This is a genomic window from Streptomyces sp. NPDC028314 (genome assembly GCF_055565795.1).
This window is the reverse complement of the sequence record NZ_JBVHTP010000008.1, coordinates 316,480-370,131: the sequence shown is the minus strand read 5'-3', so window position 1 is coordinate 370,131 and position 53,652 is coordinate 316,480. Positions and strand designations below refer to the sequence as shown.

Genomic DNA, 53,652 nt, shown 5'->3' with positions numbered 1-53,652 from the left:
TGGTGGCCGTGCCGTTCTTGTCCTTGGCCTGCGGGACGAGCGACTCGATGGTCTTCGTCTGGATCGCCTTGCAGGGGTCGGGCAGCGTGGAGTACGCCACCTTCTCCAGCTGGGCCGAGACCTTCGGGGCCGGCTTGGCGGACGAGGAGGAATCGGACTTCTTGCCGTCGTCCGAGCCCGAGGCCTTGCCCGAATCGGAGGAGCAGCCGGCGACGGTGAGGATCACCGGGACGGCTGCGCAGGCGAGAACTCGGGTGAGGAGCGAGGCTGATCGGTGCATGGTTCCTTCAGACGTTGGGGGCTTCTTACGGGCGCGTTGGGGGCGCGGGGTCCCGGGCAACGGTAGCCCGACCCGGCGCCCGGCTGCTGTGCGCGCCGTCACGCGGGCCCCGTACGCCCCTCGGGTCGGGCGGGGTCAGTTGTTGAAACGCTCGACCAGGGCCTGTGCCAACTGGCTCACTTTGTCCTGGGTTTCCGCGCTGGACGGGACGATGCCGGGGAGCGCGGGCTGCACGCTGTACTCGACGGTGACGATGACATTCGAGGTACGGAACACAATCCGCACGGTGCGCGACTGCGCGGCGCTGGCCCCGGCGGCGCTCAGCTTGTCCTCGACGTAGGCCTCGTTGCCGAGGTCCTCCAGGACGCGGGAGCCGAGCTCGGGCGGCGCGGTGGGGGTGGGCGTGCCGCTGGGGGAGCCGCTGGGCGGGCCGGCCGGGGCGCCGCCGGGGGCCGGGCCGCCGGCGGGCGGGGCGCTCGCGGCAGGGGGTGCGGAGGGCGCGGTGGAGGGTGCGGGGGAGGAGCCCGGCGCGGGGGCCGAGGGGGCGGCCGAGGGGCTGTGCGTCGGCCCGGGGAAGGGCAGGTGGGCCTCGGTGAGGCGGCGTACGAAGACCTGGTGGGCCTTGTCGTCGTCGCTGGCCGTGGCGCGGTCGTACGAGACCACGCGCTCGAACCCGACCGACAGCAGCAGCGTCTCCGAGGGGGTCTGCCCGCTCCAGCGGCAGCCGACGCGCCGGTCCCCGTCGTACGAGGCGTCCGCGATCCCGGCGTACAGCTGCTCGCGCTGCTCCTCGGTGAGGCTGTCGGCGGGGGGCAGCATGGCCTTGAGCCGCTTCCCGTCGGCGGCCTTGCAGGGCGCGGGCAGGACGCGGTACTTCCCGGGTTGTGCGGGTGCGACGGCGTTGCCGCCGGCCTTCGCGTCGGTGGTGCTCCCGGTGTCGTTCCCGTCGGTGCACCCGGTGAGGCCGGTGACTCCGGCCACGAGTGCGGTGAGCATCGCGATGCCTGGCAGGAGTGGCCGCCGTACCGCCTTGCGCTGCACGTCCAATGGCTCCCTTCGACCGGCCGGCCGCCCGGCGGTCAGGAAAATGCGTTGCCGCGGCTCGGGCGCGGATGGACACAATGTCTATCGCACACGCTGGTGCTGGCGCCGGTCCCTTGTCTGGTTTGGGGTCAAGAGCGAGGCTTTTTGCGTATTCCGACTTTCCTGTGGTTAACGGGGTATTGAGGCTGTTATGTCGTATGTAGAGGTGCCCGGGGCGAAGGTCCCGATCCGGATGTGGACGGACCCGGCGTCCGTCGAGGACAGCGCGATGCAGCAGCTGCGCAACGTCGCGACCCTTCCCTGGATCAAGGGTCTTGCCGTCATGCCCGACGTCCACTACGGCAAGGGTGCGACCGTCGGCTCGGTCATCGCCATGAAGGACGCGGTCTGTCCGGCGGCGGTGGGCGTGGACATCGGCTGCGGCATGTCGGCGGTGAAGACCTCCCTGACGGCGAACGACCTGCCGGGGGACCTGTCGGGGCTGCGCTCGAAGATCGAGCGGGCGATCCCGGTGGGGGCGGGCCTGCACAGGGAGCCCGTGGACCCGGGGCGGCTGTACGGCTTCGAGGCGAAGGAGAAGGCCTTCGACGACCTCTGGCAGCGCTTCGACTACATCACCGACTCGGTCAAGTACCGCCGCGAGCGGGCCGCGAAGCAGATCGGCACCCTCGGCGGGGGGAACCACTTCATCGAGTTCTGTCTCGACGAGTCGGGTTCGGTCTGGCTGATGCTGCACTCGGGATCCCGCAACATCGGCAACGAGCTGGCCGACCACCACATCGGCGTGGCCCGCGGCCTCGCGCACAACCAGGGCCTGGTCGACCGGGACCTGGCGGTGTTTCTGGCGGCCACCCCGGAGATGGAGTCGTACCGCAGCGACCTCTTCTGGGCGCAGGAGTACGCCAAGTTCAACCGCGCCGTGATGATGAGCCTCTTCAAGGAGGTCATCCGCCGGGAGTTCCGGAAGGCGAAGGTCTCCTTCGAGCAGGAGATCAGCTGCCACCACAACTACGTGGCGGAGGAGCGGTACGACGGCATGGACCTGCTGGTCACGCGGAAGGGCGCGATCCGCGCCGGCAGCGGTGACTACGGGATCATCCCGGGGTCCATGGGGACGGGCTCGTACATCGTGAAGGGGCTCGGCAACGAGAAGTCCTTCAACTCGGCCTCGCACGGCGCGGGCCGCAAGATGAGCCGGACGGCGGCGAAGAAGCGGTTCTCCGCGCGGGACCTGGCGGACCAGACCAAGGGTGTGGAGTGCCGTAAGGACTCGGGCGTCGTGGACGAGATCCCGGGCGCGTACAAGTCGATCGAGCAGGTCATCGACCAGCAGACCGACCTGGTGCAGGTCGTGGCCAAGCTCAAGCAGGTCATCTGCGTCAAGGGCTGACGCCCGGACGCGGAGTCGGGGGAGTGGAAGGGCCCGGGCCGGTGACGGTCCGGGCCCTTCCGCGTGCACGGGTCCGGCAGTGGCGTGATTTCATCGGCCTGAATCAGTCGGGTGGGTCCTTGGGGGGAAGTCTCGTGGCGGGGTATCGGTGGGTTGCCGGAGCGGTCGTGGCCGCGGTGGTGCTCGGGGTGGCCGGATGTACGTCCGAGCCGGCGGCCAAGCCGCTGAGACCGGCTCCGCCGGCGGCGCCCGAGGTGCCGATGGTGATCAGCAGGGCGCAGGCCGAGCAGGTCTTCTCCACGTACGAGTGGGAGCAGGGCGCCTCGCTCAACCGGCGGGACAGCGACGCGATCGCCAAGGTGGAGACGGGGCCGCTGCTGGCACAGAGCCTGACCACCTACGAGCTGCTGCGGCGGCACGGGAACTGGGGGGTGGAGGCCAGGTTCCACCGGCCGGACTTCCTGATCCCGGCGGAGCGGGACCAGCCGGGGTACCCGAGGTCGTTCGCCGTGGTCAGCAGTGGTGCGTCCGAAGAGAAGAACGACCGGGCCTCCGCGCTGCACTACTTCGTGCAGGAGGCGCCGGGGGCGCCGTGGAAGGCGGCCGTCATGTCCTGGCTGACCGCCCGGCAGCCCAGGGCGCTCCAGCCGGGTGAGTTCGCGGACACCTCCCAGGACCGGCACGGCTTCCGGGTGCGGGAGAAGTCGATCGCGACCGTGGGCCGGAACGCGGCGGACGCGGTGGACCTGTCGCCGGCCGCGGCCGAGAGCCGGAAGGTGTGCGGGAAGTACGCCGAGTACCTGAGCTTCACCGCGCCGCGCGAGGAGACCGGGAGCAAGGACTTCGTGCCCGGCGAGCTCACGAGCGGGGTCGTCGAGGCGTACAACGCGGAGTACCCGACGCTCGCCGGGGCCACCACCCACGGCTATGCCTTCGAGGAGACGGGCCCGGAGCTGCCGGTGCTGCGGCTGGCGGACGGGAAGTCGCTGGTGACCTGCTCGTACGTGCGCACCGAGCACTTGGCGGCCAAGGCCTCGTACACCTTCAGGTTCGGGAAGGGCGGGGACGTGGACGTGCTGCTGGGCGGGGAGGCCAAGTCGTGGAAGAAGGCCGACGTGCGGCGGAGCCTGACGGCGACCTTCGAGGTGCCGGCGGACGGCCCGGCCGAGGGGGTCGGGTGCAACTGCCTCAAGCCGGGGCTGATGTCGGCCGAGGCGACGCCCAAGTAGGGGCGAAGGCCGCCGGGCTGAAGCCGGCGGCCCTCATGCCGCACCTGCGGTCGGCGAGGCTGGTCCAGGGGTGTCCTGCCGGGGTTACAGCTCGCGGTGGACCTTCGTGTTCGAGGCCTGGGCGCGGGGGCGGACCACCAGGAGGTCGATGTTGACGTGGCTGGGACGGGTCACCGCCCAGGTGATGGTGTCGGCCACGTCGTCGGCGGACAGGGGCTGCGCGACGCCCGCGTAGACCTTCTCGGCCTTGTCGGCGTCGCCGCGGAAGCGGGTCTTCGCGAACTCGTCCGTCTTGACCATGCCCGGGGCGATCTCGATGACGCGGACCGGCTGGCCGACGATCTCCAGGCGGAGGGTCTCGGCGATGACGCGGGCGCCGTTCTTGGCGGCGACGTAGCCCGCGCCGCCCTCGTAGGTGGAGTGGCCGGCGGTGGAGGAGAGGACGACCACCGTGCCGTCGCCGGAGGCGGTGAGGGCCGGGAGCAGGGCCTGGGTGACATTGAGCGTGCCGATGACGTTGACCTCGTACATCGTGCGCCAGTCGGCGGGGTCGCCGGTGGCGACGGGCTCGGCCCCGATGGCGCCGCCGGCGTTGTTGACCAGTACGTCGACGGAGGGGTAGCGGTCGAGGGAGGCCGCGAAGGCGTCGACGGCGGCGCGGTCGGTCACGTCGAGGGCGTGGGCGGTGGCCTCGTGCCCGGCTTCGGTGAGCTCGGCGGCGAGGGCTTCGATGCGGTCCTTGCGGCGGGCGGTGAGGACGACGTGGTAGCCGGCCGCGGCGAGCTGCCGGGCGGTGGCCGCGCCGATTCCGCTGCTCGCGCCGGTGACTACGGCGGTTCGGGTGGCCGTGCTCATGGACGGGGCTCCTCGTTCGTACGGACGACTTCCGGCCAGCATATGCGGGTGGGCGGATGCCGCCGGTTGGCCGTCCGGTGGGCCCGGCTCGCCCTCGATCGTGTGATGGTCCGACCGGTGGGGGCGGCGGCTGGCTAGCGTCCGCGCGAGGAGGTGGTGGCGGTGCGCCGTGGTGCCGTACGGAGTGTGGTGGTGGCGGGCTTGCTGGTGCTCGGCGGGGCCGGGAGCGCCGGGGCGTGGGCCGGGCCGGAGGCGGACGTCGCCTACCACGGCCGGGTCTCGCTGGCCCACGGGCAGCTGAGGGTCTTGCTGGTTCCGGAGAACGAGGGGCCGTCCGAGCTGCCCGATGCCACGGTGCGGTTGCGGCTGTCGGCCGATCTCGCGCCGCGGCAGGAGCTGGCGGAGGGCTGTGCGCGGGCAGGGCTGCGCGAGGTGGTGTGCGAGACGGGCGCGCTGCCGCTGCACGGGCGGGGCCGGCACATCGGGCTGCGGCTGGAGCTGGCGGAGCCGGTGCCGGAGGTGGTGCTCCGGGTGGACACGTGGTGGAACGGCGGCGCGACCGACCGCAACCACAACAACAACGAGCACGCGGTGCTGGCCCTGGACACGGGCGACACCTACGCCTTCTGAGCCGGGCCTCCGGGGGTCTCGGGGGTCTCGGGGGCTTCCGGGGCTCCGGGGGGTTGGGCTTGGGGCTGGGCCTGGGCTTCGGCTTGGGCTTGGGCTGGTTGGGCTTCGGCCCCGGCCTGGGTCTGGGCTTCGGTTTGGGGGAGGAGCCAGGTCGCGGTGGCCGCCGCGATCTCGGAGTCGCCGGCCCGTTCCGCGCTCCAGGCGAGGTATCCGTCGGGGCGTACGAGCACGCACGCCGTACGCCGGTCCGTGCGCCAGTGGTGGTGGGCGAGCGGGGCTCCGGGCGGGGTGGCCCGGCCGGGCGGGGTGATGAGGACGAAGCCCCCGCCGCGCAGGGCCTCGTACAGCCGCAGGCCCCCGGCGAGCGGCAGGTCGGGGACGCGGCGGCCGGCGGGTGAGGGGCGGCGGGTGCCGGGTGGCGGCGGGTAGGCGAGGGCGAGGCCGGTGAGGACGCCGAGGGCGCGGTCCCGGGCGGGGCCGATCCGGGCCAGCAGGGCGGCGCCCAGCCTGCGGGAGGCGCGGCGGACGGGGTCCTTGACCATGACGGCCCGGACGAGTGCTCCGCTGGTGCGCAGGACTTGGCGGCCGACGGGGTGGCGCTCGCGGTCGTAGCTGTCGAGGAGGGCTTCGGGGTCCGGGGCCTGTCCGCGCAGGACCGCGGCGAGCTTCCAGGAGAGGTTGGCGGCGTCCTGGAGGCCGGTGTTCATGCCGAGGCCGCCGGCCGGGGAGTGGACGTGGGCGGCGTCTCCGGCGAGGAAGACGCGGCCGACGCGGTAGCGGGGGACCTGGCGTTCGTCGCTGTGGAAGCGGGACATCCAGCGGGGGTCGTGCATGCCGTGGTCGGTGCCGAGGGCCTGGCGGGTGATGGCCCGCAGTTCGTCGAGGTCGACGGGGTCGCCCGGTTCGCTCGGGGCGGCGTCGGAGTCGGTGTCGCGGAGCCAGGCGATGGCGCGGTACCAGCCGTCGCCGAAGGGGACGAGGAAGGCGAAGGCGTGGGCCGTGCCGTTGGCGGTGAGGACGTTTTCGGGCGGGTCGGTCAGGCGGACGTCGGCCAGCACCATGGAGCGGACCACGGCCTGGCCGGGGAAGGGCAGGTCCAAGGCCTGGCGGATGGTGGAGCGGACACCGTCGGCGCCGACGACGTAGCGCGCGCGGATCTCCTGGGCTGCCTGCGGGGTGGCGGGTGTTCCGTCGGCCGGGGCAGGGGTCTTGCCCGGGGTTTCGGCGGTGAGGGTGACGCTGTCCTGGGTCTGGCGGAGGCCGGTGATCCGACAGTCGTACCGGATGTGCACACCTGTGGACAGTGCGCGGCGCTCCAGCAGTTTTTCCGTCTCATATTGAGGGGTGATGAGCACGAAGGGGTAGCGGGAGCGCAGCTGTCGAAGGGAGAGGGTCGTGCCACCGAAGGGGCGTGCCCGGTCGATCCGTTGGCCGGTGGAGACGAGTTCGTCCGCGAGGCCGCGGGCGTCGAGCAGTTCGAGGGTGCGGGCGTGCACGGCGAAGGCTCGGGTGAGGTTGGCGGCGGTGCGGGGGCGTCGTTCGACGAGGGTGACGGAGAGTCCGGCGGCGGCGAGGTCGCCGGCGAGCAGGAGTCCGGTGGGCCCGGCGCCGACGACGGCTACGTCGACGATGTCCTCAGCGGCAGTCATGCTCGGGAAGTCTGCCAGCCGGGGACCGCCCCCGCGGTGAGTTACGCGGCGGTGCCGTCGCCGAATTCGGCGACCGCTTCGTCGACGATCCGCTCCAGCCGGGCGTGGTGGGCGCCGCGCCAGTAGACGCGCTCGCAGTCGGTGCACTGCGCGAACACGTCGTACGAGCGCTGCGTGCCGTGTTCGAGGCGGTCGCCCACGCTGTCCTTGTCGGCCGAGCGGAGCGGGCCGTTGCAGGCGGAGCAGCGGGTCCAGGGCGCGAGTACGGGGGCGAAGCGGCTGAGGACGTCGCGCAGTTGCTCGTCGGGGTTGTCGCTGTAGACGTAGGCCCCGGCGAAGATCTCGCGGCGGCGCAGCAGGCCGCGGTCGCGGGAGAGCAGGATGCGGTTCTCGGCGGCGGAGCGGGTGGCGAGCGCGGGGTCGCCGATGTCCTCGTTCTCGTACGCGGCGTCGACGCCGAGGAGGCGCAGGCGCCGGGCGAGGGTGCCGAGGTGGACGTCGAGGAGGAAGCGCAGCGGGGTGCCCGGGTTCTGCTGCGGGACCTGCTGGGGACGGTCGACGCCGAACACCTCGACGGACTCGCCTGCCCGGGGCACGTACGAGACGGGCACCTCCTGGCCGTCGACGAGGAGTCGGCCGACCTCGGTGAGCGGGACGCCGGCCGATTCGACGACGTGGCCGAGGCTGGAGGCGCCGTCGGTGGTCGTCGGCACGCGTTCGGCGCGCCGGCTGGGCGGGGCGAACACGTGCAGTTCGGGGGCGAGGGTGAGCTGAATGCCGGGTCCGTTCACAGGCCCAGCATGCCATTTGCCGACCGTGCGGCGCGGCCGAATTTACCCGGCCGCGGTGGCCTCGTCGTAGGCCTCGCGGTGGGCGCTGACGTCGTCGAAGTGGTTCTCGGCCCAGAGCTTCACGGAGGAGAGGAGGCAGGCCAGGCTGCCGCCGAGCTCGGTGAGGCGGTAGTCGACGCGGACGGGCACGGAGGGGGTGACGGTGCGGGTGACGAGGCCGTCGCGTTCGAGGGAGCGGAGGGTCTGGGTGAGCATCTTCTGGCTGACGCCGGGGATCTTGCGGCCGAGGTCGCTGTACCGCATGGAGCCCGTCTCGGCTTGGCGGAGGGCGCTGACGACGAGGCCGACCCACTTGTCGCTGATGCGGGCCAGGAGCTGGCTGGTGGGGCACTCCTTGACGAAGGCGTCGTAGGCGGCGCGGGCCGCGTCGCGGCGGGCTTCGGCGGTGCGGGTGGCCATGGGTGCCCACTTCCGGGTCGGGTACGCACTCCGAAGTACGTACTTACGAAAAGAGAGTACCTCTCCCTAGGTTAGTGGTCATCGGGAACGGCCGAACGGAGTCGGCCGGAGCGCCAAGCCCGAACGAAGCGATGACCGAAGCGAACGGGGAGAACGATGAGCGAGCAGACGAACGGGCAGACGAACGGCACGACGGCAAACGGGACGGCGAACGGTCGGGCGAACGGGACGACGATGTGGGCGGCCGTGGTGGACGTCTTCGGCGGTCCGGAGCGGGTGGAGGTGGCCGAGGTCGCGATCCCGCGGCCGGCGCCCGGGCAGGTGCGGATCCGGGTCCGGGCCGCCGGGCTGAACCCGGTGGACGGCGCGGTACGGGCCGGGGTCTTCGGCGGCGAGGGGCAGCGGATCGGCTTCGGCTGGGACGTGGCGGGCGAGATCGACGAGGTCGGCCAGGGGGTGACGGGCGACTGGAGCGTCGGGCGGCGCGTGGTCGGCCTCCACTACGGCCCGGTGAAGCCGCTCGGCACGCACGCCGAGTACGTGGTGCTCGACGCCGGGGCGGTGGCGGCGGCGCCCGCGACGGTGGACGACGCGGCCGCGGCGGTGCTGCCGCTGAGCGGGCTGACGGCGGCCCGGGCCGTGGACCTGCTGGGGCTCGCCCCCGGTTCCACGGTACTGATCACCGGCGCGGCGGGGGTGGTCGGCGGCCTCGCGGTCCAGCTGGCCGCCCGGGCCGGGCTGGTGGTGACGGCCCTGGCGGGGGCGGAGGACGAGGAACTGGTGCGGTCGCTGGGCGCGTCCGGGTTCGTGCCGCGCGGCTCGGCGCCGGCCGCGCCGGTGGACGGGGTCCTGGACGCGGCGGTCCTGGGCGAGGCCGCGCTGGCCTCCGTCCGCGACGGCGGGGTCTACGTGGGCCTGCGCCCCCACGGCGCCCCGGCGGCGGAGCGGGGCATCCGGATCGCGGAACAGGAGGTCGCCGCCGACGGCGCCCACCTGGCGCGGCTGGTGTCGCTGGTCGACGCGGGCGCGCTCCGCCTCCGGGTGTCGGACACGCTCCCCCTCGCCGACGCCGCCAAGGCCCACGCCCTACTGGCCCAGCCGGGCACCCGCGGCCGCCTGATCCTCCTCCCGTAGCCGACCCCGCCTGCGCCGCGGCCCCGCCTTCGCGCTCCGCGGGGCCCGAAGCCGCACCCGCCGGGCACCCGGCCCCGGGCACGCGGCTTGGCGGGGCCCGGGCCGGACCGCCGGGCACCCGCCCCGGGCATCCGCCCCGGTCAGGGCCGAGCCCGGCCCCGCCGGGGCGCGGACGTCCGGACCCGGCCCCGGCGGCGTGCCCGGAGCTGCGCCCCGGCGGCGTGCCCGTGCGGGCCCGCCCCGCCGGGGCGGGCCCGCACGGGCATTCGGGCCCGGGCGCGCGGGCCCGGGCAGCCGGGCTGCGGGCGCCGGGGGCGGGTCAGGGCTTGGGGTGGAGGGGGAGGTGCCAGTCGTTGCTGGGGTGGGGGGTGCCTGGGGGGTACTCGAAGTCGAACGCGCCCAGGCAGGTGAGGCCCGCGCGCCGGCACACCGCGTTGGACGCCGGGTGGTCCACGCCCGGGAAGGCGTGGAGGTCCGGGCGGGAGCCGTGGGCGGTGGCGTAGGCGATGAGTTCCGTCAGCGCGGCCGCCGCCAGCCCCCGCCCCTGGAACTCCGGCAGGACGGCCCAGCCCGTCTCGTACACCGGCCGGCCCTGCCACTCCCGCTCCCAGAAGCCGATCGAGCCCGCCGTCTCGCCCGTCCCGGCCAGGGTCACCCGGAACATCCGCCCGGCCGCCGGCTCCCGCGCGCTCAGGGCCTCGTAGCGCCGCTGGCGGTCGGCGAGCCGCTCCTCGGATTCCGGGCCTCCCAGATGCCGGGTCATCTCCGGGGTGTTGCACCGCCGCAGCAGCCAGAAGTCGTCCCCCGACCAGGGGGTCAGCCGTACCTTCTCGTCCATGCCTCAGGAGCGTACGGCCGCCGCCCTCCGCACGTCCGGCAGGAGCGTGAAGAGCCCGAGGAAGGCCAGGAGCGCGCCGAGTACGAGCGGCGCCCGCAGCCCGTAGGCGTTGATGCCCACGCCGCCGAGCCAGGACCCGATCACGATGCCGAGCGTGATGAAGGAGGAGTGCACGGTGTTCACCAGCGGCCGCGCGTTCGCGGTGCGCTGCACCCGGGTGATCATGCAGGGGTTCATCGTGACGCCGACCAGTCCGATGCCCGCCATGAAGATCAGCGCGGGCGCCGTGACCTCGGCGAAGAGCGCGAAGCCGGCGAGGAAGACCATGTTCAGGCCGAGTCCGATGAGCTGGGTGACCACCGTGTGGGTGTCCGCGTACCGGCCGACGACGTGGTTGCCCAGGACGGTCGCGGCGCCGTAGCCGACCAGCAGCCACGGCACCGACCCCTGGCTGAAGCCGGTGAGTTCGGTCAGGATCGGCGTGAAGTAGCTGAAGGCGGAGAAGGTCGCGCCGATGATCAGCGTCGAGGTGGAGAAGGCCAGCCACAGCCTCGGGTGGCGGAACGCGGCCAGCTCCTCCCGCACGGAGCCGCCCGCCCCGCCCGCCTCCGGCAGGGACGGCACCCCAACCGCGGTGGCGAGCGCGGCGACGGCCGTCAGCGCGGAGATCGCCCAGAACGCGGCCCGCCAGCCCAGCTGTCCGCCGACGAAGGTCGACAGGGGCAGGCCGAGCAGGGTGCCCAGCATCAGGCCGTTCATGACGGCGCCGATGGCCTTGCCGCGCACCTCGGGCCCGGTGATCCGGGCGACGACCGACAGGGAGACCCCGAAGAAGGCGGCGGAGGCCACGCCGCTGATGACCCGTCCGACGAGCATCGACGCGTAGCCGGTGGCCAGCGAGGCGAGGAGGTTCCCGACCAGGAAGACGGCGAAGAGGAGCATCAGGGCGCTCTTGTGCGGGAGTTTGAGCACGGCCGCGGCCAGCAGCGGCCCGCCGAGGGCCATGGCGACGGCGAACGCGGTGATCAGGTAGCCGACCTCGGGGACGGTGGCGCCCAGCCCCTCGGATATCCGGGGCATCAGGCCGGCCACCACGAACTCACCGGTGACCATGGCGAAGATGCCGAGAGCGAGGACGTACACGGCTTTGGGCACGGCAGGTGTCACAGCCTTCCATAACTAAACGATCGTTTCAGAATGTGGGCAGGGCGAAGCCGGCCCCGCCGCACGGGGCAAGGGGGTGCGGTCAGGGGCGTCAGGCACCCACCGCGAGGCTGCCGCCCGCCAGGCCGCCGCCCGCGAGGCCGCCGAGCGCCTGGTCGACGACCTGGACCAGGTACGCGCGGTCCGCCGCCCGCTCCATGACCCGCAGGCCCTGGGTCAGCGTGACGAGGAGCCGCGCGGCGGCCCGTACGTCGGCCCCCGCCGGGATCTCCCCGGCGGTCCGGGCCCGCAGCAGCAGGTAGGCGTACGCCTCCTCCAGCGAGCCGAGGGCGCCGCCGAGCCGGGTGGCGGCCTCGGCGTCCCCCGGCAGCCGCTCCAGCACGCCGTGGGTGACCAGGCACCCGGCCTGCTCCGGGTCCGCCAGCGCGGTGTCCACGTACGAGAGCAGGAACCGGCGCAGCACGGGCAGTACGGCCCCGCGGTCCGCTCCGGTCCCGGCGAGTTCCTCGCGGGCCCGGTCCGCCTCGACGGCGCAGTACAGGTCGAGCGCCTTGAGGTACAGATCGTGCTTGGAGCCGTAGGCGGCGTACATGCTGGAGCGGTTGATCCCCAGGGCGTCCACCAGGTCCTGGACCGAGGTGGCCTCGTACCCCTGTCGCCGGAACAGCTCCATCGCCGCCGTCAGGGCGGTCTGCGGGTCGAACTCCTTGGGTCTGGCCATGATCGCCAGGCTACCCCATACCCAACCGGTCGTTCCAGAACAGCCGCCGCGCGGCCGGCCTCACCCGATCGGCCCGCTCCACCGCGCCGGGCCGCGCCGGGCGGGTTTGTCTGGGGCTCCCAGGCACGCGGCTTTGAGCCCCCAGGCACGCGGCTTTGCCTGAAGCCCCAGGCACAGGGAGGTCGGCGGATGCCGGACGTGGAACCCGCGGGTGAGCTGGCCGCGCTGCGGGCGCGGGTCGCGGCGCTGGAGGCCGAAGCGGCCAGACGGCCGCCGCCCCGGCACCGCATGCGCTCGCTGCTGGCCGCCCTGCTGATCGTCATCGGCTGCGTCCTGGTCCCGCTGGGCCTCCTGGCGGCCTGGACCTCCGACATCACCGGTGACACCGACCGGTACGTCGCCACGGTCGCCCCGCTCGCCTCCGACGCGGACGTCCAGGACGCCGTCGCGAACCGGGTCACCGGTGCGGTCATGGAGCACATCGACCTGAACACGCTCCTGGAGGGCGTGGCCCCCGATCAGCGCCCCCTGCTCGGAAAGGCGCTGGGCAAGCTCGGCGACTCCCTGGAGGGCGCGGTCCGCAGCTTCGTCCACGACAAGGCCCGGGAAGTCGTCGCCTCGGACGCCTTCGAGACGGTGTGGACCGACGCCAACCGCGCCGTGCACACCTCGCTGGTACGGGCCCTGACCGGCAGCGGCGACGCGGCCGTGCAGATCCACAACGACACGGTGACGCTCGACCTCGCCCCCGTGATCGAGCGGGTGAAGCAGCGCCTCGTCGACTCCGGCCTCACCGTCGCCGCCAAGATCCCCGAGCTCCACACCGACTTCACCGTGGTCCGGTCCGACGACATCGGCAAGGTGAAGACGGGCTTCCGGCTCCTCCAGCTCGCCGGCCTGTGGCTGCCGGTCCTCGCCGTCCTGCTCGCGGCGGCGGGCGTCCTGCTGGCCGCCCGCCGCCGCCGTGCGCTGGTCGCCGCGGCCCTCGGGTTCGCCGTCGCGGCGCTGGTCGTCGGCATCGGGCTGACCGTCTTCCGTACGGTCTACCTGGGCGCCCTGCCCGACAGCGTCTCCCAGCCGGCGGCCGGCTCCGTCTATGACGCCCTGGTCCGCTACCTGCGGACCGCGGTCCGCTCGGTCGTGGTCCTGGGCGTGGTCCTCGCCCTCGCCGCCTGGCTGTCCGGCCCGGGCCGGTCCGCCACCGTCGCCCGCCAGCTGTGGCACTCCGGCATCGCCGCCACCCGGGCCACGGCCGACCGGGCGGGCCTGCGCACCGGGCCCGTCGGTCCCTTCGTGCACCGCCACCGCGTCTGGATCACCTGGATCCTCGTGGCGGCGGCGGTGCTCGTCTACGTGCTGTGGTCCCGGCCCACCGGCTGGGTGGTCCTGGGCCTCGCCCTCGCGCTGCTCTTCGCCCTCGCGGTGGCGGACTTCCTGGCCGAGGACACGGACAACCCATCCGGCGGCGCGGGCACGGGCAACCCACCCGGCGGCGCGGGCACGGACAACCCACCCGGCGCGGAGGACACCGGGGCTCCCTCCCCGCCCCTCAGGTCTCCTTGACCGGCTGCCGTACCGGGGGCGGAGTGCCCAGCCTCCGTGCCAGGTACGGCTCCTGCGCCAGGGCGGCGCCCGCGGTGACGGCGACGGCGACGGCCGCGCACACCACGATCAGCCAGGACAGCAGGACGAACACCGAGCCGGCCGACCCGTAGGTGTTCAGAGCCGCCTCCAGGGCGATCGGCATGTAGACGCGCGCGCCGAGCGACAGCGCGGTCGTCGCCCCGGCGACGAGCACCGCGCCCGGCAGGAGCGGCAGCCAGGACAGCGCCCCGCCCAGCATCAGGTGCTGGGTCCACCACCACAGCGCCGTCTGGAGGACGAGCGTGAGCGGCACCCCCAGCCACAGCCCCACACCGAAGCCGTCGCGCACGGGCCCCTGAACGGCGAGCAGGCACACCCAGACGGAGATCCAGGCGATCCAGCGCCCGACGACGATCCGCTTCCCCGTCCGCGCCGGAACCTGCCACGCGCGCCGGCACAGGCGCTGTACGGCACGGCTCACCGCGGTCGCCGACAGCAGCACCATCAGGCCGCCCACCACCCCCACCGCGCCCTGGAGGTCGCCGTCGGCGCCGCGGAAGAGGTCGTCCAGCTGCTGCCACGACTGCCCGCCGAGCCCGAACACCGTGCGCAGCGACGCGGCCAGCTCCGTGCGCAGGCCCTGCGGGGCGAAGGAGGCGATGACGAAGAGCAGGGGCACCGCGGTCAGGAAGACCTGCGAGGCCAGCCGTGTCGCGGAGTCGAGGATGTTCACCGCGATCATGCGCTCCGCGATGTGCGTGATCACCGGGAACCGGGCCTCGGCGGCGGCCTGCAGCCGCTTCCCCGCCGCCACCGCCCTGCGCGAGCGGGTACGCCACCACGAGGAGCTCAGGATGCCGCGCGCGGGTCGGCCGGAGGGCATCAGACCGCCTGGGAGGGGGCTGGGAGGAGCGGGCGGCAGGACGCCCGCGACGGAAGCGGCGAGGTCGTCGCCATGGGTGGTCTCCTTGCCGAACGGGCGCCTCGGGAACCGGTCACCGGCCGCCGGCCGGTCGCCGCAGACACCGGACACCGGACACCGGACACCGGGGCGGGCACCCTCGGGCCAGGGTTCCGTGCGAACCCGGGGAAGGCAGGCGGGTCAGGGCCAGACGAGGCAGTACGGCTGGTGGCCGGCCTCGTGGAGGCGGTGGGAGAAGTCCTGCCACTCGTGGAGCAGCTGGTAGACGTTGAACGCGTCGCGCGGGCCGCCCCGGTCGGGGACCGTGGACCAGATGAAGGCGGCCGCGCCGACCGACTCCTCGCCCACCCCGCGCAGCGGGTCGACCACCGTCATCGGGAGCTTGACGACCGCGTAGTCGGGGTGCAGGACGACCAGCTCCAGCGGGGGCACCTTGTGCAGGGGTATGCCCTCGATGCCGGTCAGCACCATCGCGGCCACCGTCTCCGGCTTGATCTTCGTGAAGAGGCCGCCCATGCCGAGCTCGTCGCCGCCCAGCTCCTCCGGGCGCATGGTCACCGGCACCCGGGCCGCCGTCGCGCCGTCGGGGGCGCCGAAGTACTTGTACGTCACGCCCATGCCGCGGCCCTTGGGAAGGCTGTCGGGCGACTGGATCGGGCCGGGTAGGGGATCTGCCGCGTCAGCGGCCCTGCGCCGGTGCTTGCCCCGGCTGCGGCGGGCATCGCGGGCGCGCTGCGGGTCCAGGCCGTCCGTACCCTCGCCCGGTCCACCACCGCGTTGCATATCTCCACCCGACTGGTATTGCCTGCCCCGGCCCCGCGGCCCCCGCCACGCAGCCTGATCATCATGGCAGTGACCTCCCCCGGGGCGGCGCGGTGAAACGCCCGTCCGCAAGTCTGTCGCGGCCTCTGAGACCATGGCTGGTGTGAGCTACCCGTATCCGTATGAAGCCCCAGTCTCGCAGAACCTGTTTACGCGCGCGTCCGTAGTGACGCCCGGCGGCGTGAACTCTCCCGTGCGCGCCTTCCGCGCCGTGGGAGGTACGCCCAGGTTCATGGTGTCTGGTACCGGTCCGTATCTGACCGATGCCGACGGCCGCGAGTACGTCGACCTGGTCTGCTCGTGGGGGCCGATGATCCTCGGCCACTCCCACCCGGCCGTGATCGAGGCGGTCCAGGCCGCCGTCGCCCGCGGCACCTCCTTCGGTACGCCCGGCGAGGGCGAGGTCGCGCTGGCGGAGGAGATCGTCGCGCGGATCGCCCCCGTGGAGCAGGTGCGCCTGGTGTCCTCGGGCACCGAGGCGACCATGTCCGCGATCCGGCTCGCCCGCGGGTTCACCGGCCGCGCCAAGGTCGTGAAGTTCGCCGGCTGCTACCACGGCCACGTCGACGCGCTGCTGGCCGCGGCCGGTTCCGGGCTCGCGACCTTCGCGCTGCCGGACACCCCGGGCGTGACGGGCGCGCAGGCCGGGGACACGATCGTGCTCCCGTACAACGACCTCGACGCGGTCCGGGCGGCCTTCGCCGCGCACCCCGGCGAGATCGCCTGTGTGATCACCGAGGCCGCGCCCGGCAACATGGGCGTGGTCACCCCCGGTGAAGGGTTCAACCAGGGGCTCGCGGACCTGTGCCGGGAGAACGGCGCGCTGTACATCTCCGACGAGGTGATGACCGGTTTCCGCACCTCCCGCGCCGGCTGGTACGGCGTGGACGGGGTGAAGCCCGACCTGATGACCTTCGGCAAGGTCATGGGCGGCGGCTTCCCGGCCGCGGCGTTCGGCGGCCGCGCCGACGTCATGGGCCACCTGGCCCCGGCCGGCCCGGTCTACCAGGCGGGCACGCTCTCCGGTAACCCGATCGCCACCGCCGCCGGGCTCGCGCAGCTGCGGCTGCTGGACGAGGCGGCGTACGAGAAGGTGGACGCGGTGTCGAGCCGGATCCAGGCGCTCGTGACCGAGGCCCTGACCAAGGAGGGCGTGGCGCACCGGCTGCAGACGGCCTCCAACATGTTCTCCGTGTTCTTCACCGAGGACCCGGTCAGGAACTACGACGACGCGAAGAAGCAGGAAGCCTTCCGCTTCAACGGCTTCTTCCACTCGATGCTGTCGCAGGGCGTCTACCTGCCGCCGTCGGCGTTCGAGTCCTGGTTCGTGTCCACCGCCCACGACGAGCGGGCCGTCGAGCGGATCGCCGCCGCGCTGCCCGCCGCCGCCCGCGCCGCAGCGGAGGCCACGGCATGAGCGGCGCGGACATCACCGTCGTGCACCTGATGCGCCACGGCGAGGTGCACAACCCGGACGGCGTCCTCTACGGCCGCCGCTCCGGCTACCACCTCTCCGAGCTCGGCCGCCAGATGGCCGACCGGGTCGCGGAGCACCTCCAGGGCAGGGACATCACGCACGTCGTGGCGTCCCCGCTGGAGCGGGCGCAGGAGACGGCCGCGCCGATCGCGAAGGTGCACGGCCTGGACCTGGCGACGGACGGCCGGCTGATCGAGGCGGGCAACGTCTTCGAGGGCAAGACCTTCGGCGTGGGCGACGGCGCGCTGCGCAAGCCCGCCAACTGGAAGCACCTGACGAACCCGTTCAAGCCCTCCTGGGGCGAGCCGTACGTCGAGCAGGTCGTCCGGATGATGAGCGCGATCGAGGCGGCGCGGGACGCGGCGCGCGGCCACGAGGCGGTGGCGGTCAGCCACCAGCTGCCGATCTGGATCGTGCGCAGCTTCGCGGAGAAGCGCCGGCTGTGGCACGACCCGCGGCGCCGCCAGTGCACGCTGGCCTCGCTGACCTCGTTCACGTACCAGGGCGAACGGCTGGTCTCGGTGGGCTACAGCGAGCCGGCCCGGGACCTGGTCCCGGCCCATCTCCTGGCCGGGGCGAAGCCGGTGAAGGGCAAGTCGAAGGCGTTCGGGGCGTAGACCCGCGCACGTCCGGGCGGTGTGCGGGGGCGGCTCCTCGTACACCGCCCTTCGCATGCCGCCACGGTCCGGGGGGCCGTATACCCGCGGGTGGGCGCGCCACGCGCGGTGCCCGGCCCATGAGCTCCCCATGGATTTTCCTAATTTCATACAAGTTGGCGCGACGCGCCGTGTCCGCTCTTCAGCGACTCCTGACTGTCCGTTTGTATGACATTTCATGAGCGATGTGTGGAGGACACGCGACCTCACCCGGCGCGGCGCGCTCGGCCTCGGGCTCGGCGCCGCCGCGGTCGGTCTCGCCGGCTGCGGAGGCGGAGCCGGCCCGGGCGGGCCGAACGGGCCCGCCAACGGGCCGAAGACCGGCGGTCCACCCCCCGCCCGGCCCCTCGGGGACGGTTCCACCGCCGACACCGGCCCGCAGCCCCACCAGCCGGCCGCCCCCGTCCCGCTCCAGCCGGGGGAGACCCCGCCCCAGTTCGTCGTCTTCAGCTGGGACGGCGCGGGCGAGATCGGCAACGGCCTCTTCCCGCGCTTCCTCAAGGTGGCCAAGGACCACGGCGCGGCCATGACCTTCTTCCTGTCCGGCCTCTACCTCCTGCCGGAGTCCCGGAAGAGCCTCTACCACCCGCCGAACAATCCCGTCGGAGCCTCCGACATCGGCTACCTCAAGGACGAGAACGTCCGCAACACCCTGCGCCACGTCCGCGAGGCCTGGCTCGACGGCCACGAGATCGGCACCCACTTCAACGGCCACTTCTGTGGTGGTCCCGGCTCCGTGGCCCGCTGGACGCCCGAGGACTGGCGCAGCGAGATCGACCAGGCCGTGTCGTTCGTCACCAACTGGCGCACCAACACCGGCTTCACCGACCTCGAACCGCTGCCCTTCGACTACCGAAAGGAGCTGGTCGGCGCCCGCACCCCCTGCCTGCTCGGCCGGGACGGCATGCTGCCCACCGCGCAGCAGCTCGGCTGGCGCTACGACGCCTCCTCGCCCGGCGGCCTCCAGCAGTGGCCGGTGAAGAAGTCCGGCCTGTGGGACCTGCCCCTGCAGTCCCTGCCCTTCCCCGGGCACTCCTTCGAGGTGCTGTCGATGGACTACAACATCCTCGCGAACCAGTCGAAGAACACCACCAAGGGCGTCGCCGCCAACTACCCCGGCTGGCGCACGCAGGCCACCAGCGCCTACCTCGGAGGCTTCCGGCGGGCCTACGAGACCAACCGCGCCCCCCTCTTCATCGGCAACCACTTCGAGGAGTGGAACGGCGGGATCTACATGGATGCCGTCGAGGAAGCCCTGAAGGGCATGGCGGACAAAAAGGATGTACGACTCGTTTCGTTCCGTCAGTTCACCGACTGGCTGGACGTCCAGGACCCCAAGGTGCTGGACAGGCTGCGCGGCCTCGGACCGGGCCAGGCGCCGACCGGTGGCTGGCGCACGTATCTGTCCACGACCTGACCAGCGCGTTGACATCCGGCCGGGGGGTGCGGAAGATCCGCAAATCGCTCATGCGAAACTTTTCACATGAGCCTCAGCCGCGCCCGTCGTCGTCGAAACAGCCGCCGCTCGACCAGTGGCCGCGCCGTCCTGCTGGGCGCGGTGGCCCTCGTGAGCGCCGCGACCCTTACGGCGTGCAGCGATTCGGGCAGCGGCGGCAAGCCCTCCGGTTCCGCCGGCGGCAACTACGTGACCGGCCCCAGCGGCATCTCCACCGTCGCCAAGGGGGACCGCACCGAGGCCCCCAAGCTGGACGGCGAGACCGTCGACGGCAAGACGCTCGACACCACCACCCTCAAGGGCAAGGTCGTCGTCCTCAACGTCTGGGGCTCCTGGTGCCCGCCGTGCCGCGCCGAGGCCCCGTACTTCGCGAAGGTGTCGAAGGAGCTGGCCGACGCCGGCAAGGACGTCGCCTTCGTCGGCATGAACACCCGCGACAACAGCAAGCAGAACGCCGCCTCCTTCGAAGAGACCTACGGGATCACCTACCCGAGCCTCTACGACCCGGACGGCAAGCTGATGCTCCGCTTCCCCAAGGGCACGCTCAACCCGCAGTCCATCCCCTCCACGATCGTCCTCGACAAGGCGGGCAGGATCGCCGCCCGCACCCTGGTCGCGGTCAACGAGGAGCAGCTGCGCTCGATGATCGACCCGCTCCTCGCGGAGCAGTGACCCCGTGGTGACCGAACTGCCCGGGTTCGTCCTCGCCGCCGAGGCGACCGGCGCGAACGCGACCGTCCTCAACGGCGCGCTGCTGCTGGCCCTGCCCCTGTCCCTGCTCGCCGGACTGGTCTCCTTCTTCTCGCCCTGCGTGCTGCCGCTGGTGCCCGGCTACCTCTCCTACGTGACCGGCGTGGGCGGAGCCGACCTCGCGGAAGCCCGGCGCGGGCGGATGCTGGCCGGCGCGAGCCTGTTCGTCCTCGGCTTCACGGCCGTCTTCACCTCGACCGGCGCGCTCTTCGGCTACTTCGGAGACACCCTCGCGGACAACAAGCCGGTCATCTCCCGGGTGCTCGGCGGCCTGGTGATCGTCCTCGGCTTCTTCTTCATGGGCTGGATCCCGGGCCTGACGATGCGCGAGCTGCGCTTCCACAAGAAGCCGGCGATCGGCCTGGTCGGCGCGCCGGTGCTCGGCGTGCTCTTCGGGGTCGGCTGGACCCCCTGCATGGGCCCTACGCTGGCGGCGGTCAACACGCTCTCCATCGACCAGGCCACCGCCGGCCGGGGCGCGCTGCTCACCGTCGTGTTCTGCCTGGGGCTGGGACTGCCCTTCATCTTCACCGCGCTCGCCTTCCGCAAGGCGCTCGGCGCCTTCGGCTGGGTGAAGAGGCACTACGCGTGGGTGATGCGGATCGGCGGGGCCATGCTGGTCATCACCGGTCTGCTGCTCGTCACAGGTTGGTGGGGCACGCTCGTCAGCGACATGCAGAGCTGGACCAAGGGCTTCACGGTGGGGATCTGAGGACTACACGGACATGAGTACGACCGACAAGGCGTCCGCCGAGGCGCCGCACGAGTCCACCGAGCAGGCCGAGGCGAACGCCGACGCCGCCGCGGGCGCCCAGCTGTCCACCGCCCCCCTGGAGGACGGCCCCGGCGCCCCCGTGGGCATCGGCGTGCTCGGCTGGGCCCGCTGGTTCTGGCGGCAGCTCACCTCCATGCGGGTGGCGCTGATCCTGCTCTTCCTGCTGTCCCTGGGATCCATCCCCGGCTCGCTCATCCCGCAGACCCAGGTCGACGCGATGAAGGTCGCGGACTGGAAGCGGACCCACGAGTTCTGGGTGCCCGTCGCGGAGAAGCTCCAGCTCTTCGACGTCTACAGCTCGGTGTGGTTCTCCGCGATCTACATCCTGCTGTTCGTGTCGCTGATCGGCTGCATCATCCCCCGCACCTGGCAGTTCGTCGGCCAGCTCGCCGGCCGCCCGCCCGGCGCGCCGAAGCGGCTCGACCGGCTGCCCGCGTACGCGACGTGGCGTACGGAGAAGTCCCCGGACGAGGTGCTCGCGTACGCCGAGGACGTGCTCGGCGGGCGCCGCTTCCGCACCGAGGCGGCGGGCAATTCCGTCGCCGCCGAGAAGGGCTACCTGCGCGAGGCCGGGAACCTGGCCTTCCACATCGCCCTGATCTTCATGCTGGTGGCCTTCGCGGCCGGGCAGCTCTACAAGTCCGAGGGCGGCAAGCTCGTCCTGCGCGGCAAGGGCTTCTCGAACACGCTCACCCAGTACGACGACTTCAAGTCCGGCAGCCTCTTCTCCTCCGACAACCTGCCGCCGTTCTCGTTCACCCTGGACCAGTTCGACGCGACGTACGAGAAGACCGGCCCGCAGAAGGGCACCCCGCGCGACTTCAAGGCGTACGTCACCTACAGCGAGGGCGCGCACGGCAAGCCGGTCAAGACCGAGATCGAGGTCAACAAGCCGCTGGAGATCGACGGCTCCAAGGTCTTCCTGCTGGGCCACGGCTACGCGCCGGTCATCTCGGTGTCCGACCCCACCGGCAAGGTGGTCTTCAAGGACGCCGTGCCGATGCTGCCGTTCGACGCGAACCTCAGCTCCTCCGGCGCGGTCAAGGTCACCGACGGCTACCGGAACAAGGACGGCAAGCAGGAACAGCTCGGCTTCAACGCCATGTTCGTGCCCACCTTCGCGGGCGAGGGCAAGGGCACGATGCTCTCGCAGTTCCCCGCCCTGGACTTCCCCGTCCTCGCGCTCAGCGCCTACCACGGCAGCCTCGGCGTCGACTCGGGCCTTCCGCAGAACGTGTACCAGCTGAACACCTCGAAGCTGCAGGAGTTCAAGGACGACAAGGGCGAGCTGTTCAAGCAGCGCATGCTGCCCGGCGAGACGATGACCCTGCCGGACGGCGCGGGCACCGTGAAGTTCGAGGGGATCGAGCGCTGGGCGACCTTCTCGGTCACCCAGCAGCCCGCCAACGGCCTCGCCCTCGCGGGTGCCATCGCCGCCATCGGCGGCCTGGCGGCCTCGCTGTTCATCCAGCGCCGCCGGGTCTGGGTCCGGGCGGCCACCGGCAAGGACGGCGTGACCGTCGTCGAGATGGCGGGCCTCGGCCGCAGCGAGTCCGCCAAGCTCCCGGAGGAACTGGCGGTACTGTCCGCCGCGCTCCACGAGCAGGCGCCGACGGCGCCCGATCAACCTGTCGAGGAAAACGTTGAAGGGGAGCGCGGATGACACCGCTCGCAGTAGCAGCCAATGAGAATCTGGCGCAGATCAGCAACTACCTGGTCTATTCGTCGATGGCGGTCTACACGCTCGCCTTCTTCGCGCACATCGCGGAGTGGACCTTCGGCAGCCGCAGCAAGGTGGCCCGCACCGCCGCGGCCCTGACCGCCGGGAAGGCCGCCGAGGCCCCCGCCGTGCAGGTGCGCTCCAAGGGGGGCACCGCCGTCCTCGACAAGCCGAAGGTCGTCACCCGCTCCGCCGCCGGCACCCGGGACGTGCCCGACGGCCCGGGCGCGGCCGGTGGCACCGAGCAGGGCGACCTGTACGGGCGGGTCGCGGTCTCGCTGACCGCGCTGGCCTTCCTCATCGAGGCCGGGGGCGTCGTCGCCCGCGCGATGTCGGTGCAGCGGGCCCCCTGGGGCAACATGTACGAGTTCTCGCTCACCTTCTCCACGGTGGCCGTCGGCGCGTACCTGCTGCTGCTCGCGCTGAAGAAGAACGTGCGCTGGCTGGGCCTGATCCTGGTCACCACCGTGCTGCTCGACCTGGGCATCGCCACCAAGTGGCTCTACACCGACAGCGACCAGCTGGTGCCCGCCCTGGACTCGTACTGGCTGTGGATCCACGTCTCGACCGCCATCTTCTGCGGCGCGGTCTTCTACATCGGCGCGGCCGGCGCGGTGCTCTACCTCTTCCGCGACGGCTACGAGAGCCACCTGGAGCAGGGACGCACCCCGGGCCGGTTCCGCACCTCGGTGATGGAGCGGCTGCCCTCGGCTGCCTCGCTCGACAAGTTCTCGTACCGGATCAACGCGGCCGTCTTCCCGCTGTGGACCTTCACCATCGTCGCGGGCGCGATCTGGGCCGGCGACGCCTGGGGCCGCTACTGGGGCTGGGACCCCAAGGAGGTCTGGTCGTTCGTGACGTGGGTGGCGTACGCCTGCTACCTGCACGCCCGGGCCACGGCCGGATGGAAGGGCCGCAAGGCCGCGTACCTCGCGCTCTTCGCCTTCGCCTGCTGGATCTGGAACTACTACGGCGTGAACATCCTGCTCAGCGGCAAGCACTCGTACGCGGGCGTCTGACCGGCGGGAGTGGGACGCTGGTGTCATGGCTCCTGTGACCCATGGCACCAGCGAGAGCCGCGGTGATGACCGGCGGCTGCTGAGGTTCGAGCTGCACCTGCCCTACGCGTACGAGGCCCTGTGGCCCGCGCTGACCACGGCGGACGGGCTGCGCGGCTGGCTGGGAACGGCGGACGTACTGGAACGGCGGCTCGGCGGGGCCGTGACCGCGCGCCGGCTCGACGGCGCGGAAGAGGTCTCGGGAACCATCACCGCCTGGGACACCGAGCGGGTCGTGGAGTACACGGTGACCCGGTACGGGCGGATCCGCTTCCACCTGGAGCCGGTGGGGACCGACTCGACGGTGGTGCGCTTCTCGAACGAGCAGGAGCGGGGCGGGTCGGAGAGCGACCGCCTCGACTGCCTGGCCGCCTGGCACCACCACTTCGAGCTGCTGGACGCGGCGATGGCGGGTGACGCGGTCGGCGCGGCCGACGGGGGCGCCTGGAGCGACGCCCGCTGGTACGAGATCCGGGAGTCCTACGCGTCCTTCTCCAGGACGTAGGCGTGGCGGGCGTCGGGCGCCCCGAAGAAGAAGTACAGCTCCAGCGACCCGCGCTCGTCGCGGCGCAGCTCGAAGGTCCAGAAGTACCGGTCGGGCACGTGCTCGGCCCGCTCCATCCCGGGCCGGACGGCCGAGCCGGTCAGGGCGGGCAGGTCGAGCCGTACGTGCTGGCCGAGGTTCCAGCCGGCCGGCTGCTGCGTGGTGAGCTCCCAGGAGGCGGGGCCGGAGAGGCGCCAGCCGTTGTCGTAGTCGATCTCCTGGCCGTCGAGGAGGGCCACCGAGGCGCTGCCGTCGGCGCGGAAGGTGACCTCGGTGCCCTCGACGCAGCGCCAGGTGCCGACGATCTCGGCGGCGCGGGCGTCGTGGACGGCGCGGACGGGGGCGTCCACCCCCAGGGGGTTGCAGCCGGCCATGGTGAGCAGGACGGCGACGAACACCCCGTACGCGAGCAGGTTGCGCAGGATGGTGTCGACGATCCGCGGGCTGCTTTCTCTTGGCATGCGGGCATTCTGTCAGCCTTGTTGAACGCGTTCAATCGTGCTTCCGGTCACAGCGCCGGTCGGGAGCCGGGCGCCGCGTCTCACCACACCGGCCGCAGCGCCGGAAGCCCCTCCTCCCCGTGCAGGGTGCGGATGACGCGGAGCAGCTCGGAGCGCAGCGCGGGGAGGTCGGCGACGGCGCCGAGCTCGGCCTCCAGCCCGTGCAGGACCCGGCCGGCGACCGCCAGGTGGTCATGGGCCGCGCCGGTCAGGACCACCAGTTTGCGGCGGCCGCCGCCGGGGTGCGGCTCGCGGCGGACGTAGCCGCGCCGCTCCAGGTCGTCGACGATCTGCCCGGCCGCCTGCTTGGTCACCCCGAGGCGTTCGGCGAGCTCGGTCGCGGTGGCGCCGGGGCCCCTGAGGGCCTGGAAGGCCATGCCGTGCACGGGGCGCAGGTCGGTCTGGCCCGCGTCGGCGAGGCGGCGGGTGAACTCGGCGAGCAGGAGCTGGAAGCCCATGCCGAGGAGGAAGGCCAGCTCGATGCCGCCGCCCTGGTCGGCGCTGTCTTCGTTCCCGGCGTGATTCCCGGCGGCGTTCCCGGTTTCGGTTCTGGTCACGGAAACATGGTGACACGGGCGGGTCAAGCTGCTTTACTCAGCCGAGTAAAGCTCCTTTACTCGTCGATGAAGAGGATCCGCCTTGCACGTGATCACCGTTTCTCCCGACCAGGTCACCGTCACCCCGAACGCGAAGATGACCGGTCTCGCCGCACCCAGCCGGGGCAGCGCCGAACTGAGCACCTGGCACGTCGACATGCCCGCCGGAGCCACCGGCCCCGAACACTCCGTCAGCCGTGAGCAGGTCTGGACGGTGACCGCGGGAGCCCTGGAGGTCACCTGCGGGGGCCGCACCGAGAAGGTCGCCGCCGGCCAGACCCTGGTCCTCCCGCCGGACGTGCTCCGCCGGATCCACTCGGCCGAGCGGTTCGAGGCGTACGTCGCCATGCGGGCCGACGGCGTCGTCACCGTCCCCGGCACGGAAGGCACCCGCACCCTGCCCTGGGCCGTGTGACCGGCCGCGGCGCGGACGCCGGGCCGGGGAGCGGGGAGCGGGGTGCGGGGGCCGGGGTGCGGGGGTCGGGGGCCGGGCCCCCGACGGGCGGCCCGACCCCCGCCGGCTCAGGCCCGGACCGGGTCCGGCTGCCGGTCCGGCCCGGGCGCCGGGACCGGAGGCCGGCGGCGCAGCCCCGGCAGGGAGACGGCCGCGGCCAGCAGCACCGCGGCGAACGGCACCAGGAGCGCCGCCCGGTACCCCTCCAGCGGAGCCGCGTACGCCGAGGCGACCCCCGTCACGGCGGCCAGCCCGACGGCCGCACCGAACTGGAACGCCGTGTACAGCAGCCCGCCCGCCAGACCCTGCTCGGACTCCCCGACCCCCTCGGTGGCGACGATGGTGAGCGGGCCGTAGACCAGCGCGAACGCCAGGCCCAGCAGGACCAGCGCCGGCAGCATCGCCAGGTACGTCCAGTCGGTCCGCAGCGGCAGGAACAGCCCGTACGCGAGCGCCGCGACTAGCAGCCCGCCGAAGATCAGCCGGCCGTTCCCGAACCGCTTCACCAGCCTCGGCACCACCGTCGGCGACAGCACGGCGTCGATCCCGATCACGAGCATCGCGAAGCTGGTCTCCAGCGCCGACCAGCCCCGCAGTTCCTGGAGGTACAGCACCACCAGGAACTGGAAGCCGAAGAAGGCCGCCGAGAACAGCAGCGCCGCAGCGTTGGCCCGCAGCAGCGCTCCCGACCGCAGGATCCCCAGCCGGACCACCGGCTCGGCCACCCGGCGTTCCACCACGACGAACACCCCCGCCAGCACCAGCCCGGCCACCGCCGGGAGAACCGAGGCCCGCTCGGCGCCCAGCACCAGCAGCACGGCCGCCGCCGTCACCAGAGCGCCGCCGAGCAGGTCGAGCCGGCCCCGGGCCGCCGGCCGGGCCTCCTTCGGCAGGAACGCCAGTGCGCCCGCCAGGATCAGCGCGGCCAGCGCCACCGGGGCGAAGAAGACCCACCGCCAGTCGGCGGAGGCCAGCAGGCCGCCCGCGACGAGCCCGAGGGAGAAGCCCCCGGCCGCGGTCCCCGAGTACACCAGCAGCGCCTTCTCGCGCTGCGGCCCCTCCTCGAAGCCGGTGGTGATGACCGACAGCCCGGCCGGGGTCATGAAGGCCGCCGCGACCCCGGTCGCGAACCGGGCGGCGATCAGCTGCCAGCCCTCGGTGGCGAGGCCGCCCAGGCCGGAGAAGAGGAGGAAGACGGCCAGCCAGCCGACGAACATCCGCCGGCGCCCGAACAGGTCGGCCGCCCGGCCGCCCAGCAGCATGAAGCCGCCGTAGCCGAGCACGTACGCACTCATCACCCACTGGAGCTCGCCGGTTTCGAGTCCGAGGTCGGCTCGTATCGACGGCAGGGCCACATTCAGCATCGCGACGTCGATGCCCTCGAGGAAGATCGCGCCGCACAGGACGAGCAGCACGCCCCGGCGGCGCCCGCTGATTCTGCCGTTGTCGGTCGGGTCGGTCACGGTGGAACCTCACAGAACGGAAGGGAGGGAAGGGAAGGTTGCCGGCCCGATCACCCTCGCCCGCCGCCCGGAGGGGAACAACGACGAAGAACGCAACGTTCGTTCAGCCATGCTTACCGATCGCGATGAGCTCGACTGCTTCCTGATCCTGGCCGAGGAGCTCCACTTCGGCCGGACCGCCGAGCGGATGCTGCTGTCCCGCGCCCGCGTCAGCCAGCTGGTCCAGCGGCTGGAGCGGCGCATCGGCGCGCCGCTGTTCCTGCGGACCAGCCGCAGTGTCGTCCTCACCGCCCTCGGCGCGCAGCTGCGCGCCGACCTCGAACCGCACCACCGGGGCATCGCCGCCGCCCTCGACCGGGCCGCCGCCACCGCACGGGCGGCCGACGGGGTCCTGCACGTCGGCTTCACCACCCCGCCCGCCGGGGAGGTCGTCCTCAAGGCCGCCGAGGCCCTGCGCGCCACCCACCCCGGCCTCGCCGTCGAGGTGTGCGAGGTCCCGCTCTCGGATCCCTACGGCCAGCTGCGCAGCGGCGACTTCGACGTGGCCTTCGCCGAGTTCCCGGTCCGCGAGGCCGATCTGGGGGAGGGGCCCGTGCTCCTGACCGAGGCGCGGGTGCTGGCCGTGCCCGCCGGGCACGCGCTGGCGGCGCGGGATTCCGTATCGCTGGAGGACCTGGCGCAGATCCCGCTGCTGGCCGTCTCCGGGGACCTGCCGCAGTACCGCCGCGAGTACCTGACTCCGGCGCGCACCCCGGCCGGGCGGCCCATCGGGCGCGGGCCGGAGGTGACGAACCTGCAGGAGGCCCTGATGCTGGTCGCGGCGGGCCAGGGCGGGCTGCTGGCCTCGGCGCACGCGTCGACGTACTACGCCCGCCCGGGCGTCGCGTACGTCCCCTTCGCGGACGCCGAGCCGGCCGGCTACGGCCTGGTCTGGCGCGCGGCCGACAACTCCGCGGCGGTGCGGGCCTTCGCGAGCGCCGCGTTCCGCATCGCGCTACGGGAGGCGCCCGCGGCCCCGGCCCCGTCCCAGTCCTTGCCCTAGTCCTTGCCCTTGTCCTTGTCGGCGTCCTTGCCGTCCTGCTCGTCGCGCAGCGACCTGAGGAACTCCGGGTTGTCGTCGGGCGCCACCCACTGCGTCCGGCGCGCCCGGCCGCCGCCCCCGAAACCGCCTCCGCCGACCGCTTCCCGCTTCTTGCCCGCGAACAGCCAGACCACCGGCCCGACGATGGAGAAGAGCAGGATGATGAGCACCCAGACCACCTTCGGCAGGTGCTTGACCTCTTCCTCCGGCGTGTTCAGGCAGTCGATGAAGGCGTAGATGGTCAGCGCGATGATCAGCAGGAAGGGCAGATAGCGCAGCACGGTGTGGGACCGACTCCCAGGCAGTGGCGGCGGGCCCGCGTCGGGCCCCGGTGACGTTCCCAGGGTAGTTGGTGACGGATACTGGGCCCCATGGCTTACGACGATCTCCGCTCGCTGCTCCGGGCCCTGGAGCGGGAGGGCGACCTCAAGCGCATCAAGGCCGAAGTCGACCCGTACCTGGAGGTCGGGGAGATCGTCGACAGAGTGAACAAGGCGGGCGGGCCCGCACTGCTCTTCGAGAACGTCAAGGGCTCGGCGATGCCGCTGGCCATGAACGTGTTCGGCACCGACCGCCGGCTGCTCAAGGCCCTCGGGCTCAAGTCGTACGCGGAGATCAGCGAGAAGATCGGCGGCCTGCTCAAGCCCGAGCTGCCCCAGGGCTTCATCGGCGTCCGCGAGGCCTTCGGCAAGCTCGGCTCGATGGTGCACGTACCGCCGAAGAAGCTGAAGGGCGACGCCCCGGTCCAGGAGGTCGTGCTCACCGGTGACGACGTGGACCTGGACCAGCTCCCGGCCCTCTTCACCTGGCCCAAGGACGGCGGCTCCTTCTTCAACCTCGGCCTGACGCACACCAAGCACCCGGAGACGGGCGTGCGCAACCTCGGCCTGTACCGCCTCCAGCGCCACGACAAGCGCACCATCGGCATGCACTGGCAGATCCACAAGGACAGCCGCAACCACTACGCGGTCGCCGCGGCCAAGGGCGAGCGGCTGCCGGTCGCGATCGCCTTCGGCTGCCCGCCGGCCGTCACGTACGCGTCCACCGCGCCGCTGCCGGGGGACATCGACGAGTACCTCTTCGCCGGGTTCGTCGCGGGCAAGCGCATCGAGATGGTCGACTGCAAGACGGTCCCGCTCCAGGTCCCGGCGCACGCCGAGGTCGTCGTCGAGGGCTGGCTGGAGCCGGGGGAGATGCTGCCGGAGGGGCCCTTCGGCGACCACACCGGCTTCTACACCCCGCAGGAGCCCTTCCCGGCGCTGAAGATCGACTGCGTGACGATGCGCAAGCGCCCGCTGCTCCAGTCGATCGTCGTCGGCCGTCCCCCGACCGAGGACGGGCCGCTGGGGCGTGCGACGGAACGCTTCTTCCTGCCGCTGCTCAAGATCATCGTGCCGGACATCGTGGACTACCACCTGCCGGAGTCGGGCGGCTTCCACAACTGCGCGATCGTCTCGATCGACAAGAAGTACCCCAAGCACGCGCAGAAGGTCATGCACGCCATCTGGGGCGCCCACATGATGTCGCTGACCAAGCTGATCATCGTGGTGGACAAGGACTGCGACGTCCACGACCTGCACGAGGTGTCCTGGCGGGCGCTCGGCAACACCGACTACTCCCGCGACCTCACCGTCGTGGAGGGCCCGGTGGACCACCTCGACCACGCCTCGTACCAGCAGTTCTGGGGCGGCAAGGCCGGCATCGACGCCACGAAGAAACTGCCGGAGGAGGGTTACACGCGCGACGGCGGCTGGCCCGACATGGTGGAGTCCGATCCCGCGACGGCGGCCCTCGTGGACCGCCGATGGAAGGAGTACGGCCTGTGAGCCCCATCGCCGTGGGCGGTCCCGCCCTCTTCATCGGCAGCGACACGCCCTGCGTCGCCCTGGTGCGCCCCGAGATCGACCCGGCCCAGCCGGCGGTCCGGGAGGCCGCCGAGCGCGCCGGCGTCACCCCCGAGGAGTTCGCCGGACCGTCGGACCTGTGGCAGCTGATCGCCGACCGCACCGACGGAGAGGGCCGCGAGATCGCCCTCAACGACCTCTCCGACGCCGACGCCGGCGCCTTCGCCGACCGCCTGCTGGCCGCGATCGCCGATCCGGAGGCCGAGTTCTCGGTGCTCCTGACCGTCGCCGCGCACGACGTCCTGCGCCTCGACGGCCGACCCGCCGGCGAGGGCTTCGCCTTCCTGGCCAGCGTCGTCCCGCCGCCCTCCGAGGGAACGCCCCTGCTGGAGGTGGAGATCGGCCCGTCGTCCGTCACGGACCTGCGCGCCGAAATCGAACAGTTCCGGAGGTCCCTCGGATGACATCGGCTGCCGAGGGCGTCCTCGGGCCCGGCTCCGCGCCGGAGGCGACCGGCAAGGTCAAGGCCTTCCTGCGGCTCGTGATGATCGAGCACTCGGTCTTCGCGCTGCCCTTCGCCTACATCGCGGCCCTGACCGCGATGTTCCAGCTCGACGAGACCGTGCACTGGGGCGACCTGCTGCTCGTCACCGTCTGCATGGTCGGCCTGCGGACGTTCGCGATGGCCGCCAACCGGATCATCGACCGCGAGATCGACTCCCGTAACCCGCGCACCGCCGGGCGCGAGCTCGTCACCGGCGCGGTGTCGGTGCGGACGGCCTGGACCGGGGCCGGGGTCGCGCTCGTCGTGTTCCTCGGGTCGGCGGCGGCGCTGAACCCGCTGTGCCTGATGCTGGCGCCGATCGCCGTCGTGCCGATGGTGGTGTACCCGTACGGCAAGCGCTTCACGGACTTCCCGCACGCCATCCTGGGCCTGGCCCAGGCCATGGGGCCGGTCGGGGCCTGGCTGGCCGTCACCGGCGAGTGGTCCTGGGACGCGGTGATCCTGGGTCTCGCGGTCGGCGTGTGGATCGGCGGCTTCGACCTGATCTTCGGCAGCCAGGACGTGGCGGCCGACCGGGCGGAGGGCGTCCGCTCGGTCCCGGCCCGCTTCGGCGTCCCGGCGGCCCTGTGGGGCGCGCGCGGCGCGCACGTGGTGACCACCGGCCTGCTGGCCTGGTACGCGCTCGCGACGGACGCGGGCCCGCTCTTCTGGTTCGGCCTGCTGGTCGTCATAGCGGCCTTCTGCTACGAGCACACCATCGTCAAGCCGCACGACCTGTCCCGCCTGAACCGCGCCTTCTTCACGGTCAACGGCTTCATCGGCATTGCCCTCTTCGTGTGCGCCCTGCTGGATCTGGTGGCGCGAGGTCTGACGATCTAGCCGGCGTGCGGCCTGGGCCGGTCAAGCCGCACCACGACGAGACGATCTGGGAGGTGCGGGATCTCCTGAAGCCGCAGCTATCACCGGAGTGGGGCTTCATCTCCGATGTTGCCGTCCCCTTCGACCCTTCGGTCGTCAGCTGACCGGTTCCCGCCGGCCCCGGGGCGCCGGGCGGCGGAGGGAGAGGGCCGTCGCCACGCCCGCGACCAGGCCGCACAGGTGGCCCTGCCAGCTGACCCCGGGGTCCAGCGGCAGGACGCCCAGGAGGGCCGAGCCGCCCCAGAACACGGCGAGCACCAGGCCCACGACCACGCCCGGCACCTTGCGTTCGACGAAGCCGCGCACCACCAGGTAGCCGAACAGCCCGAAGACCAGGCCCGAGGCGCCGGCCGTGACGCTGTGCGCGGGGGAGAGCAGCCAGACGCCGAGGCCGTCCGCGACCACGATCAGCGCGCAGACGGCGAGGAACCGGCGGATGCCGCCGAGGGCCGCGACGAAGCCGAGCACCAGCAGCGGGACGCTGTTGGAGGCGACGTGGCCGAAGCCGTAGTGGAGGAAGGGCGCCAGGGGGATCCCGGTGAGGCCGTCACTCTCGCGGGCAGCGATCCCGTACGCGTCCAACGCGTGGCCGCTGGCCAGATCCGCCAACTCGATCAGCCACAGCAGCGCCACCCAGCCGAGCATCAGCTTGGCCGCGGCCTTGGCCCGGTCGGTCTGCGTCCAGGTCTCTTCGGCCGTCGCGCTCATGCCCGTCCCCTCGTACCGTCCCACCCCCTGGGACGTGCGGTCACCTTACCGAGTGGCTTCGCTCCGTGGCCGGATAGTCTCGGAGGTATGACTGAGCGCAAGCGCACCCCGTGGGTGGTCGGGGTTTCCGGGGCGTCCGGGACGCCCTACGCGGCCGCGGTGCTCCGGGGACTGCTGGCGGCCGGGGAGAGCGTGGACCTGGTGGTGAGCCGGGCCTCGCGGCTCACCTTGCTGGACGAGACCGGGATCGCCTTCCGCGACGCCCACTGGCGGGACGACCTCGCCGAGTGGCTGGGCCGGGGGGCCGACGGGAAGCCGGGGACCTTCGAGGTGCCCGACCTGGGCGACGTGCGGTACTGGGGCGCCGGGGACCTGGCGGCCGGACCCAGCTCGGGCTCGTACCCCGTGAAGGGGATGCTGATCGTGCCGGCGTCGACGGCCTGCGTGGCGGGGGTCGCGCTCGGGCTGTCGAAGGACCTGCTCCAGCGGGTCGCGAGCGTGACGCTCAAGGAGCGGCGCCGGCTGGTGGTCGCGGTGCGGGAGACCCCGCTGAACGGGCAGACGCTGAAGCACCTGGTGGCGCTGGACGAGGCGGGCGCGATCGTGCTGCCCGCCTCACCGGCCTTCTACGCGGGTGCGACGCACATCCAGGATCTGGTGGACTTCGTCGCCGGGCGGGTGCTGGACGCGGCAGGGGTGCCGCACCGGCTGTACCGCCGTTGGGAGGGGGAGCTCGGAGGCTCCCGCGCTCCCCGGGGGGCAAGCGGCGGTGACTAGCGCTTCTTGGCGCTGCGCGGCTTGCGGGTCTTGTCCACGCGGTGTGCGGCGGACGGCTGGTCGGTGCGGGATCGGTTGGCCAGCTCCTGGAGCTGTCGCATGTGCGCGTAGGCCATCTCGATCGTGTACACGGTGAAAACCACTCCTGAAGATCGTCATTGATCTGTTGAAAGATTCACAGGGTGTTGACCCTGTGTGCCTTAGATTCTATACCTAGACTTGCAGGATCGCCGAATAATGGAAGGCTCCACGTAAATGGACACGGTGGACAGGCAGCTCATCCAGGCACTCCGGGAAAACGGTCGTGCCTCGTACGCGGAGCTGGGCCGTCTCGTGGGCCTCTCCGGCCCCAGCGTCACCGACCGGATCAACCGCCTGGAGACCGCGGGCGTGATCACGGGCTACCGCGCGACCGTCGACTCGGCCTCGCTCGGCCTCGGCGTCACGGCGCTGATCGGCATCTCCCTCTCCGACGCCGCGGACCACGAGGACGTGGCCCGGCGGCTGCGCGACCTCGCGGAGATCGAGGACTGCTGGTTCATCGCGGGTGACGACTCCTTCATGCTGAAGGTGCGCGCCAGCGACGTCGACGGCCTGGAGAAGATCATCCGCAAGCTCTCCGGCACCAAGGGCGTCTCCCGCACCCGCACCACGATCGTGCTCTCCACGAAGTGGGAGAACCGGGTCGGGGAACTGCCCGAAGAGGGCTGAGAGTACGGTTGGTCGCGGCGGTTGCAGCAGTGCAGGCAGTGCAGGACACATAGAGGAGACGACCGGCATGGACGCTGGGCTCAAGCGTGAGCTGGAGGAGAAGGTCCGCTCCGGCGAGCGGCTGACCCGTGAGGACGGCATCGCCCTCTACGAGTCGGACGACCTGGCCTGGCTCGGTGGCCTCGCCCACGAGGTGCGCACGCGCAAGAACGGCGACGTCGTCCACTTCAACGTCAACCGCCACCTCAACATGACCAACGTGTGCACCGCGTCGTGCGCGTACTGCTCGTTCCAGCGCAAGCCGGGCGAGAAGGACGCGTACACGATGCGCATCGAGGAAGCCGTCCGCCTGGCCAAGGCCATGGAGAACGAGAACCTCACCGAGCTGCACATCGTCAACGGCCTGCACCCGACGCTGCCGTGGCGCTACTACCCGCGCTCGCTCTCCGCGCTGAAGGAGGCGCTGCCGAACGTCTCCCTCAAGGCGTTCACGGCCACCGAGATCCACCACTTCGAGACGATCTCCGGGATGTCGGCCTCCGACATCCTGGACGAGCTGATCGAGGCCGGTCTGGAGTCGCTGACCGGCGGCGGCGCCGAGATCTTCGACTGGGAGGTCCGGCAGCACATCGTCGACCACCGCACCCACTGGGAAGACTGGTCGCGCATCCACCGCCTCGCGCACTCCAAGGGCCTCAAGACCCCGTCGACGATGCTCTACGGGCACATCGAGGAGCCGCGCCACCGCGTGGACCACGTGCTGCGCCTGCGCGAGCTCCAGGACGAGACCGGCGGCTTCCAGGTCTTCATCCCGCTGCGCTACCAGCACGACTTCGTGGACATGCAGGACGGCAAGGTCCGCAACAAGCTCCAGGCGCGCACGACGATGGCGACGGGCGCCGAGGCGCTGAAGACCTTCGCGGTCTCCCGCCTGCTCTTCGACAACGTGCCGCACGTCAAGGTCTTCTGGGTGATGCACGGCGTGCAGACCGCCCAGCTGGCGCTCCAGCACGGCGCGGACGACATGGACGGCTCGGTCGTCGAGTACAAGATCACGCACGACGCCGACAACTACGGCACGCCGAACAAGCTCGGCCGCGAGGACCTCCTGGAGCTCATCCGCGAGGCCGGCTTCCGCCCGGTCGAGCGCAACACGCGCTACGAGATCATCCGCGAGTACCCGGGCCCCGAGGCGGGCCTGCGCGAGACGCCGCAGGCGATGCGCCTCTGACGACCCCTCCGCTGCGCCGGCAGGCCCCGTTCCCTCGTGGACCGGGGCCTGCCGCCGTTGCGCGGCCAACCTCCGTTGCCCGAGGGGTGGGTAATAGCTACCCTAGGCCCATGACCCTTACCTTCACCTTCGATCCGGTCGTCGACCCCGCCCTGTGCGACGAGATCGCCGAGCTGTGGACCGAGGTCTCCAACGCCGGCGGAGCGGTCGGGTTCGTGCCGCCCGTGACCACCGACGTCGTACGGTCCGAGCTGGTCAAGCACCTCGCCGCGATGGACGAGGGCCGGATGCGGCTGCTCGTCGGGCACGACGGGCGGGGCCGGGTCGCCGCCACCGCGTTCCTCGCCCTCAACGCGCACCGGTTGCAGAAGCACTGGGTCTGGGCCTACACCGTCATGGTCGCCCCCGCCCTCCAGGGCCGCGGCGCGGGCCGGGCCCTGATGGACGCCGTCGCCGAAGCCGCCCGCGGTCTCGACGGCATCGAGGCGATCCGGCTCTGCGCGCGCGGCGGCCTCGGGCTGGAGCACTTCTACGCGGCGTGCGGCTACAAGGAGGTCGGCCGGGTCCCCGACGCCATCCGCGTCGCTCCCGGCGACGACCGCGACGACATCACGCTCCTGCTGCCCTTGCGCTGACCCCGGCGGGCCGGAGCGCGGGCCCGGCGTGCTTCACTGGACGGGCACGTGCCGACGTACGAAGACGAGAGAGAAGGGGTCACCGTGTCCCTCAAGCCGAGCGCGACGATCCGCTACACCGCGATGCGCCTGGGCATCTTCGTCGGATGCCTCGTCCTCGTCGCCGGACTGGTCCGGCTGGGCTGGGTGCCCGCGGGGCTGGGCGACGCCAACTTCGTGTGGGTCATCCTGCTCGCCCTCGTGCTGTCCGCTCCGCTGTCCTTCGTGCTGCTGCGCAAGCAGCGTGACGAGATGTCCGACCAGATCTCCGGACGCGTCGCGGATGCGAAGCAGAAGCTCGCCGCGAACCGCCGCCAGGAGGACGAGGTCGACGAGACCGCGCGCGCGAGCTAGTTCCGAGGGCCCGCGGCCCCCGTTAGCTTCCTCACACACCGAACCGCCCCAGCCACGGGAATACCGCCCGTAACGCTGGGGCGTTGGTGTTCCCCGGGCCGGTCCGGCGCGAGGTGCGCGCGAGCCGGGCTCAAAGGACGCCTTTGAGATTCTCAAAGGGGAAGTGTTAGCGTGTTCAACATGTTGACCACGGCTGCGCACCAGATGACCCCGAGCGTCCCGCTCGTGTCGCGCCTGGACGTCGACCTCTGCCGCCGCGTGTCCGCGGCCTGTTGCCGCTGTCGCTGAACCGCTGTCGCCCAGCTCGGGCGAGCCGAGCTGAATCGATACAGCAGCGGTCCCGGCCGGCCCTTTTCCCGGCTGCCGCACCGCATCACCGCAGAACCGTCCCCTGTTCTTTGTGCGTTCCCCCGGAGAGTGTCCGTGTCCGCGACCCCCCAGGCCCAGGCTCCCGCCAAGGCCTCGTTCAAATTCCCCTTCTGGGCCCAGATAGTCACCGGTCTCGTGCTCGGCGTGCTGTTCGGCTGGCTCGCCAAGAGCCAGGACATCAGCTGGCTCAAGACCACCCTCGAACAGGTCGGCGACATCTTCATCCAGCTGCTGAAGCTGGCCGTCGCCCCGCTCGTCTTCTTCGCGATCCTGGTGTCCATCACCAACCTGCGGAAGGTGAACAACGCCGCGCGGCTCGCCTCCCGCACGCTCCTCTGGTTCATGATCACGTCGCTGATCGCGGTCGGCCTCGGCCTCGCCATCGGCCTCCTGACGAACCCGGGAGCCGGCACCGGCCTCACCCCGCAGGACGGCAAGCTGCCCAAGCGGCACGGCTCCTGGCTCGACTTCCTGACCGGCATCGTGCCGAAGGACATCGTCACGCCGTTCACCGAGCTGAACGTGCTCCAGATCGTCTTCCTCGCCGCCGTCGCCGGTATCGCCGCCCTCCAGCTCGGCAGCAAGGCGCAGCCCGTCCTGAACCTCGCCGAGTCCGTCCTGGAGCTCCTCCAGAAGGCCCTGTGGTGGGTCATCCGCCTCGCCCCGATCGGCACCGTCGGCCTCATCGGCACCGCGATCGCCACCTACGGCTGGGACCTGATCGGCAAGTACGCCACCTTCACCGCCGACGTCTACATCGGCTCGGCCCTGGTGATGTTCGGCGTCTACCCGCTGCTGCTCGCCACGGTCGCCAAGGTCAACCCGGTCCAGTTCTTCAAGGGCGCCTGGCCCGCCATCCAGCTGGCCTTCGTCTCCCGCTCCTCCGTCGGCACCATGCCGGTCACCCAGAAGGTCACCGAGCGCCTCGGCGTCCCGAAGGAATACGCCTCCTTCGCCGTCCCGTTCGGCGCCACGACCAAGATGGACGGCTGCGCCGCGATCTACCCGGCGCTCGCCGCGATCTTCATCGCGCAGATCTTCGACGTCCAGCTGGGCATCAAGGAGTACCTGCTCATCGCGTTCGTGTCGGTGGTCGGCTCCGCCGCCACGGCCGGTCTGACCGGTGCCACGGTCATGCTGACCCTGACCCTCTCCACCCTGGGCCTGCCCCTGGAGGGCGTCGGCCTGCTGATGGCGATCGACCCGATCCTGGACATGATGCGCACCGCCACCAACGTGGCCGGCCAGGCCGTCGTCCCGGTCATCGTCGCGGCCCGCGAGGGGATCCTGGACAAGGAGGCCTACGAGGCCGCCTCGTCCTCCCCGCTCGACGAGCGCCCGCAGCCCCAGGTGGCCGTCGCCGCCTGAGCGCGGGGCAGCGCCCGTCACGCCGTACTCATCGCAGCCCCCGCCCCCGTCCGGGCGGGGGCCGCGGTGCGTCGGGGCGGGCGGTGGCGGTGCGCTGCTACGCGGCCAGTACGCGGGTGTAGGCGGCGACCCCGATGAGCAGCGGCACGGCGTACCACCACCGGTTCAGGGTGCGGTGGTAGACGGGGAGCACCGACAGCAGCAGGGGGAGGAGGGTGATCCCCAGCACCAGGATGCCGGTGATCCGGATGTCGTCGCGCATGCGGTCGTCGTGGGGGCCGTCCGGGGTCATGCTGAACATGAGGCAGAGGAAGAACCCCGCCACCAGGTAGAAGAAGGCCAGCGGCACGCCCAGCACCCACTGCAGGCAACCCCGGTCCTCGGGCAGGTCGATGACCTCGCGCCGCGTCACGCCGCCTCCAGCGGGGCCAGGGCTTCGGCCGTCCGGTCGGCCGGGTCCGCCGTGACGGGCCGGCCCGTGTGCGCGGGGCGCGGCAGGGCCGTCTCGTCGTAGTGCCGGAGCGTGCGGACCGGTACGCGGCCGTGCTCGGCGAAGTCTCCGATGGTGAACATGACGCCTTCGAGCGGTCGGGGGCTGCGGGAGTCTGGACCCGGATCATGTCATGGCGCGGCTGGGGCAGTTGGAACCGGGCGTTCCGCAGATCGCGGGCGACGCGCGGTGACCGGATGGCGGGCCGCAGCGACGCGGTGGGGGACGGGGCGGGCCTTGCTCCGCGCAAGGTGGTTCGGGTGCAAATCTCCTTGCCGGAACGGCTGTGACCGGGTCGGGGCCGGGCCGGGTCGGGCCGGGTCTCGGTGCACCGGGTCGCGGTGCGCCGGGATCCGGCCGGCTTGGCGCCGTAGTTCCGAGTACGGAGGGGTGAAATACCCCGACCAACCCTCCCGGCCTCCCGTCGCCCGGAAGGGTGAACCAGGCCAACTGGGCTGGATTCGGGTGGGGTTCGCTGGCATATGCTCGCCGCGACAACCCCAGGACATGAGACGGCCCCCGCCGGGACTGGCATCCCGAACGAGGGCCTGACCAACAAGGAAGCAGCAACCTTCCCCATGGCTCGTCAGCAGCTTAACGCGCGCTCGCGCGCATCGTCCCCGCTTCGCCCGGTGACCCACCGGTCCGGCGTCAACCACGTCACCACCCGGCAGACCTCCCGGTTCACGGTGGTCGGCAACCACCTCGCCCAGCACCGCGGCCTGTCCGGTCTGGCGCGCGGCGTCGGGGTCTACATCCAGTCGCTGCGCGGCGGCTCCGCGGTCGGCATCAAGGCGCTGGCCGCGCACTTCCCCGAGGGGCAGGCCCGACTGGCCGCGGCCCTGCGGGAGCTGGAGGCGCACGGGTACCTGGAACGGCGCGTCGAGCGGTTGCCGGACGGGCGGGTGGTGACCCGTACGTACTGGCACAACCAGCCGGCCGGCGCGGCACGGGGCGCCACCGCTGCTCCTGCGGACCCTGCGGACCCTGCGGCTCCCGCGGCTCCCGCTGTTCCTGCGGCTCCCGCGGTTCCCGCTGTTCCTGCGGCTCCTGCGGCTCCTGCGGCTCCTGCGGCTCCCCCTGCTCCTGCGGGCCCTTCGGGGTCTGACGTCCCCGCAACTCCCGCTGTGCCCACGGGTGCTGAGGTTCCCGGAACTCCGGCCGAGCCGGCGGCTTCCGCGGCTTCTGCGGACTGCGGGTCGCCTGGGGTCCCCCCACCTCCTGCTGCGCCACCTGCAACCCCCGCTGCGCCCGCGGAGCCCGACGCGGCCGCTGTGCCCGACGGGGTCTGGTGGGGGGTCGCGGAGGCGGAGCCTGAGGGCGCGGCCGATCGGGAGCCCGACGCGGCCGTCGAGCCCGGCGCCGCCGAGCTGTTGGCCGGGCTGCGGAGGCTCGATCCGCGCCTGCTGCTCTCCGAGCGGGACGTACGCCGCCTCGCACCCGCCGTCTCGGCCTGGCTGGAACGCGGAGTCCTACCCGAGGCGGTCGAACGCGCCCTGTCCTCGGACCTCCCGGACCCGCTGAGGCACGCGGCGTCCCTGATCGGTTTCCGGCTGGAGAACTCGCTGCCGCCCAGGCTGCCGCAGGCCCCGGCCCGGCGGAAGTGGGCCCCGCCCGACCCGATGGTGGACTGCGTCGCGTGCGGGCGCTGCTTCCGGACGCCCGACGCGCGGCGCTACTTCTGCGGTGACTGCGAGCCCGCCAAGGCGGCGGAGGGCGCCGTCCTCCACCACCACACGGGCCGGCTCGGGAGCGGGTAGACGCCCGCTTCCTTCCGTACGCTGGCGGGCATGACGGGTGAACGTGGTGCCGGGCTGGTCCGGCCCGTGCGCGGGGTGCGGGTGTTCTCGCCGCAGTCCGTGGGGTCCTGTGCGCCGACGTACGGGAGGGCGGAGCTGGACTTCGAGCCGGCCGGAGCCGGGGCGCCGGTGTCCGTCGAGTTCGGCGGGACCGTGTGGCGGCCCGAGCCGGACGAGGAGTTCGCGGCGGCCCTGGCCCGGGGGGTGCGGGCGGGGCTCGGGGCGACGGGTGCGCGGGTGCTCGTACGGCACATGGCCTGGCACCGGGTGGATTCGCACGACCGGGTCTTCGCGCACCTCGGCGAGCTCGCGGCGCGCGAGGCGCTGCGGTGCGCGGCGCAGGGCTGCGATCCGGAGCCCGTCGTGGACCGGGGCGTACGGATCTACTGAGGGCCCTCCCGTGATCCCCGGTGGATCAGCGCGCAGCTGTCGCCGTGCGCCCGCCGGGCAGGTCCAGGGCCCGGGCCAACGCCGCGGTGACGGGGGCCGCGTGATCCGGCAGGTGGTGACGGGCCCAGTCCCCGGCCAGGCCGAGGAAGCCCGTCAGGTCGCGCTCCGCGTCCGCGAGCAGGCGGCGCAGCCCGGCGGCCCGAACCTCGATGACGGGGCTGTCGTCCCTGCTGCCGTCCACGGTCAGCCGGACGGTGTCGCCCACGCGTTCCGCGCGCGCGTCGGGATCGTGGCCGAACCACACGGGACCGTCGCCGTCGAGGACTTCGAACCAGTCGCGCCACTCCTCCAGGCCGTTGCAGCAGCCCGGCAGGAAGACGGCCCCGCTCGCGGTGTCGGTGATCCGCAGGCCGCCGGGCGCCTGGGGGCCCTCGCTGGTGAGGAGTCCGTGCAGGAAGCCCCCGACCGGGTCGCCCGGCCTGGTTTCGGGCCCGTTGTACGCGGCTGCGCCCATCACCGCCGTGCCGACCTCGGCGGAGCCAAGCGCGCCGCCGAGCGCGAGGTGGCCGTACGGCTCGTGCGCGGAGACCGGCCAGAGGCCGAAGCCGGCGGGAGCGCCGAGTTCCAGTACGGGCTGCACGGTGATCACCCCGGAAGTCTGCGGCACGCCCGGCCCCGCCCGCACTCCGCCCTGCGGCCCGAAGTCGCAGGTGGGGCGGGCCGGGGGTGTGTGCGTGGTGTGTGTGAGGTGGGTGTGTGCTGGTCAGGGGCTGTGCGGGGGGTGGTCAGCGGGGGCCGGGGTGCATAGATTACCGGCGGTAACTCTGCCGAGCCGAAGGAGAGCGTGCCGTGAACGCTGTCGCGCCGAAACTGGTCGAACCCGTCAAGACCGTGATCGACGGAGTGGTGCGCCAGGTCGCCGTGCCCGCACTCGTGGGACCGCCCGTACAGGGGTCCCTCGGCGACATCCCCTTCGAGAACGCCGCCCAGGCGCCGGGGGAGCCGGTGCTCGCCCGCAAGCAGCCGGACGGGAGCTGGCGGGACGTGACCGCCGCCGAGTTCGCGGCGGAGGTGCTGGCCGTGGCCAAGGGGCTGATCGCGGAGGGCCTGCGGCCCGGGGACCGGCTCGCCATCATGGCGCGGACCACCTACGAGTGGACCCTGCTGGACTTCGCCGGATGGGCGGCGGGGCTGGTGACCGTACCCATCTACCCGACCTCCTCGGCGATCCAGGCGCGCTGGATCATCCACGACTCCGGGGCGGTGGCCTGCGCCGTCGAGGACACGGCGCAGGCGCGGATCATCAGCGTCGAGCGCGGCAACCTGCCGGGGCTGGCGCACCTGTGGGAGTTCGACACCGGGGCGGTGGCGCGGCTGGTCAAGGCCGGGGAGCGCATCCCGGACGCGCTGGTGCACGAGCGCCGGCGGGCCCGTACGCCCCAGGACGTGGCCACGCTGGTGTACACCTCGGGGACCACCGGACAGCCCAAGGGGTGCGTGCTGACCCACGGGAACTTCTTCGCCGAAGTGGACAACGCGGTGGAGCTGCTCCACCCGGTCTTCCGCGCCAAGAGCGAGGAGCCCGCCTCCACGCTGCTCTTCCTGCCCCTGTCGCACGTGTTCGGGCGGATGGTGGCCGTCGGGTGCCTGCGGGCCCGGGTGAAGCTGGGGCACGCGCCGAGCATCCGGACCGAGGACCTGCTCGCGGACCTGGCCGGCTTCCGGCCGACGTTCCTGCTGGCCATCCCCTACGTGCTGGAGAAGGTCTACAACACCGCCCGGGCCACCGCCGAACGGATGGGCCGCGCCTCCTCCTTCGACCGGGCCGCGCGGATCGCGCAGCAGTTCGGCGAGGTGGTGGAGGGAAAGACCCCGGGGGTCGCCCTGCGGGCGGCGCGGGCGCTGTACGACCCGCTCGTGTACCGGCGGATCCGGGCGGCGCTGGGCGGGCACGTGCGGTACATCCTCAGCGGCGGTTCCCCGCTGGGGCGGCGGCTCGCCGCCTTCTACACGGGCGCCGGGATCGAGGTCTTCGAGGGCTACGGGCTGACGGAGACGACGGCCGCCTCCACGATCACCCCGCCGCTGAGGCCGAGGCTGGGGACGGTGGGCTGGCCGCTGCCGGGCACGGCGGTACGGATCGCCGACGACGGGGAGGTCCTGCTGTGGGGGCCGCACCTCTTCGGGGGCTACTGGAACGTGGCCGCCATGGAGGCGGGGGGCTGGTTCCCCACCGGGGACATCGGGGAGCTGGACGGGGACGGCTACCTGACCATCACCGGGCGCAAGAAGGACATGATCATCACCTCGGGCGGGAAGAACGTCGCCCCGGCGGTACTGGAGGACTGGCTCCGGGCCCATCCGCTGGTCGGGCAGTGCATGGTCGTCGGCGACAACCGGCCGTACGTGGCCGCGCTGATCACGCTGGAGCCGGAGGGGCTGGCGCACTGGCGGCAGATGCGGAAGAAGACGGCGATGCCGATGCGGGAGCTGGTGGAGGACGAGGAACTGCGCGCCGATGTGCAGCGGGCGGTGGACGAGGCGAACCAGCTGGTCTCGCGGGCGGAGTCGATCCGGCGCTTCGTGGTCCTGCCGGGCGCCTTCACGGAGGAGCGGGGGCATCTGACGCCGTCGCTGAAGCTGCGGCGGGGGGTCGTGGCGCGGGAGTTCGCGCGGGAGGTCGACGCCATGTACCGGCGCTCCTGAGGGGGCCGCGATCGGTGGGGCGCAGCGGGCCCGCGCCGCATCCCGCCGGACGGGCCGTGGCCGTGGCCGTGGCCGTGACCGTGGCCGTGGGGCGGCGCGTGCGGGGCGCGCTTATGGTGGGCTGACCGGTCCGGGGGGCTGCCCGAGGAGGGTGTCGTGCACCGTTCCCGTACCTGGTTCCGCGCCGCAGCGGCCGCCGCAGGGCTGGCCCTGGCCTCGCTCGGGGCCACCCCGTCCCCCAGCGGCGACGCCGACCCGCTGCGACGGTTCTACGAACAGCGCGTCCGGTGGGGCGACTGCGCCGCCGCGCACGCCCCGGCCGGGATGCAGTGCGGGACGCTCGACGTGCCCCTCGACTACGCGGCCCCCGGCAAGGGGACCACCCGATTGGCCCTGGCCCGGATACCTGCCGCCGGGAGCAAGCGGCGCGGCTCGGTCGTCCTGAACTTCGGCGGCCCCGGCGGCCCGGGCGTCGCCACCCTCGCCGAGGACCCCAAGACCTTCGCCGACCTCGGCAAGGACCACGACCTCGTCACCTTCGACCCCCGGGGAGTCGGGCGCAGCGAGCCCGTCTCCTGCGGCGGCTCGCAGGAGACCGACTCCGACATCGCCCCGGACGACGCCGCCGGGCAGCTCGCCGCCCTGCGGGCCGTGGTCAGGCGGTGCGAGCTGCACTCCGGCCCGGTGCTCCCGTACATCGGCACCATCAACGTCTCCCGGGACATGGACGTCCTGCGCCAGGCCCTCGGCGAAAAGAAGCTCGACTACCTCGGCTTCTCCTACGGAACCCGGCTCGGGGCCGTGTACGCCGCCCAGTTCCCCGGCCGGACCGGCCGTATGGTCCTCGACGGGGTCGACACCCTCACCGAGCCGCTCGCCGAGCAGGCCCTGGCCGCGGCGCGGGGCCAGCAGCGGGCCCTGGACAACTTCCTCGGCTGGTGCGCCCGCCTGCGCGGCTGCGTGTACGGCACGAACACCCGTACCGCCAAGGAGCGGGTGGGCGCCCTCGTCACGCGGCTCGACGAGCAGCCGCTGGTCGGGCAGGACGGCTCGCACTTCACCGGGCAGGACGTGGTCGTGGCCGTCGGCAACGCCCTGTACTCCAAGAACCTGTGGCCCGCGCTCGCGGAGAGCCTCGGGCTGGTCGAGCGCAACGGCGACCCGGTCGGGCTGCTCCAGCTCGGCAGTGTGCTGGAGCCGCCGGAGGACGACGACGGGCAGGAGAAGGTGCCCGACGACAACCCGGAGGCCGCGCTGACCGCCGTGAACTGCGCCGACGACCCGGACCGGGGCGATGCCAAGGCCACCCCGGCCGCGATCGAGAAGGAGCTCGAAGGCCTGCAGGGCGAGTTCCTCAAGGCCTCGCCGATCTTCGGGCCGAGCCAGCTGATGACGGTGCTGTCCTGCTACGGCCGCCCGGCCGGCACCGACTTCATCCGCAGGATCGACCACCCGGGCGCCCCGCGCATGCTGCTCGTGGGCACGCGCGGAGACCCGGCGACCCCCTACGAGTGGACCGAGGAGACGGCGCGTCGGCTGGGCTCGGCCGTGGTGCTGGACTACCGGGGCGAAGGACACACCGGCTACGTGGCCTCCCCGTGCGTCCGCGCGTACGTGAACGCCTTCCTGGCCGACGGCCGGCTGCCGGCCGGGACGCGGTCCTGCCCCGCCGGGAACGACTGAGCGCACCGGCGGGGCGGGGGCGGGCGCCTCAGCAGTTGGCGTGCGTGGCGCGGCCCGCGAACCGGTCCGCGAGCCAGTTCCCCGCCGCCAGGGAGTGGGTGATCACGCCGCTGACGTGCTCGCCGATCCAGACGGTGTCGAACTCGACGTTCGCGCCCGCCGCGCACCAGTCGGAGCGCAGCTGCCGCCCGACGGCGTAGGGGATCAGCTCGTCGCCGAGCGCGTGGTACTGGTACACCGGCGCGGCCGGGGCGGTCCGGCCGAGCCTGCTCTGGTTCAGCCGGGCCTGCCAGTCGGGCTGGGCGAGCGGGTCGCGGGTGGTGAGGTCGGAGATCCGCTTGAAGGAGCCGGCGATGGCGTCGATCGCGACGCAGCCGTCCTTCATGCCGTTGACCAGGGCCTTGCCCGCCGGGTTCAGGTAGGAGTCGAGCTTCAGTTCCGGGAAGGCCGCGTCCTGCCCGGCGGCCGCCATGAAGATCAGGCCGGATCCGTAGGAGCCGTTGTTGAAGTCGGCCACCTTCAGCAGGTCCCCGGGGACACCGCCCGTCGCCGTGCCCTTGACCCGCAACTCCGGTGCGTACGAGCCGTGCAGCTCGGCAGCCCAGCTGCTGGCCTGGCCGCCCTGGGAGTAGCCCATGATGCCGACCGGGGTGTCGGCCGACAGCCCCGTCCCGGGGAGGCGGGTCGCGGCGCGTGCGGCGTCGAGGACGGCGTGGCCGGCGGAGGGGCCGACGGTGTAGGTGTGCCGGCCGGGCGTGCCGAGGCCCTCGTAGTCGGTGACGACCACGGCCCAGCCGCGCAGGGTGAGCTGCTGGATGAGGTTGGCTTCCATGGAGGTGCCGTACGGGAGGTTGTTGCTCGGTGCGCAGGAGTCGCCGAGGCCCACGGTGCCGACGGCGTAGGTGATCAGGGGGCGGGGGCCGGTGCGGCCGTCCTGCGGGACGATGACGGTGCCGGAGACGGTGTTCGGGGCTCCGTCGGCGGTGGTGGAGCGGTAGTGGACCTTCCAGGCCTTGGTGTTGGTGGGCTGGCCGGGCAGCGGGTGGAAGGCGGAGGGCGCGCTGCTGACGATGTCGCCGGGGCGGCCCGCCGGCCCGGCGTCCTCGGGCGCGGCGTTCGCGGTGGCGGGGATCCAGGCCGAGAGGGCCAGGGCGGCCACGGCGGCCAGGGCGGTCCTTCGGCTGCGCGGGGGGTTTCGGAAACGCATGGGCGGCTCTCCCAACGGTCCGTGCGGGGGCAGGTGAGGAGAAGGTAGTGACCGACCGGTAGGAAGGTCGCTGACCGTGCAGCTCACCTTTACTGACCCGGTGTCTCACGGCCGCCCGCACCCGCCGGCGAGGCCGCCCCGGCCGCCCCCGGCCGCCCCGGCCGGCCCGCCGGGAGCGTCCGGCCCGGGGCGCCGCTCGCTCAGCCGCCCGACGCGATGCGGTAGGCGCCCGGGGTCGTCCCCGTCCAGCGCCGGAACGCCCGGTGGAAGGCGGTGTCCTCCGAGAACCCCAGCCGGGCCGCCAGTTCCGCGATCGGCTCCCGGCTCTCCGCCAGCCCCGCGATCGCCGCGTCCCGCCGCACGTGGTCCTTCAGCTGCTGGAAGGAGGTCCCCTCCCGCTGGAGCCGCCGCCGCAGCGTCGCCGGGGACACCGCGAGCCGCGCCGCCACCTCCCCGAGCTCCGGCAGCCGCGGCGAGCTCCGCAGCCGCTGCGTCAGGGTCCGGCGTACCTGCTCCGCGACCGTGGTCCCGTACTCGGGGCGCGACAGCAGGTCGAAGGGGGCGCGGCGCAGCATCGCGTCGAGCTCCGGCTCCTCCCGCACCAGCGGGGCGGTCAGCCAGTGCGCGTCGAAGGCGGCTCCCGTGCGGTCCTGCCCGAAGCGCACCGGGCAGTCGAAGAGCAGCTCGTACTCGTCCTCGTGCGGGGGCGGGGGATAGCTGAAGGCGGCGTGCGCGAGGGGGATGCGCCGCCCGATGAGCCAGCTGCTCAGCCGGTGCCAGATGGCCAGCACGCACTCGGAGAGGAAGCGTTCCTCGTCCCCGTCGAGGTCGCCCAGCACGGTGAACCGCGCCTGCCCGCCGTCCACTTCCAGCGCCAGTTCCGGCCCGCCCGGGAACAGCCCGTAGAAGGCCGCCGCCCGCTCCATCGCGGCCCCGAGGTCCCGGCAGCCCAGCGAGGCGTGACACATCATCGCGAAGGTGCCCGGCCGGCTCGGGACCGAGCTCAGGCCGAGGAACTCGTCCTGCGTGGTCCGGTACAGCGCCCGGAACAGCCGGGCGAACTGCGCGGGCGTGATCCGCGCCCGGTCGTCACCGAGCAGCAGCGGAGGGATCTGCGCCTCCTGGAGCAGCGGCACGGTGTCGAGGCCGGCGCGCCGCGCTCCCGCGAGCACGGCGCGCACGTGGTGCACGGTGATCGTCCGCCTCCCCATGGTCCGAAGGTAGCCCGAATGAGCGCTGGGGTCAGCGGGGGTGACGCTTCCGGTCATGCCGCCCGCGCCCCCGTGCTGCCTAGCGTCGTCGGTACGGACCCCAGGGAGGCGACGGCGATGGACGCTGCACGGGCTGTACCGGCACACGGCGGGGCGCGACCGGAGACCCTCTCCGTGTTCACGGAGTGGACGGGGGAGCGGTACGGGCCGGAGACCGCGCTGCGGTTCCCTGCGGAGGGCGGTTCGCGCACGCTCTCGTACGGGGAACTGCGCGCCCGGGTCCGCGAGGCCGGGCGGGCCCTGCTGGGGCTGGGGGTGGCCGCCGGGGAGCGGGTCGCCGTGCTGGCCGAGACCCGGCCGCAGTGGACGTTCACCCACTTCGGGGTGCTGACCGCGGGTGCGGTCCTGGTGCCCGTCTACCCGACGGCGGGGGAGGAGGAGCTGGCCTGGGTGCTCACCGACTCCGCCGCGGTGGTGGCCGTCTGCGACGACGCCGCCCAGGCCGCCCGGGTGGAGGCGCTGCGGGACGCGCTGCCCGCGCTGCGGGCGGTGGTGCGGATGGACGACCTCGCCGGGCTGCCCCTGGCGCCGGAGGCCGAACTGCTCGCCCGGGCCCGGGCGGTGGTGCCCGGCGACGACGCCTCGATCGTCTACACCTCGGGCACCACGGGCCTGCCGAAGGGCTGCCGCCTCACGCACGGGAACCTGGGCGCCATCCAGGACGCCACGCTCCCGCTGATCCGGGGCGGGCCGGGCGACTCCACGTACCTCTACCTGCCGCTGGCCCATCTGCTGGCCCAGCTCATCCAGTTCACCACGCTGCTGGAGGGCGGGGAGCTCAGCTACTTCGGCGGCCGGATCGAGGACGTCATCGCCGAGCTGGCCGAGGCCCGCCCCACCCATCTGCCCTCCGTACCGCGCCTGTTCGAGAAGCTGCACGCGGTGGTGCTGTCGCTGGCGGAGTCCCGGGAAGGCGGCCGGGAGCGCTTCGAGGAGGCCGTACGGCTGGGCGTGCTGGCCGCGGAGGACCGGCTGCCGGCCGAGTCGCGCGAGGCGTACGAGGCGGCGGAGAAGTCGCTGTACTCCCCGGTCCGGGACGCGTTCGGCGGCCGGCTGAAGTGGGCGCTGACCGGCGGCGCCCCGATCGCCCCCGCCACCTTGGACTTCCTGCGCGCCTGCGGGATCGCCGTCTACGAGGGGTACGGGATGACCGAGTCCGGCGGGGTGATCAGCCTCAACCACCCCGGTGCGGTCCGCTACGGCACGGTCGGCCGCCCCATCGCGGGCTGCGAGGTCCGGATCGCCGAGGACGGCGAGGTGCTCGCCCGGGGCCCGATGGTCTTCCCGGGCTACCACGCCAACGAGGCCGCGACGGCGGACGCGGTGGACGGGGACGGCTGGCTGCACACGGGCGACCTGGGCGAGCTGGACGGCGACGGCTTCCTGTCGATCACCGGCCGCAAGAAGGAGCTGATCATCACCTCGGCGGGCAAGAACATCACCCCGACCGAGGTGGAGTTCGCCGTGCAGGCCTCCCGCTTCGTCTCCCGCGCGGTGCTGATCGGCGACCGCCGCCCGCACCCGGTGGCCCTGATCACCCTGGACGCCGGGGAGATCGCGGCCTGGGCGGCGCGCGAGGGGCTGACCCTCACCGAGCCCGCCGCGCACCCGGCCGTGCGCGCCCTCGTGGAGGAGGCGGTGGCATCGGCCAACGCCACGGTCTCCCGCCCGGCCCGGATCCGGGCCTTCCACCTCCTCGACGAGGACTTCTCGATCGAGGCGGGCACCCTGACGCCCACGCTGAAGCTCCGCCGCGGCGCGGTGGCGCAGCGGTACGCGGGGGAGATCGAGGCGCTGTACGGCTGAGGGCGCCGGGGGCGGGCCGGGCGCCGGGGCCGCCCGACCCCTCCACATCTGACGCCGCTTCAGATACACCGGTGCCATGACCGCAGAAGAGCAGGACCGCGCACCGGACACCCGCGTCGAGGACTACGCCGCGCTCGCCGCCGTCGGCCCCTACGGGGTCCGCCCCGGCCATGCGCTGATCACCATGGTGGAACCGCACCCGGGGCACGAGTACGCGTACAACCGCTGGTACGAGGACGACCACTACTACGCGGGCGCCATGGCCATGCCCTGGATGTACGCCGGACGCCGCTGGGTGGCCACCCGGGAGCTCCAGGAGCTGCGCTACCCCGAGAAGTCGGCGGTGGCCCAGCCCGTCACCGCCGGGTGCTACATCTCGACGTACTGGGTGACGCAGGGCCGCTACGACGAGCACATGAAGTGGACCGTCGGCATCAACAAGCGGCTCAACCGCGACGGGCGCGTCTACCAGGACCGCACCCACGTCTTCACGGCCTTCCAGGACCACGCCGCCACGGTCTACCGCGACGGCGCCGCCGGCCCCCGGGACTTCCACGCCCTCGACCACCCGTACGCCGGGCTCGTGGTCCAGGTCATCGATGCGGAAGGGCCCGAGCAGCGGGACCGGCTGCTGGAATGGCTGCGCTCACGGGCCCTCCCGAAGCGGCTGGCAGGCGGGCCCGCGGCGATGGTGACGGTCTTCCGGCCGACACCGCTGCCCGGCGACCGGATGACGTACGTCAAGCAGGTCGAGGGGGTCGGCACCCGGCTGACGCTGCTGTGGTTCCTGGAGGCCGATCCGCGGACCTGCTGGGACCGGTTCCAGGGGCTGGACACGGAGGTCGCGGAGGCGGGCCTGGGGCGGGTGGAGCTGGTGGCGCCGTTCGTTCCGACGGTCCCGGGTACGGACCGCTACGTGGACCAGCTGCGCTGACCGCGGACGCGGACATGGCCGAGCCCCCTCGGCCAGGACGGCGGGCCGGACGAGAGGGCTCCAGTCAGTGGTGCAGGTAGTGCAGGTGGTGCTGGTGGTTCCGGTGGCTCCGGTTGTGCTGGAGGTTCCGGTAGCGCCGGTCGGACGGTTGGGGCGGGCGTCTTGATGTTCAGACGAGGCGCCCCAGCCGGCCCTCGGTGACTTCGGTGACGAACGAGGTCCAGGAGCCGGGCGCGAAGGTGAGGGACGGGCCGTCCTGCACCTTCGAGTCGCGGACCGCGATGGCCTCCATGACGGGGGACTTGACCTCGACGCAGGCACCGTTTCCGCCGGAGTAAGAGGACTTGGTCCAGTTTTCCGTGGCGCCCTGACGAATAGCCATGTTTCTCTCCGGTTCAGCGAGTAGTTCCGGTGTCGTGCCAGCCATTTCCCCGGCTGACGTGATCGACGCTACCCGCACCTCCCGAAGGCTGAAGGGGCCATTCACTCGACCGAGTGGCATATTCCATTCAGGCCTTCTGTGGCTGGGGACTGACGGTGTACCGTACGGGCCGCCCTCGCCACCAGGCCTGATTCCACCGCTTTTACTTCGCTTTGCCCGCATAGTGGCCGATGATCTCGGAGATGAACTGCCGGGTCTGCTCGACATTGAGGGCCTGGGCGCGCAGATGCTCGTACATGACGCTGTACTTCTGAACGTCGTTGGCCTTCTCCAGGTACAAATCGCTCGTGACCCCCTCGATGTAGACCACCGTCGAGTCAGAGGCGTCCGGGAATTCCAGAATCGCGTACTGGCCGTTGACGCCCGGATGCGCACCCATCGAGAAAGGCATCACCTGCACGGTGATGTACGGCTCCTCCGAGCGTTCTATCAAGTACTCCAGCTGCCGGATCATCAACTGCGCGTCGCCCACGTGCCGGCGCAGCGCCGCCTCGTCGATCACCGCCCACAGGCGCAGCGGTCCGACGTCCGGGTTGTTGTTCTCCGTCTCGGACAGCCGCTTCTGGCGGTGCATCCGGACCTGGACCCGCTTCTCCACGTCCACCGGCGCGGTCTCGGGCAGCGCGCCGCGGATCAGCGCCTGGGCGTACTCCGGGGTCTGGAGCAGCCCCGGGACCATCTGGGGCTCGTAGGTGCGCAGGCTGGCGGCGTCCGTCTCCAGGCCGATGTAGACGCTGTACGGGATGTCGCCGAAGGCGTGCCACCAGCCCTGCTGGCGGGAGTCCTTCGCCATCTGCATGAGGGAGTCGACGAGCCGGCGGTCCTCGACCTCGTACACGTCGCACAGGTCGCGGACGTCGCGCTGGCTGATGGAGCGACGGCCGTTCTCCAGCCGGCTGATCTTCGACTGGGAGACGAGGAGGCGCTCGGCGACCTGCTCGGCCGTCATGCCCTTGTCCTCGCGCAGCTTGCGCAATTCCATGCCCAGTCGGCGGCGTCGGACGGTGGGATTGACATTGGACGCCACGGGGACGGCACCTCCGCCTTCTTCTGGTTCTGTCTCTCTGCGTGTCTGATGTTCAGCAGACTGCCACCGAAGGGTGCGCCAGCGCTGAAGAACGGACGGGAAAGACAGACGCGCGGGGTGGCGGAGCCGGGTGGGACCGGCCCCGCCACCCCGCGCACCGGCGGCTCCCGGACCGGTTCCCGGGGGACTGCCGGTCGGGGCGAGGGCGTTCGGTGGAGCGGTGACGCGTGTGGGACCGCTGGTCGTCAAGGGGTGTCGCGGATCCCACGGGTGAAACGGGTCGTACGGGTACTGCCAGGGGTACTGCCGACCGCTGCCGGGTGCTCAGTGCGCGGCCGCACGGGCCATCGCACCCGTCCGGCGCGGCTGCATCGGCACACCACCCGCGGGGGCCGCGGCGGTTGCCGAGGCCCGGGCGACGGGTGCTGCCGCCGGTGCGCGGTCACGGCGTGGCTGTGCGGCCACTCCGTTCTGGACGTCCATCACGGCGTGTGCCACGAGACCGCCCATGGGGTCGTGCCGGATCAGATCCCGCAGCCGGGACCTGGACGACCGCCCCTCGTTGCCGGGGTACAGGTGCTTGCCGAGTCCGACCGCGTGGGCCAGTGCGGCGAGCGCCGCGGTCCGCGGGTCCGGTGGTACACCGGTGCGGATCGCACTGTCGAGCCGGGCACGGATCTCCCGGCTGATCGCCGTGTCGGTCGCCTGGTAGCGAGTCGTCGGCAGCACCCCGCACATCTGTCCCGCGACGGCATGGACCATGCCGCAGCGCTCCAGATGGGCGAGGTAAATCTGGCGGAGCCCCAGTCGGGGTCCGCCGATCCAGTGGACGGCCCGAACCGGGCTGCCGCGCCTGCGCAGCAGTTCCAGTGCGGAGTCCAGTGTCGGATCTCCTGTCGGCCGTGGCATCACCACGGCGATACGATCCCCGTCAGGGGCTATCCGTCCTGCCAGAGCCAGCTCTACTAGCTGTGCCCCGGCCAGGCCGAGGTCGAGCGACTGCGGCTGCGCCGTGGTTCCCGTGGTCGGGTCCAAGGCGAGCAGCAGAAGCTCCTCCGGAATTGTTCTGCGGCTCCTGCCCATCCATGCCTCCCCGCGTGGATGAGTGACAGGGTGACGCCTCTCACATTCATCTGTCGAGAGCGCCTGGTCGCTTTATGGGGGAACCTGCAGCTATGTCGTTCTCGTCTAGCGGGTGGGCGATGCCCCCTAGACGGGACACTGTTAGACGGTTCGGACAGCGGCCGGACGTCGATCGAGGAGGAACTGGTGGCGGGCGAGTCCCCCGACAAGTCGGTAGATGAAGGTGCGTCGGGGGCGGCGGAATCCGCCGCGTCCTCAACGGAGCGCGACCCGAGGCTTTCGGTCCTCCGGCCGCGCGAGCCGGAGTCCGGCGACCGGGACCCCCTGAAGGAGGCGGTCGCGGCCTGGGTGGCGTCGTCCGAAGCGGCGTCCGCCGAAGCCGCGTCCGCCGAAGCGGCGTCCGCCGAAGCGGCGTCCGCCGATGCGGCGCCGTCGGACGGGGCGGCCGGGGAAGCGGAGCGGGAGGCCGGTGCGGGTGCCGGCGCCTCCGGCGGTTCCGAGGCCGGGGACGAGCCGGCGGCCGCCGAGGCACGGACGACCGCCTTCGGTGTGGTCAAGCCCGCTGTGGACGATGCGGAGTCGGGGTCGGGGTCGGGGTCGGAGGCTGAGCCGGAGTCGGCGTCGGAGTCTGAGCCGGCGTCGGCGTCGGCGTCGGCGTCGGGCAGGGCTGCGGGCTCGGGTTCCGGTGAGCGGTCGGAGGGTGCCTCCGGGTTGGAGAAGCCGGATTCCGGTTCGGTGGGCGCCGGTGGCGTCGGCCGTTCCGGTGGCGAGGCCGCGGGTCCGGGTGCCGCCGAGCAGCGCACGACCGCCTTCGGCGTGGTGAAGCCCGCGTCCCGTGGGGCGGGTGAGGGTGCTGACGCGCCTTCCGGTTCCGCGGGCGTGCCGGCGGCCGCCGAGGCGCGGACTACGGCCTTCGGGGTCGTGAAGCCCGCCGTGGACGACGCGGAGTCGGGCAAGGCCGCGGGGCCGGGTTCCGGTGAGCGGTCGGATGCCGCCTCCGGGTCGGAGAAGCCGGATTCCGGTTCGGTGGGCGCCGGTGGCGTCGGCCGTTCCGGTGGCGAGGCCGCGGGTCCGGGTGCCGCTGAGCAGCGGACGACCGCCTTCGGCGTGGTGAAGCCCGCCTCGGGCCGGGGCGGTCCGGGTGCGGGTTCCGGCTCGGCGGACGCCGGGCAGCGGACGACGGCCTTCGGGGTGGTGAAGCCCGCCTCGGGCGGTGCGAAGGCCGACGAGCCGGCCGAGGGCGACGGGCCCGCGGACGGTGAGCGTACGGCTGTGTTCCGGGCCGTGCGGCCGGGTGTTGCGGGGCCGAAGTC

Annotated in this window: 55 protein-coding genes and 2 pseudogenes (1 of these 57 only partly in view); 32 read left to right on the top strand and 25 right to left on the bottom strand. The window is 72.5% G+C overall.

Annotation, left to right across the window (positions count from 1 at the left end; genetic code table 11):
* Positions 1–280: the beginning of a DUF3558 family protein gene (locus ACZ4TG_RS20755; RefSeq protein WP_468164770.1), read on the bottom strand. 527 nt of this gene lie to the left of the window's left edge; the window shows 280 of its 807 coding nt (coding positions 1–280); the start codon lies at positions 278–280; the stop codon falls past the left edge of the window.
* A 135-nt stretch (positions 281–415) separates the two neighbouring features.
* A complete protein-coding gene (locus ACZ4TG_RS20750) occupies positions 416–1,321 on the bottom strand; it encodes a DUF3558 domain-containing protein (protein ID WP_468164768.1) in 906 nt (301 codons plus the stop codon).
* Positions 1,322–1,514: 193 nt separating this feature from the next.
* Here ACZ4TG_RS20750 and ACZ4TG_RS20745 point away from each other — a divergent pair, with 193 nt between their 5' ends.
* The gene (locus tag ACZ4TG_RS20745) at positions 1,515–2,714 is read left to right on the top strand and encodes an RtcB family protein (RefSeq protein ID WP_468164767.1); all 1,200 of its coding nucleotides are present in this window, start codon (positions 1,515–1,517) and stop codon (positions 2,712–2,714) included.
* Between the two features lie 134 nt (positions 2,715–2,848).
* On the top strand, positions 2,849–3,943 hold the full coding sequence (locus ACZ4TG_RS20740) for a DUF8094 domain-containing protein (protein WP_468164765.1): 1,095 nt from the start codon (positions 2,849–2,851) through the stop codon (positions 3,941–3,943).
* Positions 3,944–4,027: 84 nt separating this feature from the next.
* Here the strand turns inward: ACZ4TG_RS20740 and ACZ4TG_RS20735 are convergent, their stop codons facing one another.
* On the bottom strand, positions 4,028–4,798 hold the full coding sequence (locus ACZ4TG_RS20735; protein ID WP_468164763.1) for an SDR family oxidoreductase: 771 nt from the start codon (positions 4,796–4,798) through the stop codon (positions 4,028–4,030).
* Between the two features lie 192 nt (positions 4,799–4,990).
* Between ACZ4TG_RS20735 and ACZ4TG_RS20730 the strand changes: the two genes are divergently transcribed.
* Complete coding sequence (locus tag ACZ4TG_RS20730; RefSeq protein ID WP_468164761.1) at positions 4,991–5,428, top strand: hypothetical protein; 438 nt, start codon at positions 4,991–4,993, stop codon at positions 5,426–5,428.
* Here the strand turns inward: ACZ4TG_RS20730 and ACZ4TG_RS20725 are convergent.
* The 3 genes from ACZ4TG_RS20725 to ACZ4TG_RS20715 are packed head-to-tail and all read right to left on the bottom strand — an operon-like array spanning position 5,416 to position 8,327.
* Positions 5,416–7,077, bottom strand: a complete 1,662-nt coding sequence (locus ACZ4TG_RS20725; protein ID WP_468164759.1) for an FAD-dependent monooxygenase — start codon at positions 7,075–7,077, stop codon at positions 5,416–5,418. The two genes, ACZ4TG_RS20730 and ACZ4TG_RS20725, sit on opposite strands and share 13 nt — an antisense overlap.
* A gap of 41 nt (positions 7,078–7,118) precedes the next feature.
* Positions 7,119–7,868: a Mut7-C RNAse domain-containing protein gene (locus tag ACZ4TG_RS20720; RefSeq protein ID WP_468164757.1), complete on the bottom strand. Its 750-nt coding sequence runs from the start codon at positions 7,866–7,868 to the stop codon at positions 7,119–7,121.
* A gap of 42 nt (positions 7,869–7,910) precedes the next feature.
* Positions 7,911–8,327, bottom strand: coding sequence for a winged helix-turn-helix transcriptional regulator (locus tag ACZ4TG_RS20715; RefSeq protein WP_468164755.1), 417 nt, complete (start codon positions 8,325–8,327; stop codon positions 7,911–7,913).
* A 234-nt stretch (positions 8,328–8,561) separates the two neighbouring features.
* Between ACZ4TG_RS20715 and ACZ4TG_RS20710 the strand changes: the two genes are divergently transcribed.
* A complete protein-coding gene (locus ACZ4TG_RS20710; RefSeq protein WP_468164867.1) occupies positions 8,562–9,461 on the top strand; it encodes an NADP-dependent oxidoreductase in 900 nt (299 codons plus the stop codon).
* Between the two features lie 319 nt (positions 9,462–9,780).
* Here ACZ4TG_RS20710 and ACZ4TG_RS20705 read toward each other — a convergent pair whose 3' ends face one another.
* The 3 genes from ACZ4TG_RS20705 to ACZ4TG_RS20695 all read right to left on the bottom strand — a co-directional run bounded on the left by ACZ4TG_RS20705 (position 9,781) and on the right by ACZ4TG_RS20695 (position 12,184).
* The gene (locus ACZ4TG_RS20705) at positions 9,781–10,299 is read right to left on the bottom strand and encodes a GNAT family N-acetyltransferase (RefSeq protein ID WP_468164753.1); all 519 of its coding nucleotides are present in this window, start codon (positions 10,297–10,299) and stop codon (positions 9,781–9,783) included.
* Positions 10,300–10,302: 3 nt separating this feature from the next.
* Positions 10,303–11,454: an MFS transporter gene (locus ACZ4TG_RS20700; protein ID WP_468164751.1), complete on the bottom strand. Its 1,152-nt coding sequence runs from the start codon at positions 11,452–11,454 to the stop codon at positions 10,303–10,305.
* A gap of 100 nt (positions 11,455–11,554) precedes the next feature.
* Positions 11,555–12,184, bottom strand: coding sequence for a TetR/AcrR family transcriptional regulator (locus ACZ4TG_RS20695; protein WP_468164749.1), 630 nt, complete (start codon positions 12,182–12,184; stop codon positions 11,555–11,557).
* A gap of 189 nt (positions 12,185–12,373) precedes the next feature.
* On the opposite strand from ACZ4TG_RS20695, the gene ACZ4TG_RS20690 reads away from it, so the two are divergent.
* Positions 12,374–13,747 carry a hypothetical protein gene (locus tag ACZ4TG_RS20690; protein ID WP_468164747.1) on the top strand — a complete coding sequence of 458 codons (1,374 nt, stop codon included), beginning with the start codon at positions 12,374–12,376 and terminating at the stop codon, positions 13,745–13,747.
* On the opposite strand, the gene ACZ4TG_RS20685 is transcribed toward ACZ4TG_RS20690, so the two are convergent.
* Positions 13,734–14,651 carry a YhjD/YihY/BrkB family envelope integrity protein gene (locus ACZ4TG_RS20685; protein WP_468164745.1) on the bottom strand — a complete coding sequence of 306 codons (918 nt, stop codon included), beginning with the start codon at positions 14,649–14,651 and terminating at the stop codon, positions 13,734–13,736. The genes ACZ4TG_RS20690 and ACZ4TG_RS20685 overlap by 14 nt on opposite strands.
* A gap of 219 nt (positions 14,652–14,870) precedes the next feature.
* Positions 14,871–15,308: a hypothetical protein gene (locus ACZ4TG_RS20680; RefSeq protein WP_053675327.1), complete on the bottom strand. Its 438-nt coding sequence runs from the start codon at positions 15,306–15,308 to the stop codon at positions 14,871–14,873.
* Between the two features lie 298 nt (positions 15,309–15,606).
* Between ACZ4TG_RS20680 and hemL the strand changes: the two genes are divergently transcribed.
* The 8 genes from hemL (at position 15,607) to ACZ4TG_RS20640 (ending at position 23,909) form a co-directional block, all read left to right on the top strand.
* A complete protein-coding gene (gene hemL, locus ACZ4TG_RS20675; RefSeq protein WP_468164743.1) occupies positions 15,607–16,929 on the top strand; it encodes a glutamate-1-semialdehyde 2,1-aminomutase in 1,323 nt (440 codons plus the stop codon).
* Positions 16,926–17,606: a histidine phosphatase family protein gene (locus ACZ4TG_RS20670; protein WP_468164740.1), complete on the top strand. Its 681-nt coding sequence runs from the start codon at positions 16,926–16,928 to the stop codon at positions 17,604–17,606. Before hemL ends, ACZ4TG_RS20670 begins: the two co-directional genes overlap by 4 nt.
* A 217-nt stretch (positions 17,607–17,823) precedes the next feature.
* Positions 17,824–19,062, top strand: a complete 1,239-nt coding sequence (locus ACZ4TG_RS20665; RefSeq protein ID WP_468164738.1) for a polysaccharide deacetylase family protein — start codon at positions 17,824–17,826, stop codon at positions 19,060–19,062.
* Between the two features lie 66 nt (positions 19,063–19,128).
* Positions 19,129–19,773, top strand: coding sequence for a TlpA family protein disulfide reductase (locus tag ACZ4TG_RS20660; RefSeq protein ID WP_468164736.1), 645 nt, complete (start codon positions 19,129–19,131; stop codon positions 19,771–19,773).
* Between the two features lie 4 nt (positions 19,774–19,777).
* Positions 19,778–20,563 (top strand): cytochrome c biogenesis CcdA family protein, encoded by a 786-nt coding sequence (locus tag ACZ4TG_RS20655; protein ID WP_468164734.1) that lies wholly within the window; start codon positions 19,778–19,780, stop codon positions 20,561–20,563.
* 13 nt (positions 20,564–20,576) lie between these two features.
* Entirely contained in the window at positions 20,577–22,289 is a 1,713-nt protein-coding gene (gene resB / locus ACZ4TG_RS20650; RefSeq protein WP_468164732.1) for a cytochrome c biogenesis protein ResB, read from the top strand.
* Positions 22,286–23,365: a c-type cytochrome biogenesis protein CcsB gene (gene ccsB, locus ACZ4TG_RS20645; protein WP_468164730.1), complete on the top strand. Its 1,080-nt coding sequence runs from the start codon at positions 22,286–22,288 to the stop codon at positions 23,363–23,365. Before resB ends, ccsB begins: the two co-directional genes overlap by 4 nt.
* A 25-nt stretch (positions 23,366–23,390) precedes the next feature.
* Positions 23,391–23,909: an SRPBCC domain-containing protein gene (locus tag ACZ4TG_RS20640; protein WP_468164728.1), complete on the top strand. Its 519-nt coding sequence runs from the start codon at positions 23,391–23,393 to the stop codon at positions 23,907–23,909.
* On the opposite strand, the gene ACZ4TG_RS20635 is transcribed toward ACZ4TG_RS20640, so the two are convergent.
* Both ACZ4TG_RS20635 and ACZ4TG_RS20630 read right to left on the bottom strand, forming a co-directional pair.
* Positions 23,885–24,409 carry a hypothetical protein gene (locus tag ACZ4TG_RS20635; protein ID WP_468164726.1) on the bottom strand — a complete coding sequence of 175 codons (525 nt, stop codon included), beginning with the start codon at positions 24,407–24,409 and terminating at the stop codon, positions 23,885–23,887. The genes ACZ4TG_RS20640 and ACZ4TG_RS20635 overlap by 25 nt on opposite strands.
* Positions 24,410–24,489: 80 nt before the next feature.
* Positions 24,490–24,906 (bottom strand): MarR family winged helix-turn-helix transcriptional regulator, encoded by a 417-nt coding sequence (locus ACZ4TG_RS20630; protein ID WP_468164865.1) that lies wholly within the window; start codon positions 24,904–24,906, stop codon positions 24,490–24,492.
* Between the two features lie 187 nt (positions 24,907–25,093).
* Between ACZ4TG_RS20630 and ACZ4TG_RS20625 the strand changes: the two genes are divergently transcribed.
* Entirely contained in the window at positions 25,094–25,459 is a 366-nt protein-coding gene (locus ACZ4TG_RS20625; RefSeq protein WP_468164724.1) for a cupin domain-containing protein, read from the top strand.
* A gap of 107 nt (positions 25,460–25,566) precedes the next feature.
* Here ACZ4TG_RS20625 and ACZ4TG_RS20620 read toward each other — a convergent pair whose 3' ends face one another.
* Positions 25,567–26,934, bottom strand: a complete 1,368-nt coding sequence (locus ACZ4TG_RS20620; protein ID WP_468164863.1) for an MFS transporter — start codon at positions 26,932–26,934, stop codon at positions 25,567–25,569.
* Between the two features lie 136 nt (positions 26,935–27,070).
* On the opposite strand from ACZ4TG_RS20620, the gene ACZ4TG_RS20615 reads away from it, so the two are divergent.
* On the top strand, positions 27,071–28,003 hold the full coding sequence (locus ACZ4TG_RS20615) for a LysR family transcriptional regulator (RefSeq protein WP_468164722.1): 933 nt from the start codon (positions 27,071–27,073) through the stop codon (positions 28,001–28,003).
* Here the strand turns inward: ACZ4TG_RS20615 and ACZ4TG_RS20610 are convergent.
* A complete protein-coding gene (locus ACZ4TG_RS20610; RefSeq protein WP_468164720.1) occupies positions 28,000–28,323 on the bottom strand; it encodes a PLD nuclease N-terminal domain-containing protein in 324 nt (107 codons plus the stop codon). The genes ACZ4TG_RS20615 and ACZ4TG_RS20610 overlap by 4 nt on opposite strands.
* A 90-nt stretch (positions 28,324–28,413) precedes the next feature.
* On the opposite strand from ACZ4TG_RS20610, the gene ACZ4TG_RS20605 reads away from it, so the two are divergent.
* The 4 genes from ACZ4TG_RS20605 to ACZ4TG_RS20590 are packed head-to-tail and all read left to right on the top strand — an operon-like array spanning position 28,414 to position 31,413.
* Positions 28,414–29,868, top strand: a complete 1,455-nt coding sequence (locus ACZ4TG_RS20605) for a menaquinone biosynthesis decarboxylase (RefSeq protein ID WP_468164718.1) — start codon at positions 28,414–28,416, stop codon at positions 29,866–29,868.
* On the top strand, positions 29,865–30,350 hold the full coding sequence (locus ACZ4TG_RS20600; RefSeq protein WP_468164716.1) for a hypothetical protein: 486 nt from the start codon (positions 29,865–29,867) through the stop codon (positions 30,348–30,350). The genes ACZ4TG_RS20605 and ACZ4TG_RS20600 overlap by 4 nt, the downstream gene beginning before the upstream one ends.
* Positions 30,347–31,270, top strand: a complete 924-nt coding sequence (mqnP, locus tag ACZ4TG_RS20595) for a menaquinone biosynthesis prenyltransferase MqnP (RefSeq protein ID WP_468164714.1) — start codon at positions 30,347–30,349, stop codon at positions 31,268–31,270. The genes ACZ4TG_RS20600 and mqnP overlap by 4 nt, the downstream gene beginning before the upstream one ends.
* Positions 31,271–31,275: 5 nt before the next feature.
* Positions 31,276–31,413, top strand: coding sequence for a hypothetical protein (locus ACZ4TG_RS20590; protein WP_468164712.1), 138 nt, complete (start codon positions 31,276–31,278; stop codon positions 31,411–31,413).
* On the opposite strand, the gene ACZ4TG_RS20585 is transcribed toward ACZ4TG_RS20590, so the two are convergent.
* Positions 31,406–32,017, bottom strand: a complete 612-nt coding sequence (locus tag ACZ4TG_RS20585) for a rhomboid family intramembrane serine protease (protein ID WP_468164710.1) — start codon at positions 32,015–32,017, stop codon at positions 31,406–31,408. The genes ACZ4TG_RS20590 and ACZ4TG_RS20585 overlap by 8 nt on opposite strands.
* Before the next feature lie 87 nt (positions 32,018–32,104).
* On the opposite strand from ACZ4TG_RS20585, the gene ACZ4TG_RS20580 reads away from it, so the two are divergent.
* Positions 32,105–32,794: a UbiX family flavin prenyltransferase gene (locus ACZ4TG_RS20580; RefSeq protein ID WP_468164708.1), complete on the top strand. Its 690-nt coding sequence runs from the start codon at positions 32,105–32,107 to the stop codon at positions 32,792–32,794.
* Here ACZ4TG_RS20580 and ACZ4TG_RS20575 read toward each other — a convergent pair.
* Positions 32,791–32,925: a hypothetical protein gene (locus tag ACZ4TG_RS20575; protein WP_266947896.1), complete on the bottom strand. Its 135-nt coding sequence runs from the start codon at positions 32,923–32,925 to the stop codon at positions 32,791–32,793. The genes ACZ4TG_RS20580 and ACZ4TG_RS20575 overlap by 4 nt on opposite strands.
* 124 nt (positions 32,926–33,049) lie before the next feature.
* On the opposite strand from ACZ4TG_RS20575, the gene ACZ4TG_RS20570 reads away from it, so the two are divergent.
* From ACZ4TG_RS20570 to ACZ4TG_RS20550, 5 genes are all read left to right on the top strand, one after another.
* Positions 33,050–33,505 carry an Lrp/AsnC family transcriptional regulator gene (locus tag ACZ4TG_RS20570; protein ID WP_030232075.1) on the top strand — a complete coding sequence of 152 codons (456 nt, stop codon included), beginning with the start codon at positions 33,050–33,052 and terminating at the stop codon, positions 33,503–33,505.
* Between the two features lie 67 nt (positions 33,506–33,572).
* Positions 33,573–34,736: an aminofutalosine synthase MqnE gene (gene mqnE, locus ACZ4TG_RS20565; RefSeq protein WP_468164705.1), complete on the top strand. Its 1,164-nt coding sequence runs from the start codon at positions 33,573–33,575 to the stop codon at positions 34,734–34,736.
* Between the two features lie 110 nt (positions 34,737–34,846).
* Positions 34,847–35,371 carry a GNAT family N-acetyltransferase gene (locus ACZ4TG_RS20560; protein WP_468164702.1) on the top strand — a complete coding sequence of 175 codons (525 nt, stop codon included), beginning with the start codon at positions 34,847–34,849 and terminating at the stop codon, positions 35,369–35,371.
* A 123-nt stretch (positions 35,372–35,494) separates the two neighbouring features.
* Complete coding sequence (locus ACZ4TG_RS20555; protein WP_468164861.1) at positions 35,495–35,764, top strand: DUF4229 domain-containing protein; 270 nt, start codon at positions 35,495–35,497, stop codon at positions 35,762–35,764.
* Positions 35,765–36,181: 417 nt separating this feature from the next.
* Positions 36,182–37,501 carry a dicarboxylate/amino acid:cation symporter gene (locus ACZ4TG_RS20550; RefSeq protein WP_468164700.1) on the top strand — a complete coding sequence of 440 codons (1,320 nt, stop codon included), beginning with the start codon at positions 36,182–36,184 and terminating at the stop codon, positions 37,499–37,501.
* A gap of 97 nt (positions 37,502–37,598) precedes the next feature.
* Here the strand turns inward: ACZ4TG_RS20550 and ACZ4TG_RS20545 are convergent, their stop codons facing one another.
* Positions 37,599–37,913, bottom strand: a complete 315-nt coding sequence (locus ACZ4TG_RS20545) for a hypothetical protein (protein WP_468164698.1) — start codon at positions 37,911–37,913, stop codon at positions 37,599–37,601.
* 68 nt (positions 37,914–37,981) lie between these two features.
* Positions 37,982–38,074: pseudogene (locus ACZ4TG_RS20540) on the bottom strand (MerR family transcriptional regulator); the annotation flags it as partial.
* A gap of 549 nt (positions 38,075–38,623) precedes the next feature.
* On the opposite strand from ACZ4TG_RS20540, the gene ACZ4TG_RS20535 reads away from it, so the two are divergent.
* Positions 38,624–39,751, top strand: a complete 1,128-nt coding sequence (locus ACZ4TG_RS20535; RefSeq protein ID WP_468164696.1) for a hypothetical protein — start codon at positions 38,624–38,626, stop codon at positions 39,749–39,751.
* Positions 39,752–39,781: 30 nt separating this feature from the next.
* Complete coding sequence (locus ACZ4TG_RS20530) at positions 39,782–40,180, top strand: hypothetical protein (RefSeq protein ID WP_468164694.1); 399 nt, start codon at positions 39,782–39,784, stop codon at positions 40,178–40,180.
* A 25-nt stretch (positions 40,181–40,205) separates the two neighbouring features.
* Here ACZ4TG_RS20530 and ACZ4TG_RS20525 read toward each other — a convergent pair whose 3' ends face one another.
* Positions 40,206–40,829, bottom strand: a complete 624-nt coding sequence (locus ACZ4TG_RS20525) for a hypothetical protein (protein WP_468164692.1) — start codon at positions 40,827–40,829, stop codon at positions 40,206–40,208.
* 200 nt (positions 40,830–41,029) lie between these two features.
* Between ACZ4TG_RS20525 and ACZ4TG_RS20520 the strand changes: the two genes are divergently transcribed.
* On the top strand, positions 41,030–42,886 hold the full coding sequence (locus ACZ4TG_RS20520; RefSeq protein WP_468164690.1) for an AMP-dependent synthetase/ligase: 1,857 nt from the start codon (positions 41,030–41,032) through the stop codon (positions 42,884–42,886).
* A 156-nt stretch (positions 42,887–43,042) separates the two neighbouring features.
* On the top strand, positions 43,043–44,569 hold the full coding sequence (locus ACZ4TG_RS20515) for an alpha/beta hydrolase (RefSeq protein WP_468164688.1): 1,527 nt from the start codon (positions 43,043–43,045) through the stop codon (positions 44,567–44,569).
* 28 nt (positions 44,570–44,597) lie between these two features.
* Here ACZ4TG_RS20515 and ACZ4TG_RS20510 read toward each other — a convergent pair whose 3' ends face one another.
* Together ACZ4TG_RS20510 and ACZ4TG_RS20505 are read right to left on the bottom strand one after the other, a co-directional pair.
* Positions 44,598–45,776 (bottom strand): lipase family protein, encoded by a 1,179-nt coding sequence (locus ACZ4TG_RS20510; protein ID WP_468164686.1) that lies wholly within the window; start codon positions 45,774–45,776, stop codon positions 44,598–44,600.
* A gap of 200 nt (positions 45,777–45,976) precedes the next feature.
* Positions 45,977–46,987, bottom strand: a complete 1,011-nt coding sequence (locus ACZ4TG_RS20505) for an AraC family transcriptional regulator (protein ID WP_468164684.1) — start codon at positions 46,985–46,987, stop codon at positions 45,977–45,979.
* Positions 46,988–47,104: 117 nt separating this feature from the next.
* On the opposite strand from ACZ4TG_RS20505, the gene ACZ4TG_RS20500 reads away from it, so the two are divergent.
* Complete coding sequence (locus tag ACZ4TG_RS20500; RefSeq protein ID WP_468164682.1) at positions 47,105–48,853, top strand: AMP-dependent synthetase/ligase; 1,749 nt, start codon at positions 47,105–47,107, stop codon at positions 48,851–48,853.
* Between the two features lie 76 nt (positions 48,854–48,929).
* Positions 48,930–49,787 (top strand): hypothetical protein, encoded by an 858-nt coding sequence (locus ACZ4TG_RS20495; RefSeq protein ID WP_468164680.1) that lies wholly within the window; start codon positions 48,930–48,932, stop codon positions 49,785–49,787.
* 169 nt (positions 49,788–49,956) lie between these two features.
* On the opposite strand, the gene ACZ4TG_RS20490 is transcribed toward ACZ4TG_RS20495, so the two are convergent.
* From ACZ4TG_RS20490 to ACZ4TG_RS20480, 3 genes are all read right to left on the bottom strand, one after another.
* Positions 49,957–50,169 carry a DUF397 domain-containing protein gene (locus ACZ4TG_RS20490; protein WP_468164678.1) on the bottom strand — a complete coding sequence of 71 codons (213 nt, stop codon included), beginning with the start codon at positions 50,167–50,169 and terminating at the stop codon, positions 49,957–49,959.
* 202 nt (positions 50,170–50,371) lie between these two features.
* Positions 50,372–51,256, bottom strand: a complete 885-nt coding sequence (locus ACZ4TG_RS20485; RefSeq protein ID WP_468164676.1) for a helix-turn-helix domain-containing protein — start codon at positions 51,254–51,256, stop codon at positions 50,372–50,374.
* Positions 51,257–51,580: 324 nt separating this feature from the next.
* Positions 51,581–52,339: a GOLPH3/VPS74 family protein gene (locus ACZ4TG_RS20480; RefSeq protein ID WP_468164674.1), complete on the bottom strand. Its 759-nt coding sequence runs from the start codon at positions 52,337–52,339 to the stop codon at positions 51,581–51,583.
* 30 nt (positions 52,340–52,369) lie between these two features.
* Between ACZ4TG_RS20480 and ACZ4TG_RS20475 the strand changes: the two are divergent.
* Positions 52,370–53,652, top strand: a pseudogene (locus ACZ4TG_RS20475) (hypothetical protein); the annotation flags it as partial.

What these genes read in the sequence shown, in the direction of transcription:
- ACZ4TG_RS20685 (WP_468164745.1), bottom strand. Translation starts at nt 14,651, where the DNA reads ATGCCCTCCGGCCGACCCGCGCGCGGCATCCTGAGCTCCTCGTGGTGG.
- ACZ4TG_RS20705 (WP_468164753.1), bottom strand. Translation starts at nt 10,299, where the DNA reads ATGGACGAGAAGGTACGGCTGACCCCCTGGTCGGGGGACGACTTCTGG.
- ACZ4TG_RS20660 (WP_468164736.1), top strand. Translation starts at nt 19,129, where the DNA reads ATGAGCCTCAGCCGCGCCCGTCGTCGTCGAAACAGCCGCCGCTCGACC.
- ACZ4TG_RS20630 (WP_468164865.1), bottom strand. Translation starts at nt 24,906, where the DNA reads ATGGGCTTCCAGCTCCTGCTCGCCGAGTTCACCCGCCGCCTCGCCGAC.
- ACZ4TG_RS20635 (WP_468164726.1), bottom strand. Translation starts at nt 24,409, where the DNA reads ATGCCAAGAGAAAGCAGCCCGCGGATCGTCGACACCATCCTGCGCAAC.
- ACZ4TG_RS20560 (WP_468164702.1), top strand. Translation starts at nt 34,847, where the DNA reads ATGACCCTTACCTTCACCTTCGATCCGGTCGTCGACCCCGCCCTGTGC.
- ACZ4TG_RS20735 (WP_468164763.1), bottom strand. Translation starts at nt 4,798, where the DNA reads ATGAGCACGGCCACCCGAACCGCCGTAGTCACCGGCGCGAGCAGCGGA.
- ACZ4TG_RS20690 (WP_468164747.1), top strand. Translation starts at nt 12,374, where the DNA reads ATGCCGGACGTGGAACCCGCGGGTGAGCTGGCCGCGCTGCGGGCGCGG.
- ACZ4TG_RS20480 (WP_468164674.1), bottom strand. Translation starts at nt 52,339, where the DNA reads ATGGGCAGGAGCCGCAGAACAATTCCGGAGGAGCTTCTGCTGCTCGCC.
- ACZ4TG_RS20555 (WP_468164861.1), top strand. Translation starts at nt 35,495, where the DNA reads ATGCGCCTGGGCATCTTCGTCGGATGCCTCGTCCTCGTCGCCGGACTG.
- ACZ4TG_RS20670 (WP_468164740.1), top strand. Translation starts at nt 16,926, where the DNA reads ATGAGCGGCGCGGACATCACCGTCGTGCACCTGATGCGCCACGGCGAG.
- hemL (WP_468164743.1), top strand. Translation starts at nt 15,607, where the DNA reads ATGGCTGGTGTGAGCTACCCGTATCCGTATGAAGCCCCAGTCTCGCAG.
- ACZ4TG_RS20505 (WP_468164684.1), bottom strand. Translation starts at nt 46,987, where the DNA reads ATGGGGAGGCGGACGATCACCGTGCACCACGTGCGCGCCGTGCTCGCG.
- ACZ4TG_RS20715 (WP_468164755.1), bottom strand. Translation starts at nt 8,327, where the DNA reads ATGGCCACCCGCACCGCCGAAGCCCGCCGCGACGCGGCCCGCGCCGCC.
- ACZ4TG_RS20665 (WP_468164738.1), top strand. Translation starts at nt 17,824, where the DNA reads ATGAGCGATGTGTGGAGGACACGCGACCTCACCCGGCGCGGCGCGCTC.
- ACZ4TG_RS20570 (WP_030232075.1), top strand. Translation starts at nt 33,050, where the DNA reads ATGGACACGGTGGACAGGCAGCTCATCCAGGCACTCCGGGAAAACGGT.
- ccsB (WP_468164730.1), top strand. Translation starts at nt 22,286, where the DNA reads ATGACACCGCTCGCAGTAGCAGCCAATGAGAATCTGGCGCAGATCAGC.
- ACZ4TG_RS20530 (WP_468164694.1), top strand. Translation starts at nt 39,782, where the DNA reads ATGACGGGTGAACGTGGTGCCGGGCTGGTCCGGCCCGTGCGCGGGGTG.
- ACZ4TG_RS20695 (WP_468164749.1), bottom strand. Translation starts at nt 12,184, where the DNA reads ATGGCCAGACCCAAGGAGTTCGACCCGCAGACCGCCCTGACGGCGGCG.
- ACZ4TG_RS20580 (WP_468164708.1), top strand. Translation starts at nt 32,105, where the DNA reads ATGACTGAGCGCAAGCGCACCCCGTGGGTGGTCGGGGTTTCCGGGGCG.
- ACZ4TG_RS20745 (WP_468164767.1), top strand. Translation starts at nt 1,515, where the DNA reads ATGTCGTATGTAGAGGTGCCCGGGGCGAAGGTCCCGATCCGGATGTGG.
- ACZ4TG_RS20495 (WP_468164680.1), top strand. Translation starts at nt 48,930, where the DNA reads ATGACCGCAGAAGAGCAGGACCGCGCACCGGACACCCGCGTCGAGGAC.
- ACZ4TG_RS20725 (WP_468164759.1), bottom strand. Translation starts at nt 7,077, where the DNA reads ATGACTGCCGCTGAGGACATCGTCGACGTAGCCGTCGTCGGCGCCGGG.
- ACZ4TG_RS20500 (WP_468164682.1), top strand. Translation starts at nt 47,105, where the DNA reads ATGGACGCTGCACGGGCTGTACCGGCACACGGCGGGGCGCGACCGGAG.
- ACZ4TG_RS20605 (WP_468164718.1), top strand. Translation starts at nt 28,414, where the DNA reads ATGGCTTACGACGATCTCCGCTCGCTGCTCCGGGCCCTGGAGCGGGAG.
- mqnE (WP_468164705.1), top strand. Translation starts at nt 33,573, where the DNA reads ATGGACGCTGGGCTCAAGCGTGAGCTGGAGGAGAAGGTCCGCTCCGGC.
- resB (WP_468164732.1), top strand. Translation starts at nt 20,577, where the DNA reads ATGAGTACGACCGACAAGGCGTCCGCCGAGGCGCCGCACGAGTCCACC.
- mqnP (WP_468164714.1), top strand. Translation starts at nt 30,347, where the DNA reads ATGACATCGGCTGCCGAGGGCGTCCTCGGGCCCGGCTCCGCGCCGGAG.
- ACZ4TG_RS20490 (WP_468164678.1), bottom strand. Translation starts at nt 50,169, where the DNA reads ATGGCTATTCGTCAGGGCGCCACGGAAAACTGGACCAAGTCCTCTTAC.
- ACZ4TG_RS20585 (WP_468164710.1), bottom strand. Translation starts at nt 32,017, where the DNA reads ATGAGCGCGACGGCCGAAGAGACCTGGACGCAGACCGACCGGGCCAAG.
- ACZ4TG_RS20615 (WP_468164722.1), top strand. Translation starts at nt 27,071, where the DNA reads ATGCTTACCGATCGCGATGAGCTCGACTGCTTCCTGATCCTGGCCGAG.
- ACZ4TG_RS20710 (WP_468164867.1), top strand. Translation starts at nt 8,562, where the DNA reads ATGTGGGCGGCCGTGGTGGACGTCTTCGGCGGTCCGGAGCGGGTGGAG.
- ACZ4TG_RS20510 (WP_468164686.1), bottom strand. Translation starts at nt 45,776, where the DNA reads ATGCGTTTCCGAAACCCCCCGCGCAGCCGAAGGACCGCCCTGGCCGCC.
- ACZ4TG_RS20680 (WP_053675327.1), bottom strand. Translation starts at nt 15,308, where the DNA reads ATGGGCGTGACGTACAAGTACTTCGGCGCCCCCGACGGCGCGACGGCG.
- ACZ4TG_RS20640 (WP_468164728.1), top strand. Translation starts at nt 23,391, where the DNA reads ATGGCTCCTGTGACCCATGGCACCAGCGAGAGCCGCGGTGATGACCGG.